Annotated in this window: 64 protein-coding genes (1 of these 64 only partly in view); 26 read left to right on the top strand and 38 right to left on the bottom strand. The window is 68.0% G+C overall.

The features are described 5' to 3' along the window. The 3 genes from RIN18_RS10990 to RIN18_RS10980 form a co-directional block, all read right to left on the bottom strand. On the bottom strand, positions 1-335 hold the 5' portion of the coding sequence (locus RIN18_RS10990; protein ID WP_309104014.1) for an ATP-dependent Clp protease proteolytic subunit. 262 nt of this gene lie to the left of the window's left edge; only the first 335 of its 597 coding nucleotides appear in the window; the start codon lies at positions 333-335; its stop codon lies off the left edge, out of view. After that, the gene (locus RIN18_RS10985; protein WP_309104013.1) at positions 332-946 is read right to left on the bottom strand and encodes an ATP-dependent Clp protease proteolytic subunit; all 615 of its coding nucleotides are present in this window, start codon (positions 944-946) and stop codon (positions 332-334) included. The genes RIN18_RS10990 and RIN18_RS10985 overlap by 4 nt, the downstream gene beginning before the upstream one ends. Before the next feature lie 113 nt (positions 947-1,059). Further along, positions 1,060-2,283, bottom strand: a complete 1,224-nt coding sequence (locus tag RIN18_RS10980) for a PLP-dependent aspartate aminotransferase family protein (protein ID WP_309104012.1) — start codon at positions 2,281-2,283, stop codon at positions 1,060-1,062. Positions 2,284-2,398: 115 nt separating this feature from the next. Between RIN18_RS10980 and RIN18_RS10975 the strand changes: the two genes are divergently transcribed. After that, a complete protein-coding gene (locus tag RIN18_RS10975; protein WP_309104011.1) occupies positions 2,399-2,878 on the top strand; it encodes an Lrp/AsnC family transcriptional regulator in 480 nt (159 codons plus the stop codon). Between the two features lie 22 nt (positions 2,879-2,900). Here the strand turns inward: RIN18_RS10975 and RIN18_RS10970 are convergent, their stop codons facing one another. After that, positions 2,901-3,341 carry a hypothetical protein gene (locus RIN18_RS10970; protein WP_309104010.1) on the bottom strand — a complete coding sequence of 147 codons (441 nt, stop codon included), beginning with the start codon at positions 3,339-3,341 and terminating at the stop codon, positions 2,901-2,903. Between the two features lie 176 nt (positions 3,342-3,517). Beyond that, on the bottom strand, positions 3,518-4,987 hold the full coding sequence (locus RIN18_RS10965) for an MATE family efflux transporter (protein ID WP_309104009.1): 1,470 nt from the start codon (positions 4,985-4,987) through the stop codon (positions 3,518-3,520). A gap of 165 nt (positions 4,988-5,152) precedes the next feature. On the opposite strand from RIN18_RS10965, the gene RIN18_RS10960 reads away from it, so the two are divergent. From RIN18_RS10960 to RIN18_RS10910, 11 genes are all read left to right on the top strand, one after another. Next, positions 5,153-6,067 (top strand): DnaJ domain-containing protein, encoded by a 915-nt coding sequence (locus RIN18_RS10960; protein ID WP_309104008.1) that lies wholly within the window; start codon positions 5,153-5,155, stop codon positions 6,065-6,067. 110 nt (positions 6,068-6,177) lie between these two features. Then, positions 6,178-7,146 carry a squalene cyclase gene (locus RIN18_RS10955; protein WP_309104007.1) on the top strand — a complete coding sequence of 323 codons (969 nt, stop codon included), beginning with the start codon at positions 6,178-6,180 and terminating at the stop codon, positions 7,144-7,146. A gap of 118 nt (positions 7,147-7,264) precedes the next feature. Then, the gene (locus tag RIN18_RS10950; RefSeq protein ID WP_309104006.1) at positions 7,265-8,296 is read left to right on the top strand and encodes a LacI family DNA-binding transcriptional regulator; all 1,032 of its coding nucleotides are present in this window, start codon (positions 7,265-7,267) and stop codon (positions 8,294-8,296) included. Further along, a complete protein-coding gene (locus RIN18_RS10945; RefSeq protein ID WP_309104005.1) occupies positions 8,293-9,558 on the top strand; it encodes an extracellular solute-binding protein in 1,266 nt (421 codons plus the stop codon). Before RIN18_RS10950 ends, RIN18_RS10945 begins: the two co-directional genes overlap by 4 nt. Before the next feature lie 4 nt (positions 9,559-9,562). Next, positions 9,563-10,459 (top strand): sugar ABC transporter permease, encoded by an 897-nt coding sequence (locus RIN18_RS10940; RefSeq protein WP_309104004.1) that lies wholly within the window; start codon positions 9,563-9,565, stop codon positions 10,457-10,459. Then, entirely contained in the window at positions 10,456-11,298 is an 843-nt protein-coding gene (locus RIN18_RS10935; RefSeq protein WP_375163520.1) for a carbohydrate ABC transporter permease, read from the top strand. The genes RIN18_RS10940 and RIN18_RS10935 overlap by 4 nt, the downstream gene beginning before the upstream one ends. Positions 11,299-11,313: 15 nt before the next feature. Beyond that, positions 11,314-12,294 (top strand): glycoside hydrolase family 130 protein, encoded by a 981-nt coding sequence (locus tag RIN18_RS10930; RefSeq protein ID WP_309104003.1) that lies wholly within the window; start codon positions 11,314-11,316, stop codon positions 12,292-12,294. Between the two features lie 37 nt (positions 12,295-12,331). Next, entirely contained in the window at positions 12,332-12,988 is a 657-nt protein-coding gene (locus RIN18_RS10925; protein ID WP_309104002.1) for a histidine phosphatase family protein, read from the top strand. A 64-nt stretch (positions 12,989-13,052) separates the two neighbouring features. After that, the gene (locus RIN18_RS10920) at positions 13,053-13,475 is read left to right on the top strand and encodes a Fur family transcriptional regulator (protein ID WP_309104001.1); all 423 of its coding nucleotides are present in this window, start codon (positions 13,053-13,055) and stop codon (positions 13,473-13,475) included. Between the two features lie 70 nt (positions 13,476-13,545). Further along, positions 13,546-15,012, top strand: a complete 1,467-nt coding sequence (locus RIN18_RS10915; protein ID WP_309104000.1) for a catalase — start codon at positions 13,546-13,548, stop codon at positions 15,010-15,012. A gap of 149 nt (positions 15,013-15,161) precedes the next feature. Continuing rightward, positions 15,162-15,962: an alpha/beta hydrolase gene (locus tag RIN18_RS10910; protein WP_309103999.1), complete on the top strand. Its 801-nt coding sequence runs from the start codon at positions 15,162-15,164 to the stop codon at positions 15,960-15,962. An 83-nt stretch (positions 15,963-16,045) separates the two neighbouring features. Here the strand turns inward: RIN18_RS10910 and msrA are convergent, their stop codons facing one another. Further along, a complete protein-coding gene (gene msrA / locus RIN18_RS10905; RefSeq protein WP_309103998.1) occupies positions 16,046-16,588 on the bottom strand; it encodes a peptide-methionine (S)-S-oxide reductase MsrA in 543 nt (180 codons plus the stop codon). Next, on the bottom strand, positions 16,585-17,061 hold the full coding sequence (msrB, locus tag RIN18_RS10900; RefSeq protein ID WP_309103997.1) for a peptide-methionine (R)-S-oxide reductase MsrB: 477 nt from the start codon (positions 17,059-17,061) through the stop codon (positions 16,585-16,587). The genes msrA and msrB overlap by 4 nt, the downstream gene beginning before the upstream one ends. 158 nt (positions 17,062-17,219) lie before the next feature. Here msrB and RIN18_RS10895 point away from each other — a divergent pair, with 158 nt between their 5' ends. Beyond that, on the top strand, positions 17,220-18,137 hold the full coding sequence (locus RIN18_RS10895; RefSeq protein WP_309103996.1) for a DUF808 domain-containing protein: 918 nt from the start codon (positions 17,220-17,222) through the stop codon (positions 18,135-18,137). 9 nt (positions 18,138-18,146) lie between these two features. Here RIN18_RS10895 and RIN18_RS10890 read toward each other — a convergent pair whose 3' ends face one another. Then, positions 18,147-18,869, bottom strand: coding sequence for a 3-beta hydroxysteroid dehydrogenase (locus RIN18_RS10890; protein WP_309103995.1), 723 nt, complete (start codon positions 18,867-18,869; stop codon positions 18,147-18,149). A gap of 111 nt (positions 18,870-18,980) precedes the next feature. After that, entirely contained in the window at positions 18,981-19,538 is a 558-nt protein-coding gene (locus RIN18_RS10885; protein WP_309103994.1) for a helix-turn-helix domain-containing protein, read from the bottom strand. Between the two features lie 144 nt (positions 19,539-19,682). On the opposite strand from RIN18_RS10885, the gene RIN18_RS10880 reads away from it, so the two are divergent. Next, positions 19,683-20,831 carry an alpha/beta fold hydrolase gene (locus RIN18_RS10880; RefSeq protein ID WP_309103993.1) on the top strand — a complete coding sequence of 383 codons (1,149 nt, stop codon included), beginning with the start codon at positions 19,683-19,685 and terminating at the stop codon, positions 20,829-20,831. Here the strand turns inward: RIN18_RS10880 and RIN18_RS10875 are convergent. Next, positions 20,828-21,544 (bottom strand): MerR family transcriptional regulator, encoded by a 717-nt coding sequence (locus RIN18_RS10875; RefSeq protein ID WP_309103992.1) that lies wholly within the window; start codon positions 21,542-21,544, stop codon positions 20,828-20,830. The two genes, RIN18_RS10880 and RIN18_RS10875, sit on opposite strands and share 4 nt — an antisense overlap. A gap of 85 nt (positions 21,545-21,629) precedes the next feature. On the opposite strand from RIN18_RS10875, the gene RIN18_RS10870 reads away from it, so the two are divergent. Next, positions 21,630-22,076, top strand: a complete 447-nt coding sequence (locus tag RIN18_RS10870; RefSeq protein WP_309103991.1) for a DUF6194 family protein — start codon at positions 21,630-21,632, stop codon at positions 22,074-22,076. Between the two features lie 7 nt (positions 22,077-22,083). Continuing rightward, positions 22,084-22,623, top strand: coding sequence for a putative immunity protein (locus RIN18_RS10865; protein WP_309103990.1), 540 nt, complete (start codon positions 22,084-22,086; stop codon positions 22,621-22,623). 40 nt (positions 22,624-22,663) lie between these two features. Here RIN18_RS10865 and RIN18_RS10860 read toward each other — a convergent pair whose 3' ends face one another. Genes RIN18_RS10860 through RIN18_RS10850 form a run of 3 tightly spaced genes read right to left on the bottom strand, consistent with a single transcriptional unit; the run spans position 22,664 to position 24,033 of the window. Further along, the gene (locus RIN18_RS10860) at positions 22,664-23,335 is read right to left on the bottom strand and encodes a cation transporter (protein WP_309103989.1); all 672 of its coding nucleotides are present in this window, start codon (positions 23,333-23,335) and stop codon (positions 22,664-22,666) included. After that, complete coding sequence (locus RIN18_RS10855) at positions 23,332-23,667, bottom strand: metalloregulator ArsR/SmtB family transcription factor (RefSeq protein WP_309103988.1); 336 nt, start codon at positions 23,665-23,667, stop codon at positions 23,332-23,334. Before RIN18_RS10855 ends, RIN18_RS10860 begins: the two co-directional genes overlap by 4 nt. Positions 23,668-23,700: 33 nt before the next feature. After that, positions 23,701-24,033, bottom strand: coding sequence for a hypothetical protein (locus tag RIN18_RS10850; protein ID WP_309103987.1), 333 nt, complete (start codon positions 24,031-24,033; stop codon positions 23,701-23,703). Positions 24,034-24,130: 97 nt separating this feature from the next. Between RIN18_RS10850 and RIN18_RS10845 the strand changes: the two genes are divergently transcribed. Beyond that, positions 24,131-24,577, top strand: coding sequence for a VOC family protein (locus RIN18_RS10845; RefSeq protein ID WP_309103986.1), 447 nt, complete (start codon positions 24,131-24,133; stop codon positions 24,575-24,577). A gap of 22 nt (positions 24,578-24,599) precedes the next feature. Here RIN18_RS10845 and RIN18_RS10840 read toward each other — a convergent pair whose 3' ends face one another. After that, the gene (locus RIN18_RS10840; RefSeq protein ID WP_309103985.1) at positions 24,600-26,009 is read right to left on the bottom strand and encodes an MFS transporter; all 1,410 of its coding nucleotides are present in this window, start codon (positions 26,007-26,009) and stop codon (positions 24,600-24,602) included. 84 nt (positions 26,010-26,093) lie between these two features. Between RIN18_RS10840 and RIN18_RS10835 the strand changes: the two genes are divergently transcribed. Further along, a complete protein-coding gene (locus RIN18_RS10835; protein ID WP_309103984.1) occupies positions 26,094-26,555 on the top strand; it encodes a helix-turn-helix domain-containing protein in 462 nt (153 codons plus the stop codon). A gap of 90 nt (positions 26,556-26,645) precedes the next feature. Further along, positions 26,646-27,386 carry an SDR family oxidoreductase gene (locus RIN18_RS10830; protein ID WP_309103983.1) on the top strand — a complete coding sequence of 247 codons (741 nt, stop codon included), beginning with the start codon at positions 26,646-26,648 and terminating at the stop codon, positions 27,384-27,386. Positions 27,387-27,419: 33 nt separating this feature from the next. Here RIN18_RS10830 and RIN18_RS10825 read toward each other — a convergent pair whose 3' ends face one another. After that, complete coding sequence (locus RIN18_RS10825; protein ID WP_309103982.1) at positions 27,420-27,785, bottom strand: DoxX family protein; 366 nt, start codon at positions 27,783-27,785, stop codon at positions 27,420-27,422. Positions 27,786-28,129: 344 nt separating this feature from the next. Further along, a complete protein-coding gene (locus tag RIN18_RS10820) occupies positions 28,130-29,038 on the bottom strand; it encodes an NAD(P)-binding domain-containing protein (protein ID WP_309103981.1) in 909 nt (302 codons plus the stop codon). Between the two features lie 214 nt (positions 29,039-29,252). On the opposite strand from RIN18_RS10820, the gene RIN18_RS10815 reads away from it, so the two are divergent. From RIN18_RS10815 to RIN18_RS10805, 3 genes are read left to right on the top strand one after another with little or no spacing between them, the layout of a single operon-like run. After that, a complete protein-coding gene (locus RIN18_RS10815; protein WP_309103980.1) occupies positions 29,253-29,723 on the top strand; it encodes a redoxin domain-containing protein in 471 nt (156 codons plus the stop codon). 10 nt (positions 29,724-29,733) lie between these two features. Then, positions 29,734-30,294, top strand: coding sequence for a sigma-70 family RNA polymerase sigma factor (locus RIN18_RS10810; RefSeq protein WP_309103979.1), 561 nt, complete (start codon positions 29,734-29,736; stop codon positions 30,292-30,294). 51 nt (positions 30,295-30,345) lie between these two features. Beyond that, complete coding sequence (locus tag RIN18_RS10805; RefSeq protein WP_309103978.1) at positions 30,346-30,819, top strand: GNAT family N-acetyltransferase; 474 nt, start codon at positions 30,346-30,348, stop codon at positions 30,817-30,819. Here the strand turns inward: RIN18_RS10805 and RIN18_RS10800 are convergent. The 17 genes from RIN18_RS10800 to RIN18_RS10720 all read right to left on the bottom strand — a co-directional run bounded on the left by RIN18_RS10800 (position 30,797) and on the right by RIN18_RS10720 (position 44,826). Beyond that, positions 30,797-31,156 (bottom strand): hypothetical protein, encoded by a 360-nt coding sequence (locus tag RIN18_RS10800; protein ID WP_309103977.1) that lies wholly within the window; start codon positions 31,154-31,156, stop codon positions 30,797-30,799. The two genes, RIN18_RS10805 and RIN18_RS10800, sit on opposite strands and share 23 nt — an antisense overlap. A gap of 41 nt (positions 31,157-31,197) precedes the next feature. Further along, positions 31,198-31,815, bottom strand: a complete 618-nt coding sequence (locus tag RIN18_RS10795) for an MFS transporter (protein ID WP_375163523.1) — start codon at positions 31,813-31,815, stop codon at positions 31,198-31,200. Further along, a complete protein-coding gene (locus RIN18_RS10790; RefSeq protein WP_309103976.1) occupies positions 31,800-32,690 on the bottom strand; it encodes an MFS transporter in 891 nt (296 codons plus the stop codon). The genes RIN18_RS10795 and RIN18_RS10790 overlap by 16 nt, the downstream gene beginning before the upstream one ends. 175 nt (positions 32,691-32,865) lie before the next feature. Further along, positions 32,866-33,642: a TetR/AcrR family transcriptional regulator gene (locus RIN18_RS10785; RefSeq protein ID WP_309103975.1), complete on the bottom strand. Its 777-nt coding sequence runs from the start codon at positions 33,640-33,642 to the stop codon at positions 32,866-32,868. 33 nt (positions 33,643-33,675) lie between these two features. Next, complete coding sequence (locus tag RIN18_RS10780) at positions 33,676-34,104, bottom strand: hypothetical protein (protein WP_309103974.1); 429 nt, start codon at positions 34,102-34,104, stop codon at positions 33,676-33,678. Positions 34,105-34,203: 99 nt separating this feature from the next. After that, positions 34,204-34,821 carry a M23 family metallopeptidase gene (locus tag RIN18_RS10775; RefSeq protein ID WP_309103973.1) on the bottom strand — a complete coding sequence of 206 codons (618 nt, stop codon included), beginning with the start codon at positions 34,819-34,821 and terminating at the stop codon, positions 34,204-34,206. A gap of 30 nt (positions 34,822-34,851) precedes the next feature. Beyond that, on the bottom strand, positions 34,852-35,406 hold the full coding sequence (locus tag RIN18_RS10770; protein WP_309103972.1) for a hypothetical protein: 555 nt from the start codon (positions 35,404-35,406) through the stop codon (positions 34,852-34,854). Further along, positions 35,403-36,269: an alpha/beta hydrolase gene (locus tag RIN18_RS10765; protein WP_309103971.1), complete on the bottom strand. Its 867-nt coding sequence runs from the start codon at positions 36,267-36,269 to the stop codon at positions 35,403-35,405. The genes RIN18_RS10770 and RIN18_RS10765 overlap by 4 nt, the downstream gene beginning before the upstream one ends. Positions 36,270-36,411: 142 nt before the next feature. Further along, positions 36,412-37,197 carry an SDR family oxidoreductase gene (locus tag RIN18_RS10760; protein ID WP_309103970.1) on the bottom strand — a complete coding sequence of 262 codons (786 nt, stop codon included), beginning with the start codon at positions 37,195-37,197 and terminating at the stop codon, positions 36,412-36,414. Then, entirely contained in the window at positions 37,194-37,865 is a 672-nt protein-coding gene (locus RIN18_RS10755) for a GntR family transcriptional regulator (RefSeq protein ID WP_309103969.1), read from the bottom strand. Before RIN18_RS10755 ends, RIN18_RS10760 begins: the two co-directional genes overlap by 4 nt. A gap of 4 nt (positions 37,866-37,869) precedes the next feature. Continuing rightward, entirely contained in the window at positions 37,870-38,676 is an 807-nt protein-coding gene (locus RIN18_RS10750; RefSeq protein ID WP_309103968.1) for a hypothetical protein, read from the bottom strand. An 89-nt stretch (positions 38,677-38,765) separates the two neighbouring features. Continuing rightward, the gene (locus RIN18_RS10745) at positions 38,766-40,271 is read right to left on the bottom strand and encodes a sugar porter family MFS transporter (RefSeq protein WP_309103967.1); all 1,506 of its coding nucleotides are present in this window, start codon (positions 40,269-40,271) and stop codon (positions 38,766-38,768) included. Beyond that, on the bottom strand, positions 40,261-41,856 hold the full coding sequence (locus RIN18_RS10740) for an amidohydrolase family protein (protein ID WP_309103966.1): 1,596 nt from the start codon (positions 41,854-41,856) through the stop codon (positions 40,261-40,263). The genes RIN18_RS10745 and RIN18_RS10740 overlap by 11 nt, the downstream gene beginning before the upstream one ends. Positions 41,857-41,860: 4 nt before the next feature. After that, the gene (locus tag RIN18_RS10735) at positions 41,861-42,589 is read right to left on the bottom strand and encodes an amino acid ABC transporter ATP-binding protein (RefSeq protein ID WP_309103965.1); all 729 of its coding nucleotides are present in this window, start codon (positions 42,587-42,589) and stop codon (positions 41,861-41,863) included. Beyond that, positions 42,586-43,293: an amino acid ABC transporter permease gene (locus tag RIN18_RS10730; protein ID WP_309103964.1), complete on the bottom strand. Its 708-nt coding sequence runs from the start codon at positions 43,291-43,293 to the stop codon at positions 42,586-42,588. The genes RIN18_RS10735 and RIN18_RS10730 overlap by 4 nt, the downstream gene beginning before the upstream one ends. Beyond that, complete coding sequence (locus RIN18_RS10725; protein ID WP_309103963.1) at positions 43,293-43,955, bottom strand: amino acid ABC transporter permease; 663 nt, start codon at positions 43,953-43,955, stop codon at positions 43,293-43,295. Before RIN18_RS10725 ends, RIN18_RS10730 begins: the two co-directional genes overlap by 1 nt. A gap of 52 nt (positions 43,956-44,007) precedes the next feature. Continuing rightward, entirely contained in the window at positions 44,008-44,826 is an 819-nt protein-coding gene (locus RIN18_RS10720; RefSeq protein ID WP_309103962.1) for a transporter substrate-binding domain-containing protein, read from the bottom strand. A gap of 179 nt (positions 44,827-45,005) precedes the next feature. On the opposite strand from RIN18_RS10720, the gene RIN18_RS10715 reads away from it, so the two are divergent. Then, positions 45,006-46,145 (top strand): mandelate racemase/muconate lactonizing enzyme family protein, encoded by a 1,140-nt coding sequence (locus RIN18_RS10715; protein ID WP_309103961.1) that lies wholly within the window; start codon positions 45,006-45,008, stop codon positions 46,143-46,145. Between the two features lie 333 nt (positions 46,146-46,478). Here the strand turns inward: RIN18_RS10715 and dnaB are convergent, their stop codons facing one another. Then, positions 46,479-47,852 (bottom strand): replicative DNA helicase, encoded by a 1,374-nt coding sequence (dnaB, locus tag RIN18_RS10710; RefSeq protein WP_375163519.1) that lies wholly within the window; start codon positions 47,850-47,852, stop codon positions 46,479-46,481. A gap of 517 nt (positions 47,853-48,369) precedes the next feature. Here dnaB and RIN18_RS10705 point away from each other — a divergent pair. Both RIN18_RS10705 and RIN18_RS10700 read left to right on the top strand, forming a co-directional pair. Further along, the gene (locus RIN18_RS10705) at positions 48,370-49,404 is read left to right on the top strand and encodes a hypothetical protein (RefSeq protein ID WP_309103960.1); all 1,035 of its coding nucleotides are present in this window, start codon (positions 48,370-48,372) and stop codon (positions 49,402-49,404) included. Positions 49,405-49,504: 100 nt separating this feature from the next. Beyond that, complete coding sequence (locus RIN18_RS10700) at positions 49,505-49,681, top strand: hypothetical protein (protein WP_309103959.1); 177 nt, start codon at positions 49,505-49,507, stop codon at positions 49,679-49,681. Between the two features lie 151 nt (positions 49,682-49,832). Here the strand turns inward: RIN18_RS10700 and RIN18_RS10695 are convergent, their stop codons facing one another. Together RIN18_RS10695 and RIN18_RS10690 are read right to left on the bottom strand one after the other, a co-directional pair. Continuing rightward, positions 49,833-50,912 (bottom strand): winged helix DNA-binding domain-containing protein, encoded by a 1,080-nt coding sequence (locus tag RIN18_RS10695; protein ID WP_309103958.1) that lies wholly within the window; start codon positions 50,910-50,912, stop codon positions 49,833-49,835. Between the two features lie 2 nt (positions 50,913-50,914). Continuing rightward, the gene (locus tag RIN18_RS10690; protein WP_309103957.1) at positions 50,915-52,219 is read right to left on the bottom strand and encodes an epoxide hydrolase; all 1,305 of its coding nucleotides are present in this window, start codon (positions 52,217-52,219) and stop codon (positions 50,915-50,917) included. Positions 52,220-52,280: 61 nt separating this feature from the next. Here RIN18_RS10690 and RIN18_RS10685 point away from each other — a divergent pair, with 61 nt between their 5' ends. After that, positions 52,281-53,252: a transcriptional regulator gene (locus tag RIN18_RS10685; RefSeq protein ID WP_309103956.1), complete on the top strand. Its 972-nt coding sequence runs from the start codon at positions 52,281-52,283 to the stop codon at positions 53,250-53,252. Positions 53,253-53,432: 180 nt separating this feature from the next. Here RIN18_RS10685 and rplI read toward each other — a convergent pair whose 3' ends face one another. Together rplI and rpsR are read right to left on the bottom strand one after the other, a co-directional pair. Further along, the gene (rplI, locus tag RIN18_RS10680) at positions 53,433-53,885 is read right to left on the bottom strand and encodes a 50S ribosomal protein L9 (protein ID WP_309103955.1); all 453 of its coding nucleotides are present in this window, start codon (positions 53,883-53,885) and stop codon (positions 53,433-53,435) included. A gap of 11 nt (positions 53,886-53,896) precedes the next feature. Further along, positions 53,897-54,151 carry a 30S ribosomal protein S18 gene (rpsR, locus tag RIN18_RS10675; RefSeq protein WP_017829850.1) on the bottom strand — a complete coding sequence of 85 codons (255 nt, stop codon included), beginning with the start codon at positions 54,149-54,151 and terminating at the stop codon, positions 53,897-53,899. Between the last annotated feature and the right edge of the window lie 14 nt (positions 54,152-54,165).

Raw genomic sequence — 54,165 nt, 5'->3', positions numbered from 1 at the left:
CCCGGCGCACCAGCCGCGACGAGAAGAGCCGCCGGACCGATCGCCTGCCCGACGCAGGTCGTGGCGATGGAGGGGCGGATGTGCTGCATGGTGTCGTAGATCGCCAGTGCCGCCCCGGGGTCGCCACCCTCGCTGTTGATGTAGAACTGCACGGCTGCTTCGGGGCTGTCTGCATCCAGGTGCAGCAGCTGCGCGATCAGCGCGTTGGCGACGCCCGCGTCGATGCCGGTGCCGAGGTAGATGACGCGCTCCGCGAGCAGGTGGGAGTACACGTCCATGACGCGTTCTCCACGCGGATGCTGCGCGATGACGTTGGGGATCGTGTAGCTGCTCATGCCCCCACCCCCAGCCCGACCTTGGCGCGACGGCGCGGCATGACATCCGCCATCGAACCGACGATCTCGTCGATGAACCCGTACTCGAGCGACTGCTCCGCGGTGTACCACCGGTCGTGCAGCGAGTCCTCGAAGATGCGCTCCCGCGGCTGCCCGGTGTCGTCCGAGATCAGACCGAGCACGGTGTCTCGCATGTGACGCAGGTCGTCGGCCTGCGCCTCGATCTCGACCGCCGACCCGCCGATGCCGGCGGAGCCCTGGTGCATGAGGATGCGCGCGTGCGGCAGGGCCCGCCGCTTGCCCTTGGTGCCGGCCGAGAGCAGGAACTGACCGGCGCTGCAGGCGAGTCCCAGGGCGAGGGTGGCCACGTCGTTCGGGATCAGTCGCATGATGTCGCGGATCGCGAGCATCGACGGCACCGACCCTCCGGGCGAGTGGATCCAGAGGGCGATGTCGGTCGTGGCGTCCTCTGCCGAGAGTGCGAGCAGCTGCGTCATCAGCAGCGTGCCGTTGTCGTCGTCGAGGGCTCCGTCGAGCACGAGCACGCGCTCGTGGAAGAGGGCACGGCGGGCCTCCGGCCCGAACTGCGGAATGGGTTTGTCTTCGCTCATGTCCCCATGGTGTGTGGCGCCGGTCAGCCGCGGCCCCGTTTCTGCCCAGGGCCGATCTGCCGAGAGCGGATGGGGCGATCGATCCGCGCCCTGTCACCCTCAAGCGGGCGCCTTCAACCGGCCTCGGACATCGCGGCGCGCTCGGATGCCGGAGCGTCTGCACCGCCGAGGTCGGCGAACGCCCGGGCGAGATCGGCGATGAGATCATCGACGTTCTCGAGCCCGATCGACAGGCGCAGCACGTCTGCGGCCGGGCGCGCCTCCGGCGGGACCGGGCGGTGCGTCAGGGCGGCCGGATGCTGGATCAGCGAGTCGACACCGCCGAGCGACACCGCATGGGTGAACAGCGCGGTGGCACCGGTCACCGTGGCCGCGGCGGTGTATCCGCCCCGCATCCGCATCGCGATCATGGCGCCGGTGCCGCGCATCTGTCGACCCAGGATCCCGCGCGGGTCGCCGTCGAGACCCGGATAGAAGACCTCGGCGACCTCGGGCCGGTCGATCAGCCACTGCACGATGCGCCGCGCATTCTCCTGCTGCTGGCGCACTCGCACCGGGAGCGTCGTGAGGCCGCGGTGCAGCAGATAGGCGCCGAGGGGGTGGAGCAGCCCTCCGGTCACCGCTCGCACGCGCCGGAGCGCCTCGGCCGTGCTCTCGCTGCACGCGACCACGCCGGCGATCACATCTCCGTGTCCGCCGAGGTACTTCGTCGCGCTGTGCAGCGACATCGTCGCGCCGAGATCGATCGGATTCTGCAGCACCGGCGTGGCGAAGGTGTTGTCGACGACCACCGGAACGCTTCCCGCCTGGGCGACGATCGCGCGGATGTCCGCCAGTTCGAGTGTGGGATTCGCCGGCGTCTCGACGACGACCACTCCCGTGTCAGGACGGATGCGAGATGCCACCTCGTCCGGCTGGCAGTACGTGGTCTCGGCCCCGAGCAGCCCCGAGCCGAGCAGGTGGTCGGTGCCACCGTAGAGCGGACGCACCGCAACGACGTGGCGTCTGCCGACCGCGCTGGTGTGTGCGAGGATGACGGCCGTCATCGCCGCCATACCGGAGGAGAACGCGACCGCGGCCTCTGCATGCTCGAGCTCGGCCAGAGCGTCTTCGAAGCGCGCCACGGTCGGGTTCCAGAGCCGCGCATAGACCATGCTGCCGTCGGCCGGCGGACGGCCCCCGGTGGCCATCGCCTCGTACGACTCTCCCCCGCGCTCGATGTCGGGCAACGGGTTGGTCGTCGAGAGGTCGATCGGCAGGGCGTGAACTCCCATACCCTCGAGGTCGGCTCGACCGCCGCGTACGGCGACCGTGTCAGGATGCAGCGGCGCAGTCATCCTTCCAGGTTGCCGGAAGCACAGCAAGAACGGTGCAACTCGGCAGAAAGTGCGGGAAGTGTGCGTGAGTTCGATATTCTGTGCAACGAACCGGCCGCCGGAGGGGACGTCGTTGATGAGATCGCAGGACAGCGGCAACGCCCTCGACGAGATCGACCTGCAGCTGCTCGCCGCTCTCACGCGTGACGCCGACATCACGAACAAGGCGCTGGCGCACCGTCTCGGCATCGCGGAGTCGACGTGTGCGCACCGGATAAGAGCGCTTCGCACGCGAAAGGTGATCCGCGACACGCGCATCCGCGTCGACGAGGCTGCTCTCGGCTACCCGCTGCAGGCGATCATCAAGGTGCGCCTGGCGAACCACACCGGACCAAAGGTCACCGCGCTGTTCGACGCGCTCGCCGGCATCCCGCGCGTGCTGCAGGTGTTCCACGTGGCGGGCGTCGACGACTTCCTCGTCCACGTGGCAGTCGAGGATGCGACGGCCCTGCGCGACATCGTGCTCGAGCACATCACGATCCACCCGGTGGTGCGCGGCACTGAGACGCAGCTGGTGTTCGAACTGCGCGACGGCAGCGGTCTGCTTCCGGGCTAGACGCGCTGGGCGCTGGCGCCGATCAGGTGGAGCGGACCGGCCTGGTCAGCGCCAGGCCCCCCGTGCTCGTCGTCACCTGGCCGACGGCGGACGTTCGAGGGGATGGCGCAGCGGGCTTCCGGGCCGCCGGAGCGGGCGTCGTCGATGCGTTGCTGCGGGGGTAGGCGGGTTCCGGAGCCTGAGCCGTGCTCACGATCGCCCGCACCGTGCCGCCGAGCACCAGCATCGCGACGAGCGCGCCGGTCGCTGCCACCAGCGGCATCCACTCATTCGCGAAGGATGCCGTGACACTCAGCATCGTCGTGGGGATCCAGAGCCCCACGGCACCCCCGCTCAACCCTCCGGCGCCACGCGCGACGGCGATGCCGGCGATGACCGCGCAGATCACCGCCAATGCCGCGCCGACCCAGCCGATCGGAACCAGCACGGCCGACAGCGAATTGCTGACACCCAACGACGTCATGACGCCCCCCGTCCGCGGAATCTCCGCACTCTTCGACACTATGAAGCCGTCGAGGCGGCGGCATCCGTCTCAGGTGCGACGCGCGTCATCCTGCAGGAGGATCTTTCGTGCCGAAGGGCCGGCGAGGGGATGCCGAGGACGGCGCCTGGATGCCGGGGAAGACGCTCGAATGCCGGTTAGCGGCGCTTGAGCAGACGCCGGCGAGACGGCACCACCGGTACGGGCTGCGTAATGACCGCTTCGACATTCATCGACCCGTCGGTCGGGCCGACGATCGCGATCGCCGAGGTGAGTGTCGCCTCGGCGGGGTCGATCGGCAACCGGGCGAGTTCGCGATGCGCACGGATGTAGGCCGGCACCAGGAGCACGATGGCCCCGATCCAGGCCAGCGGGTTGCTCAGCGCGACACCGGTGAAGTCGATCAGCGCACCGAGGATGACAGCGGCGGCGACACGCATGACCAGTTCGATCACACCGGTCACGGTCGGCACGAGGGTGTGCCCGAGGCCCTGCAGGGCGCCGCGCAGGACGAACAGCATGCCCAGAGCCCAGTAGCCGCAGCCGTTGATGATCAGCATGAGGTGCGCCATCTCGACGACCTCGTCCGACCCCTCGCCGATGAAAAGGCGCACCATCGGAGTGCCGAAGGCGATCAGCAGCCCGCCGAGCACGACGGAGGCGCCGACCGCGAGCCAGGTGGCTTCGACCACGCCACGGCGGATGCGGTCGGGGCGGCGCCCGCCGTGATTCTGCGCGGTGTACATCGACGCGGCCAGACCGAGCGATGCCAGCATGGCGACGGCGAGGCTGTCGACGCGCGACGCGGTCGTGTAGGCGGCGACGGCATCGGCGCCCAGCGTGTTGAGGGCGACCTGGACGGTGAGGGTTCCGATCGCGATGATCGAGGCCTGGAAGCCCATGGGAAGCCCGAGGCGCAGGTGCTCGGCGATGTCGTCTCGAGAGACGCGCCAGTCGTTCTTCTTCAGGTGCAGCACCGGCACGCGCCGGCGCACGAACTCGAGGCAGAGTGCGACCGAGACCGCCTGGGCGACGACGGTGGCGAGCGCCGCGCCGCCGACACCCCAGGCGAGGGGGCCGACCATGAGGACGACGAGGCCGACGTTCAGGCCGCACGACACGGTGAGGAAGACCAGCGGTGTGCGCGAGTCGCCGATCGCGCGGATGATGGCTGAGAGGTAGTTGAAGAACATCGTGGCCCCCGCGCCGAGAAAGCTGATCTGCGTGAAGACGGTGGCTTCGGCCATGAGTTCGGACGGCGTCTGCAGCAGTGCGAGCACCGGAGCCGCGATCAGGGGCGCGCCGATCGTCAGGATGACGCTGGTGGCTCCGGTGAGGATGACTCCGGTCGCCACCGACCGCCGGACGGCGGCATCGTCGCGGGCGCCGAAGGCCTGGGCGACCGGGATCGCGAAGCCGCTCGTCAGGCCCCACGCGAATCCGAGCAGCAGGAACAGCAGGCTGCCGGTCGCACCGACAGCGGCGAGCGAATCGACGCCGAGGTGTCGTCCGACGACGATCGCGTCGGCGAACTGATACAGCTGCTGGACGACGTTGCCGAGCAGAAGCGGTATCGAGAAGGCGAGGATGACACGCCACGGGCGGCCCGTGGTGAGGGAGGTGGCCATGAGGGAGAGCTCGCAGGACTGGGGTGCGGATCGGGGGATGCGGCGCCGCGAAGCGCCGGTATTCGATTCTATCGAATCGATTCGGTGCCGCGCACCCGTGCGGCCTTGGCCGAGGTGCCGGGTGCGGCGGGATAACCTGGATGCCGCGGCGCCGGAGGGAGTGCGATGTTTGACAGTCCGCTCTCCGCCTCGGCGTATGAGGTGCTCGGCGTCGACCCTTCCGCGGGTCACGACGAGCTGCGGCGCGCCTATCGGCTGCGACTGCGCCAGACGCACCCTGACACCGGCGGCGATGCCGCCGTCTTCATCCAGGTGCAGCGCGCGTGGGAGTTGGTGGGGACGGCCGAGGCGCGCGCCGCCTACGACCGAAGGACCGGCGTCGCCACCGAGACGGTGTGGAGCGGATGGCGTCCGCCCGCCGCGCCCAGCGACTCCCGGCCTCGTGCTCGCTCCTACGGGCATCCCGGCGGCTGGCGCCGTGAGCGCTACCTCACGCTGATCCGGGAATGGGCAGGCCGTGGGGTCGAGGTGCCCGATCCGTACGACCCGGCACTGGTGCGCTCCGCGCCGCGGGAGCTGCGGCGCCTGCTCGCCGATGCCCTGGCCGAAGAGGCGACGGCCCGCACGGTCGCCGACCTCGGGATCGGCTTCACGGTGTGGCACGACGTCGCCGCCGGCGCGAGCGCAGAGGACAAGCTCGATCACGTCGTGCTCAGCCCGTCCGGCCTCTACGGCGTCATGTCGGAGGACTTCGGCGGCATCGTGGGCTTCCGCCGCGGCGAGATCACCGGCCCGAGCGTCGGCCACCGCGCGCCCGTCACGTCCCTGCTCGGGCGGATGCGAACGGTGGCGCGCGCGGCGAAGGTGAAGTTCGGGGGCGCGATCGTCGTACTGCCCGACGACGACCTCGCCCAGGCGGTGACGCCGCTCGGCGGCATCCGCGGTATCCCGGTGGTCGTCGTGCGCCGCAGCGCGCTGGCGATGGTGCTGCGCCAGGGGGTGCCCGGCGCCAGGGCGATCGGGGGCAATGAGCTCTTCGACGTGCGCACGCGACTGCAGCACACGGTCTCCTTCGTCTGACCTCTCTTTCCGCGAGACTGCACTTTCGCACCGAGGCCCTGGCTTTACGCCGCCCTCTCGGCGCGCAAGTGCAGTCTCGGTGCCGGACGGTGGCGCGGTACGGTACGGGCATGGTGATCGCATCCCGCGTGCTCGATTGGCTTCTCGACTCCGATCCTTCACTGCGCTGGCAGGTGCAGCGGGACCTCGTCGGTGCGCCCGCCGAGATCTGGCAGGCGACTCGAGTACGCGTCGCGCTCGAGGGTCACGGCGCCGCCCTGCTTTCGGCACAGGACGCGGACGGTCAGTGGGCAGGCGGTGCGTTCTTTCCCGCCGGCTTCTTCGGCAGCGCCGAGGCGGAACGTCCAGGGCAGCCGTGGGTCGCGACGACTTGGGCGCTGAAGGACCTCCGGGAATGGGGTCTTGACGCCGAAGCGCTCGTCGGCACCGCCGAAAAGCTTGCGGCGAACAGTCGCTGGGAGTACGACGACCTGCCGTACTGGGGCGGGGAGGTCGATGTGTGCATCAATTCCTACACTCTCGCCGCCGGTGCCTGGCTCGGGGCGGACGTCGACTCCCTGGCGCAGTGGTTCCCGGAGCACCGGCTGGCCGACGGTGGATGGAACTGCGAGGCCGAAGAGGGGGATTCGGTCCGCTCGTCCTTCCATTCCACCCTCAACGCCGCGCGAGGGATGCTGGCCCACGAGCGCATCACCGGCGACACCCGGTTGCGGGATGCGCGTCACGGAGGCGAGGAGTATCTGCTGCACCGGCGTCTGATGCGCAGGGCGTCGACCGGAGAGGTCGTCGGCGACTTCGTCTCGGACTTCATCCATCCCAGCAGGCACCGGTACAGCGCACTCGCCGCCCTCGACCACTTCCGCGAGGCGGCGCTGCACGACGGCGTAGCGCCCGACCCTCGGCTGTCAGAGGCCGTCGAACTCGTTCGACACAAGCGGCAACCGGACGGCACATGGCTGCAGGGCACCCCCCTCCCAGGGCGAACCTGGTTCGACGTCGATGCGTCGGAGGGTGAACCCTCTCGTTGGCTCACGCTGATCGGCACCCGCGTGCTCCACTGGTGGGACACCGCCAGCTGATCCCCTTCCGCCGATCAATTCGGCGCGACTGCCATCGGGGACGAGACGTCTCATTGACAACTGGCGTCAAACCGGTTTACGCTGACGCAAACCGGTTCAATCAGCGCGAGGAGGTGCCATGAGTCGCACGACGATCGCCGATGTCGCCCGCGAAGCGGGAGTCACCAAAGCGACGGTCTCTCACGCCCTCAGCGGCAACCGCCCCATCTCGGACGACACCAGGATGAAGGTCCTCGCCGCCGCCGAGAAGCTGAACTGGGTGCCGAGCCAGAGCGCGAGAGCGCTGGCCACGCGCCGGGCGAATGCGGTCGCCGTGGTCCTGGCGCGCGACCCCGAGGTCATCGCCAACGACTCGTTCTTCCCCGCCTTCATCGCTGGCGTCGAGTCCGTGCTCTCCGAAACCGAGACGGCACTGATCCTCCAGGTGGTGCCGGGACGGGACGCGGAGGAACGCGCGTACCGCACCCTCAGCCACGGCCGCGCCGACGGAGCACTCCTGCTCGACCTGCGCGGAGACGACTGGCGCGTGCCGTTCCTCGAAGAACTCGCGCTTCCCGCTGTGCTCGTCGGCGCCTACGAGCAGCCCACGTCGTTCTCGTGCATCCGCACCGACGATGCCGCTCCGGTCCGCGAGATCGTCGCGCACCTCCGCGCAGCCGGGCACGAACGGATCGCTCACGTCTCCGGTCCGCTGGACTATGTGCACTCGCGAGCCCGCGCCGACGCGTACATCGCCGAGGTCGGCACGGCGGAACTCCTCCGCGAAGGAGACTTCACCGCGGCCAGTGGGCGAGACGTCACCGAAGAGCTTCTGGCGCTGCCCGACCGTCCCACCGCCATCCTGTATTCGAACGACACCATGGCGATCGCCGGTCTGTCGTACGCCCGATCACAGGGCCTCGTGATCCCTCGCGACCTCGCGATCTCGGGCTTCGACGACGATCACCTCTCCGCCCATCTGTCCCCGGCGCTGACCAGTGTCTCGTCCGACCCGGCAGCGCGCGGTCGCGCCGCCGCCCGCATCCTGCGGGAAGTCATCCTCGGTGCGCGCCCGCGCACCGAGATCGTCGACTGCAACGTCGTGCACTTCCGCGAGAGCACTGCGCCGTCGGCATCCGCAACACCCGCCGTGTCGAGGAGGACACCATGAAGAAGATCCGTGCAATCGCGCTCGTCGGTGCTGTCGCGCTCGTCGCCACCGGATGCTCGTCCGGGGGCGGCGGTGGAGACGCCTCGGGTGATGGCACCGGGCCCATCGACGTCTGGCTCTCCAACAACGAGCAGGAGGTCGAATGGGGCAAGGCCGTCGTCGAGGCGTGGAACGCCGAGCATCCCGACGAGAAGGTCACAGCTCAAGAGATCCCCGCCGGCTCCTCCTCGGAGGAGGCCATCACCGCCGCCATCACCGCCGGCACCGCGCCGTGCCTCGTCTACAACGTCGCGCCGGCGGCCGTCTCCGGCTGGGTCAAGCAGGGCGGCCTCGTCGACCTCAGCACGATGGAGGGCGGCAGCGACTACATCACCGAACGCGGCGGTGACGTCGACGCCTACGCGAGTGACGGCAGCTTCTACCAGCTGCCGTGGAAGTCGAACCCCGTGATGGTCATGTACAACAAGGCGCTCTTCCAGGCGGCAGGCATCGATCCGGAAGACCCGCAGATGAACACGCACGAGGCGTTCCTCGAGAAGTCACGCGCCATCGTCGACTCCGGCGTGCAGAGTGCGATCTGGCCTGCGCCGACCAGCGAGTTCTATCAGCCGTGGTTCGACTTCTACCCGCTCTATCTCGCGGAGACCGACGGCACGATGCTCGTCGAGGACGGCAAGGCGACGATCGACTCGGATGCCGGCCGCACGGTCGCCGAGTTCTGGTCGACCTTCTACACCGAGAAGCTGTCGCCGAACGAGGCGTCCACCGACGACGCGATGTCGGCAGGCACCACCGCGATGCAACTCGCCGGCCCCTGGGCGATCCCCTCGTACGCGGAGACCGTCGACGTCGGCTTCATGCCGGTGCCGACGAGCGACGGTCGCGAGAACCCGACGACCTTCGCCGATTCCAAGAGCGTCTCGATGTTCACCGCGTGCGAGAACCAGGCGACCGCATGGGAGTTCCTGCAGTTCTCCACGAGTGTCGAAAGCGACGGCCAGCTCCTCGAGCTCACCGGGCAGATGCCGATGCGCACGGACCTCACCGGCACGTACAGCGACTACTTCGAGGCCAACCCGAACTATGTCGCGTTCGCCGAGCAGGCGGAGGCGACCGCGGACGTCCCCAGCATCCCGAACTCCGTCGAGGCCTGGCAGGCATTCCGCGACGAGTACTCGGCCGCGGTGATCTTCGGCAAGGAGTCCATCGACGACTTCCTGAAGAACGCGGCGTCGAAGATCGACGAGCTCGTCGCCGAGTGATCTGATGACCGACAACCGGCGGTTGCGCACCCGGATACTGGGTGCGCAACCGATCGGCGGGCTCTTCGCGCTGCCGTATCTCGTCTTCGTGATCGCGATCTTCGCGTATCCGCTCGCGTTCGCGGTCTACATCGCCTTCCACGACTACTTCTTCACCGCCCCCGGCACCGAGGTCGAGCGGCCCTTCGTCGGCTTCGAGAACTTCGTCACCGTGCTCACCGATCCCCGGGTGCTCGGCTCGTTCCGCAACACGCTGATCTTCCTCGTGGTCAACGTCCCGCTGACGGCCGTGCTCTCGCTGGTGCTCGCGGCCGCGCTGAACACCGGCATCCGCTGGGTGGCCGCCTACCGGGTGGCGTTCTACGTGCCGTATCTGACGGCGAGCGTGTCTCTCGTGGGCGTCTGGATGCTGCTGTTCTCCGGTAACGGGCTGATCAACACCATCCTCGGCCCGCTCGCGCCCGACCCGTCGTGGCTCGTGAACAGCGCTCTGGCCATGCCGATGATCGCGCTCTATGTGACCTGGAAGCAGCTCGGGTTCTACATCCTGCTGTACCTCGCGGCCCTTCAGAACGTGCCGAAGGAGCTGTACGAATCGGCCGAGACCGACGGTGCCGGAGCGCTCAAGCGCTTCATGCACGTCACGATCCCCGGGGTGCGCAGCGCCACCACGCTCGTGCTGATCCTGTCGATCATCACCGGCGCCAACCTCTTCACCGAGCCGTACCTCCTCACCAACGGCGGAGGTCCCGACGGCGCCTCATCCACGCCCGTGCTGCTCATCTATCAGCTCGGCATCCAGCAGCAGAACCCCGATACGGCCGCCGCGATTGGCATGATCCTCGTGATCCTCGTCGGGATGCTGTCACTCATGGCCAACCGCGCGACGAGGGAGCGATGATGAGACGCACACGCAACGCCCCCCGCATCCTGAGTGTCACCCTGCTCACGATCGCCGCGATCGGGTTCGCGTTCCCGTTCTACTTCATGCTCGTCGGCGCATTTCAGCAGAATCCGACCAACGCGCCGAACGAGCTCTTCCCCACCGAGGGGTGGACGGTCGACAACTTCGTCGCGATCGACTCCCGGATCGACCTCGCAGGTTCGCTCCTGAACTCGCTCATCTTCACCGCCGGTGTGCTGCTGGGGACCGTGGTGTTCGGGCTGCTGGCCGGCTACGCGATCGCGCGACTGGACTTCCGCGGACGCGGCGTCATCTGGGTGCTCATGCTGCTGGTGCAGATGGTTCCGTTCCAGCTGCTGATGATCCCCCTCTACGTGCAGATCACGCGCAGCTACGGGCTAGGGGACTCGTACCTCGGCATGATCCTGCCGTTCCTCATCAACACGACCGCGGTGTTCATCTTCACGCAGTTCTTCAAGGCGCTGCCGGTGGAGATCTTCGAGGCCGCCCGCATCGACGGCGCCGGCGAGATCCGGCTGCTGACGTCCGTGGCGATCCCCCTCATCCGTCCCGTGCTCGTCACCGTCGTGCTCGTCACCTTCATCGGTCCGTGGAACGAATTCCTCTGGCCATTCCTCATCACGAAGGACGCGACCCTGCAGCCGCTGGCGGTGTCTCTCGCGAACTACATCTCCAACGTGGCGCAGTCCACCGCGAACCCGAACGGTGCGATCCTCGCCGGCGCGACCGCCCTCGCGTTCCCCGTCGTGATCCTGTTCATCGTCTTCCAGCGGTTCTTCCGAGCCACCGACCTCGGCGCGGCCGTCAAAGGCTAGCCAGAAAGGGCACCCATGTTCACCGGAGCCTCCTTCCCCCTCGGCCCGTTCACCCCGTACGAGGGCAACCCGATCCTGCGCCCGCGAGGAGACAGCTGGGAGTCCGCGAACCTCTACAACCCGGCGGCGCTCCTCGACGGTGATGAGGTGCTGCTGCTGTACCGCGCGCACGCCGACGACATCATCTCCCACATCGGCCTCGCCCGATCGAGCGACGGGGTGAACTTCACCCGCGAGGACGCGCCGATCCTCTCGCCCGAAGAGGACTACGAGCGATACGGGTGCGAGGATCCGCGCATCTCGTTGATCGACGGCACCTACTACCTCACCTACACGGGGTGGGATCGCCACAGCGCGCAGCTGTGCCTGGCGACCTCGACCGATCTGCGAACCTGGACCAGACACGGGCCGCTGTTCGACGACTTCGACACCTTCAAGACGATGGATCCACGCGGCTTCAACTGGTCGAAGGCGGGCGTCATCGTGCCGCAGAAGATGCATGGCAAGTGGTGGATGTATTTCGGCGAGGGTGCGATCTACTGGGCGACGAGCGACGACCTGATCCACTGGACGCCGGGGACGCCCGACACGGAGCCGATGTACTCCCCGACGGCCGGCACCTGGGACGAGGCGCTCGTCGAGATCGGCACCTCGCCGGTGGTCACTGACAACGGGTTGCTCCTTTTCCTCACGAACGGTGCCACCCGGGTGGTCCACGAAGACGGATCGGTCGAGGTGGACTATCGCTGCGGCCAGATCGCGATCGATCCGGACGAGCCGACGAAGGTCATCGCGCGTCTGCAGGAGCCATGGCTGCGACCGCAGACCTTCGAGGATATGAACGGGCTCGTGTCGAACGTCACGTTCGTCGAAGGACTGGTGAAGTTCCAGGGCAAGTGGTTCGCGTATTACGGACAGTCCGACACCACCCTGGCCGTGGCGATCCACGACCCGGCCGAACCGTGGGGCCGGGTCCTGCGCGAGGTTGCGGCGTAGTCTCGCGGTGGGTGGTCGGCCGGACTACGGTTGCGGTGTGCTCACCGTCGATCTGCTGCCCGACCATCCCGCCCCGGACAACCCTGGCGGGAAACTGGTGCTGCTGCGCCACGGCGAAACCGAGTGGTCGAAGGCGGGCAGGCACACCGGGCTGACGGATGTTCCCCTCACCGCCCGAGGCGAGTCGCTCGCCCGACGCGCCGGTGACCTCGTCTCCGACTACACGTTCTCGCTCGTTCTGACCTCGCCCCTGCAACGTGCGCAGCGCACCGCGGAACTTGCGGGCCTGCGTGCCGAGATCGACCCGCTTCTGGTCGAATGGGACTACGGCGGATACGAGGGGCGCACGACACGCGACATCCGCGAGGAGCTCGGCTACAACTGGAGCGCGTTCACGCACGGTGTGATTCGCGGGCAGACCCCCGGCGAGACGGTGGAGGAGGTGGCCGCGCGCGCATCGCGCGTCCTGACCCGCGTGCTGCCCGCGATGGCGGAGGGCGACGTCGCCCTGGTCGCACACGGTCATTTCCTGCGGATCCTCACCGCCGTGTACCTGCGGTTGGCTCCGCGGTTCGGAGCCCAGATCACCCTGGATGCCGGATCCGTGTCGGTGCTGAGCTTCTACCGGGAGCAGCCGGCGATCCTGTCGTGGAACTACGGACTCGAGCTTCCCCTGGCGCCATCCGAGTCGTGAGTTCCGGCGCGCCCGGCGACCGCTAGTTTTGAGTCATTCAAAACAACTCGTGTATGGTGAAGGCATGGAGACCACGGACCTCGACGCTGCGCTGCATGCCGCCGGGTTGAAGTCCACCGCGGGCCGCGTCGCCGTGCTCGAGGCGCTGGACTCCATGGCCCACACGGATGCGGAGCGGGTATACCGCGCCGTGTCCGACGGGCTTCCGACCACGTCGATCCAGTCGGTGCACAACATCCTCTCGGACCTGACGACGGCGGGCCTCATCCGCCGGATCGAACCGGCGGGTTCCGCGGCGCTCTACGAGCGGCGCATCGACGACAATCATCACCACGTGGTCTGCACCGGCTGCGGCGCCGTGGCCGATGTGGACTGCACCGTCGGCGAAGCGCCGTGCCTCACCCCGTCCGACACGGCGGGGTTCACCATCCAGACAGCAGAAGTCACCTTCTGGGGCCTGTGCCCCGGCTGTCAAACCGCGCGATAGTCGACGCACCCGCACTGCCCCGCCGGGGCAGGGCTGTTTCGTCGCGCCCGCGCATCATGAAGGAGAACAGATGACCGATCCCACACCGACCACACCGGCGACGACCACCCAGACAGGCACGCCCGTCGCCAGCGACGCGCACTCGCTGACCGTCGGAGCCGACGGACCCACGGTCCTGCACGATCGCTATCTCGTCGAGAAGCTCGCCTCCTTCAACCGCGAGCGGGTGCCGGAGCGCAACCCTCACGCCAAGGGCGGCGGAGCCTTCGGCGAGTTCGTCGTGACGGAAGACGTCTCGGCCTACACCCGCGCGGCGGTGTTCCAGCCGGGCGCCACCAGCGAGACGCTGCTCCGTTTCTCGTCGGTCGCCGGGGAGCAGGGCTCCCCCGACACCTGGCGCGACGTGCGCGGCTTCGCGCTGCGCTTCTACACGAGCGAGGGCAACCTCGACATCGTCGGCAACAACACGCCCACGTTCTTCCTGCGCGATGCGATGAAGTTCCCCGACTTCATCCACTCCCAGAAGCGTCTCGGCGACTCGGGACTCCGCAACTCCGACATGCAGTGGGACTTCTGGACCCTCTCGCCCGAGACCGCGCACCAGGTCACCTACCTCATGGGCGACCGCGGCCTGCCCCGCAGCTGGCGCCACATGAACGGCTACGGCTCGCACACGTACCAGTGGATCAACGCCGACGGCGAGCGCTTCTGGGTGCAGTACCACTTCCTCTCGCACCAGGGCGTGGAGAGCATGGGTGCCGACGAGGCGCAGCAGCTCGCCGGTTCCGACGCGGACTTCTATCGCCGCGATCTGTTCGATGCGATCCAGCGCGGCGAGCACCCCTCGTGGGACGTCTATGTGCAGGTCATGCCGTACGACGAGGCCAAGGCCTATCGCTTCAACCCGTTCGACCTCACCAAGACCTGGTCGAAGAAGGACTACCCCCGCATCAAGGTCGGCACGTTCACACTGAACCGCAATCCGCAGAACTTCTTCGCCGAGATCGAGCAGGCCGCGTTCTCGCCCGGCAACCAGGTTCCCGGCACCGGCATCTCGCCGGACAAGATGCTGATGGCCCGGGTCTTCGCCTATTCCGACGCCCAGCGTTACCGCATCGGGGCGAACTACAACCAGCTGCCGGTGAATCAGCCGCACGCGGCCGAGGTGCGCAACTACATGCACGAAGGCCAGATGCAGTACACGTTCAATCCGGCCGAGCACCGTGTGTATACGCCGAACTCGTTCGGTGCGGCGGGCGGCCCGACCGCCGACCCTGCCGTCGGTGTCGAGGCGAGTTGGGAGACCGACGGCGAGCTCATGCGTTCCGCCGCCACGCTGCACGCCGACGACGACGACTTCGGTCAGGCCGGCACGCTCTACCGCGACGTCTTCGACGGCGAGCAGCGCGCCAGGTTCCTCGAGACCCTGACGGGTCAGGGCCAGTCGATCACCATCGACGAGATCCGCGAGCGCTTCTTCCAGTACTGGACGAACGTCGACGCCGAGCTCGGTGCGGCGTTGCGCGACCGCGTCTGACGCCGGCATCCGCGGCGAGCGCCGCGCCGCTCGTGACGGGCGCTTGATGGATGGAAAACGCCGGTGGGACACCGTTCCCACCGGCGTTTTCCATCTCTCAGCAGCGGATGCCGGAGCCGGGCACCGGGCGAAGGACCAGAATGGATCACGTGGCCGCTCCCCTTTCCGCTCTGACCGAGATGCCCGAACCGCAGCAGGTGTACGCCGCCGACGGAACCCGGCTCGCGACCTACACCTGGGGCGACCCCGACGCACCCGTCGTCGTCGCGGTGCACGGATTCGCGTCGAACGCACGAGACAACTGGGTGCTCACCGGATGGGTGCGCGACCTCACGCACGCCGGATACCGGGTGCTCGCGCTCGACCAGCGCGGCCATGGCCTGAGCGAGAAACCGCACGAAGCGTCGGCCTACGGCATCCGCACTCTCGCCACCGACGTCGAATCCGTCATGGACACCTACCTCGTCGACGATGCGTTCTACGTCGGCTACTCGCTGGGAGCCCGCGTCGGCTGGGAGGTGGTGCGCGACCTTCCGCACCGCATCGGTCGCGCCGTGCTCGGCGGCGTGCCGGACGGTGTTCCGCTCGCCCGTCTCGACCTCGGACAGGTTCGGGCCTTCCTCGCCGACGGCACGCCGGTGACCGACAGGACCACCCAGAACTACATCGCCCTCACCGAGCGGGTGAGCGGCAACGACCTGCGCTCGCTGCTTGCCCTCGCGGAAGGGATGCGCAGTTCCGGCACGGTCGATCCGGACCCGACGGACGCACCCGCCCGGCCGATCCTGTTCGCCACCGGGTCCAAGGACGCCATCATCGAGGGCTCACGCGCACTCGCGTCCGCCGCCCCGCAGGGCCGATTCTTCGAGATTCCCGAGCGGAACCACTTCAACGCCCCCGGGTCACGTGCCTTCAGAGAAGCTGCGCTGGACTTCTTCGCCGAGGTCTGACGCCACCGCTACGACGATCCGCAGACCGGCGGATGCCGCCTGACGGGTGGTCCGTCAGGCGGCATCGTTTTCGGCAGGTCGCCTCAGACGGCGGCGTTCTCACGCTTCGGCAGCACCCATCCCGCGCGCGGGAAGTGGCAGGTGTAGCCGTTCGGGTACTTGATCAGATAGTCCTGGTGCTCTTCCTCGGCCTCCCAGAACGGGCCGGCGGGCTCGATCGTGGTGACGGCCTTGCCCGGCCAGAGCCCGGACGCGTCGACGTCGGCGATCGTGTCGCGAGCGACGGCCTCCTGCTCGGGGGTGAGCGGGAAGATCGCCGAGCGGTAGCTCGAGCCGATGTCATTGCCCTGGCGGTCCTTGGTGGACGGGTCGTGGATCTGGAAGAAGAACGCGAGGATGTCGCGGTACGTCGTCACGGTGGGGTCGAACACGATCTCGACCGCCTCGGCGTGGCCGGGGTGGTTGCGGTACGTCGCGTGATCGTTCGAGCCGCCCGTGTAGCCGACCCGGGTGGCCAGCACGCCGGGCTGGCGGCGGATCAGATCCTCCATGCCCCAGAAACAACCGCCGGCGAGGACCGCCGTCTCGGTGCCGGGGGTGCGGGTGATGGTTCCGGTGTCGGTCATGACTGCTCCTCAGAAGGGTGAGTGGTGGTGGTGTCGAAGAGGCGGCTGTAGCGACCGTATCCCTCTTCGTCGAGCCTGTCAGCCGGGATGAACCGCAGTGCGGCGGAGTTCATGCAGTACCGCATGCCCCCGGCATCCCTCGGACCGTCGTCGAAGACGTGGCCCAGATGGCTGTCGGCCACGGCGGAGCGCGCCTCGGTGCGCTTCATGAACAGCGTGCGATCGGTGCGTGTGGTCACCGCGTCCGCATCGATCGGACGGGTGAAGCTCGGCCATCCGGTGCCGCTGTCGAACTTGTCGGTGGACGAGAACAGCGGCTCGCCCGAGACGACGTCGACGTAGATGCCGTCGTCGTGGGTGTTCCAGTAGGCGTTGCGGAACGGTGGCTCCGTCGCCTCCTGCTGCGTCACCTCGTACTGCAGGTGCGTGAGGGCGCTGATCGCCCCAGGGGTCTTGGCGTACTCGGTCGACATGATCTGACTCCTTGTCAGACGTCGCTGGCTGCGGCGTCACTGAAGAGAACCGCGGCCGGTGCGGATTTGGTCCCGCGGGACTGGGAGCGCGCTGTGAGTTTGCGAGCAGTCAGCAGTCGGTAGTCTGACTAACCGGACCACACAACAGGGGGACGCACATGTCGGTTGGACTGCTCGCGGTCGTCGATGACATTCTCAGCGCGGCGATGAAGGCCTCGGCGAAGGCTGCCGGCGTCGTCATCGACGATGCCGCAGTGACGCCGCAGTATGTGCAGGGCATCACACCCGCCCGCGAGCTGCCCGTGGTGGGCAAGATCGCGCTGGGGTCGCTCGCGAACAAGTTCGTCATCATCATCCCGATCGCCCTGCTGCTCACCGCTTTCGCTCCGTGGGTGCTGCCCTACCTGCTGATCCTCGGTGGCGGGTACCTCTGCTTCGAGGGAGCCGAGAAGGTGCTGGAGTGGTTCGGCGTGCAGCACGGCCACGCCGACGAGGGCGCACGAGACGAGAAGAAGCTCGTGCTCGGTGCCGTTCGCACCGACCTCATCCTCTCCACCGAGATCATGCTCATCTCGCTCGCGAACCTCGAACGCGGCCTCGACATCTGGACGACCCTCGCGATCCTGGCCGTGATCGCGCTGATGATGACGCTCGTCGTCTACGGCGCGGTGGCGCTGCTGGTGAAGATCGATGACATCGGCCTGAAGATGGCGAAGAACCCGGTGCAGCGCGTGCGCCACACCGGCATGCGGATCGTGCGGTCGATGCCGGCCGTCTTCCGGTTCATCAGCATCCTCGGCACCGTCGCGATGCTCTGGGTCGGTGGTCACCTGGTCCTGGTGAACCTCGGCGAGGTCGGCGTGCACTTCGGCGCCGACATCCTGCACGGCATCGAGCACCTCCTCGAGCCGCTCGGCGGTGTCGTGGTGTGGATCGGTGACACCCTCTTCTCGGCGATCGCCGGCCTCATCGTGGGACTCGTCATCGTCGGCATCGTGCTCGGCATCGCTCGGATGCTGGGCAAGAAGCCGAACTTCCACGAGGGCGAGGAGTCCCCCGCCGACGTGCACGTCTGAGCGACCTTCTCAGGCTGCGGGTGCGTGGTCCTCGCTGCGCAGCCACTCATCGAAGGTGACCTCACCGCGGAGCGCGTCCGCCCGTCCTCGCAACGAGCCGGACGCCAGCCCCCTGCCGTAGACGCCGGGCAGGCGCACGCTCAGCACCGGGCGACGGATGCCGTCGAACGCCAACTGACGCCGGACGATGTCAGCGAGTTCCTCGTCACGGGGGCCCACCAGGTCGGGTGCCCGACCCACCGGGCCGGCCGCGGCCAGTCGAACGAGGTGCGCTCCCACCTCGCGTGCTGACACGGGTCGGATGAGAGCCTTCGGGATGACGGCGATCGGCCCCTTCATGGTCGCCAGCACCTGGCCCGCGAACTCGTGGAACTGCGCGACTCGGGCGATGGTGTGCGGGACGTCGCCCGCCGACACCGCACACTCCTGCGCCAGTTTGCCCGCATAGTGGGAGCGGTCGATTCCGTCGATGCCGACGATCGACAGGGCGACATGGTGCCCCACACCGGCCGCAGTCTCCGAGGCGAGCAAGTGCCGCGTCGCCGTCTCGAAGAAGGCGCGCGCCTTCGCGCCCGACAACGTCGACACATTCGTGACGTCGATGACGGCATCGGAGCCGACGAGGGCATCGGCGAGTCCGCGTCCGGTCACCACGTCGACCCCCTGCGACCGCGACAGCACCACCACGTCGTGTCCGGCGGCGCGCGCCGCCGCCACGGTGTGTGCACCCACGAGGCCCGTCCCTCCTGCTACCGCGATCCTCATCCGGTTTCCTCTCCTTCGTCTGTCTCCATCCTGTCGGAGGTGCGGGGCGGCTGCGGCGACCAGAGCGCACGATGCGCGCTAAGCCGGCGGCCCGATATCAGTGGAAGGTCCGCGCTCGGTGGGGAAGATGATCGGGCTGAAGAGGTACCGGTCGCGGCCAGCCTGCGGCGCGTTCTGGCGCAGGCGGCTGATGAGCGAGGTGAGCTCCGTCAGGAACTCCTCAAGTTGCTCGCGTGACAGCCAGAGCGCCATCTGCTGATAGACCACCAGGTCCGAAGCCGGCGACGAATCCGCCCGCCTGATGTAGCCTTCGAATTCAGCAAGGAGCGTCGTCATGGCGATCTCGAACGCTCGACGATGTTCGCCCGCGCTCGCGGCCGCGACAGCAGCTGCGTCGACAGGTGGCCGGTCCGACGTGAGACTGTATGACCGCTCGACGACCCCGCGAACTCGTCGCTCCGAGGCAACCCTGACAATACCGCCGTCAACGAGTGCAGCGACTTGCCGGTACACCGTTGCCGCGGACACGTTCTCCAGCTGGTGTTGCAGCTCCGCCACCGTGAGCTGCCGGTCCCCAGTGAGTGCATGCACGATTCGTAGCCGCACGGGGTGGATGAGGAGTCGGGAATGATCCATAGATCAATGATTGCAGCTCTGCTACCATTCTCAATTGTGCAATCATTCGATTATCAGCGCACTGCTGAGCATCTGCTGCAGTCGATGTCGCAGCATCGGTACAGGGCCGCACGGAACCTGTTCACGCGGTCGGTGCGACGCCGCATGTCGGCATCTGTTCTGGCTGCCGGTTGGCGGAGCGTCGTCGTCTCGCTGGGGGACGACGTGGAGGTCGGTCGCGCAATCGCCTACCGCACCGAGAAGCCGATGATCGTCCACGTGCCACTCCGGGTCGGAGACCGCTCCTTGAGCGCATACATTCACTTCGGCGACTCCGATCGTGTATCCGACCTGCAGGTCCGCCCTTCACTCGAGGAGTGGACTCCCCCCCACTACGCACCTGTCGATGTCACCGACACCCAGCTCGTTCTGCGAACACCTCGGACCGGGGTCGGCGCGACGTTGACCGTGCCGTCGGCGCCGACACCGCCGCCGGTCGCCATCCTTCTGATGGGCGGTGGACCGTTCGACCGCGACGGCACCGTCGGTGGCAACCGGATCGGCCGAGATATCGCGCTGGGACTGGCGGGGGCGGGAATCGCGAGCATCCGCTATGACAAGCCATCGTTCGTCGATCCCCAGTTGAGAGAGGATCCTGCCTTCACCCCCTCCCTCGACTACCTTCACCCGGTCCTTTCGTCGATCACCGAGGTCCGCCGTCGCGACGACCTCGACCCGAGTCGGATCTGGCTCGTCGGGCACAGTATGGGAGGGCGATACGCCCCTCGGGTCGCATCCGAGATCGAAGGAATCGCAGGTCTCGTGCTGCTCGCAGCCGATGCGGCACCCATGCAGGAGTCGGCTACGCGCGTAGCGCGCCATCTCGCGGCCCAGTCGGACGCGCCGCGTCACGCATCGGCGATGGTGCGTCGGATGGAACGCGCGGCCGCAGTCGTGAACTCGGATCGGCTCAGCCTCCGAACACCGCGCCGGAAGCTGCCTCTGAATCTGAGCCCGGGAACATGGCTCGAACTGCGCGACGACGATCCTGTGGCGGTGGCGGCGCGCCTCACCACGCCCATGCTGCTCCTCCAAGGAGGTCGGGACTATCAGGTCACCGAGCATGACGATCTTTCTCGCTGGCGAGCAGGGCTGACGGGCAAGCCCAACGTGGAGTTTCGTGTCCTCCCCCGCGACGATCACTTCTTCTTCCCCGGCGATGCCCCTTCCACTCCAGCCGGGTACGAATCAGCGCAGCACGTCGATCCTGAAGCGATCAGGTCGACAGCCGCCTTCATCAAAGCCAAACGCTAGGGAACTTCCATCCTGTCGGAGGTGCGAGCACCCGTGAGAATCGCATGCAGATGGCCCGCGGCATCCAGCAGCGCGACGCTGCGCCTGGTCAGCTCTCGCAGCCGCTCATCGAGCAGGCGTCTCGCCTCGGCCGTGAGCCCCCGGGAGCGCAGCTGATCGAGGATGCGGGAGATCGGCGGCAGGGGGTAGCCGCCGACTCGGAGGGCTGCGACGACGCGTGCCTCGGAGATCGCCCGCGCGCCGTAGCTCCGCACGCGAGCTGCGGTCGTGCGGTCGGGGCTGACGAGCCCCTCGGCTTCCCAGTGGCGAAGAGCGGAGGTGCGGATGCCGAGGGCGCTCGCCAGTTCGCCGATCGTCATCGCATCGCGGTCGTTGAAGACGGCGGTCCGGTCTTCGAGGATGGCGTCGAGGCCGCGCAGCGCTTCGCGCACGAGAGCGCGACCGCGGGCGATCGCGACGTGAAGGTCGTCGATCTTCTCGGCGGCGTCTTCGACGGAGCCCGAGAGGAGTTTCGGCATCAGCTGCCGTGCCGGCACCGGTCCGATGGCTGCGGCAAGGGCGCGGTACGCGCGGAGGGCGTCGAGGTGAGCGCGGTGGTAGCGGCGGTATCCGTTCGCGCGGCGCTCCGCGCTCGGGATGACGCCGAGGCGCTCAAGGTCGCGCACCTGCTGCGTCGAGTACCCGACGAGCCGGCTGATTGCTGCGGTCGTCATTCCAGGGTCTTGAGGGTTGACCATCGTCATCGCCTTGCTTCCGGTGCCGAAGTCCACATAAGCACATCAAGGTGACGATTGAAGCATGAAGATGCAGGAGATCATCGATATCGTTCGCGGCTTCGACGGTTCGCTCGCCGTCACCCCGCACGAGGGCAGCGCATTTCCCGAACTGGCCTGGGGAGACGCGTTCTTCTTCTACGCGCCCGACGGGATCATGCCCGAACGCACTCAGCCATACGGAACCATCATCACGAAGGATTATCCCGACGACGAACGGTCCGCCCTCGGCTCCGCCGGTCGCTTCCGGGTGAACATCCACATCGGACGCGATCGGGCCACGGAACTCGCGCTGGTAGACGGAGATCCGGCTCGGACCGACGCTCTGTTCCCGCATCCGCTCTACGGCGATGCCGGATGGGTCTCGGTGGTGAATCCCGCGGGGATGACAGCGGATGCGGTCATCGGCCTGCTGCGGCAGGCGCACGATGATGCTCGGGTGCGTTGGACCCGTCGCGCGGGACGGAGGTGAAGCGTCCATGGCATCGCCGCAGTCGCTGAGCGAGTCCGACCGCCGTGTTGTCGCCGGCTGGGCAGCCGACTGCGCCGCGCACGTCCTCGCCCTGTTCGAAGCCGAGGCGCCCGACGACACCCGGCCCCGTGAGGCGATCGACCGCGCTCGCGGATTCGCCCGCGGCGAGCGCGGCGTCGCCGAGGAGATCCGCCAGCGCTTCGCCGGGGGCGGTGCGGCCCGTGATGTGAGCGCGCCGGCAGCCGTTGCGGCCGCTCGTGCCGCGACCCAGGCTGCGGCGGTCGCCCACATGGGGGCGCATGCGCTCGGCGCCGCCGCATACGCGGCGAAGGCAGCGGGGCTTGCCTCTCCCGGCCGGTCGGATGCCGTGGCGGACGAGATCCGCTGGCAACTCGACCAGATGACCCCTGAGGTCGCCGCGGCGCTGCGCCGTCTTCCGGCCGTCGGTCATGACTCGGCGGGTCCGCTCGGCCCGGGCTTGCTGGGAAGCGGTCTGCTCGCCTCGATCATCGGCGAGCTCCAGCGCGCACTCGCGGCGTTCGCGTAGCCGGCCCGCCGGCCGCTCGGCGATGTCGCGAGGCGTGCGCTCAATGGTGATGGTGGTCGTGCTCGTCATGGTCGTCGCCGTCGAGCAGCATCCCGACCGACGTCGCACAGGCGTCGCCCCGCCAGGCCTCGAGTCCCTCACGCACGGCGAAGCCTGCGATGACGAGCCCTGCGATCGCATCGGCCCACCACCAGCCGTACAGGCTGTTGAGCACCAGGCCGATCAGTACGGCGGCCGACAGGTAGGCGCAGATCAGGGTCTGCTTCGAGTCGGCGATCGCCGTCGCCGAGCCGAGTTCACGGCCCGCTCTGCGTTCGGCCATCGAGAGCAACGGCATCACCACGACGCTCACGGCGGTGACGGCTATGCCGACCGGCGAATGGTCGACCTCGGCGCGGGAGATGAGCGCGGCCACGGAGCTCACGATCACGAAGGCGGCGAGCGCAAAGAAGGCGATCGCGATCACCCGCAGGGTGGGCTTCTCCCAGCGTTCCGGATCACGCCGGGTGAACTGCCAGGCCACCGCCGCAGCGGAGAGCACCTCGATCGTCGAGTCGAGCCCGAACCCGATGAGCGCCGCCGACGACGCGATCGAGCCGGCGGTGATCGCGATCGCCGCTTCCACGATGTTGTAGGCGATCGTCGCCGCGACGATCCAGCGGATCCGCCGCTGCAGTATCGCGACGCGGACCGAGGGTGGCGCCGTGGTCATGCGCAGCACTCGCACGCCTCGTCGACGCAGGGTGCACCGTCGTCGACGGCGACCACGGCCTCGAGGAGCTTGTGCAGACCGCGGGCCAGATGCGGGTCTGCGATCTCGTACCGAGTCCGCCTGCCCTCGGGCATGGCGGTCACCAGGCCGCAGCCCCGCAGGCACGCCAGATGATTGGAGACGTTGGTGCGCGTGAGATCGAGATCGTGCGCCAGTTCTGCCGGGTAGCCCGGTGAATCCAGAAGCGCCAGCAGGATCCGCGATCGCGACGGGTCAGCCATCGCACGGCCGAGGCGGTTCATGACATCGAGGCGAGACACAATGGTCAGCATGTGCTGACTATACAGCGATAGCTGACCTATTGCTCAACTGGCGCGGTCGCGCCGGCGGAACCGGCGCCGGCTGACGGCATCGGCCTCGCCGGTGAGGGCCGCGATGGCGTTGTCGAACACGAGCGTCTGCATGACCTCGGTCGCCCGGTCGTAGCGGGCGCCGGCCATCACCACGAAGACGGCCCCGACGATGTCGATGTATCCGAGGACGTCGGCTCCGTCGCGCACGACGTAGCGCTCCGGACCCGTGCGCTCCCATCGCACCCTGGCACTGTCTGCCGGCGAGGAGAGCGGACGCCGCGGCGGCAGTGCCTGAAGCGTGGGAAGCATCTCAGACCGCAGTGCGGTCTCTTCGATCAGCGTCATCGTGTCTCCTCGTCCGATGCTCGTGCCTGATCATGCCTCTGAATACGGTTCTGCGTCGCGGGGCTTGACGCGACAGCGCGTCCCGGATAATGGCGTCATGGACGAATCCGAGGTCACACCCGCAACCCCCAACCGAGTACGGCAGATGCGTGTGGTCGTGGAGGTGGAGGACCTCGACGCCGCCGTGGCGTTCTACCGAGACGCGCTGGGGCTTCCCGAGCACCTCGTGGTGGACAGCGAGGGCGGCGCCCGGGTCGTCATCCTCGAAGCCGGATCCGCGACGCTGGAGCTGTCGAACCCGGCACAGGTGAAGCTGATCGATGCGGTCGAGGCCGACGGCATCCCGAGCGCGCGAATCCGCATCGCCTTCGAAGTCGACGACAGCGCGGCGGTCACCGATCAGCTGGTCGAGGCCGGCGCCGAACTGGTCGCCTCTCCCCGTGAGACGCCCTGGCGTTCGCTCAACTCCCGGCTGCAGGCGCCGGCAGACCTGCAGGTCACGCTCTTCCAGGAGCTCGACCCGCCGGCATCCCCCACCCCGTAGTCCGACGCGGGGGATGCGCCGATCATCGCGTTCGCCGGCGAACTCCGAACAGCATGATGACGGTGGCGAGAGCCACTGCTCCGAGCGGCACGACGAGCGCACTGCGGTACACCTCGAGCATGGCTGCGGGGTCATCGACGGCGGAGGCGAAGCCGACGATGCTCGCCACGACCGAGAGTCCGAGCGCTCCACCGAACTGGAACATCGTGTAGAAGATCCCGCCGGCGAGACCCTGCTCTTCTTCGGCGACATCGTCGGTCGCGGCGATCGTGAGCGGACCGTACACGAGCGTGAACGCCAGACCCAGGACGATGACCGAGGGCAGCATGGCGGCATAGGTCCAGTCCATCTGGAGCGGAAGAATCAGCGCATAGGCGAGCACGGCGAGCAGGAGCCCTCCGACGATGACGGGGATCCTGCCGAAACGCTTCACCAGGATCGGGGTGACCGTCGGGGTGAGGACCGTGTCGATCGCGATGACGATGAGCAGCAGGCTGGTCTGGATGGCCGACCAGCCGAGCAGCTCCTGCAGGAAGAGAACGAGAACGAACTGGAAGCTGGAGTAGGCGGCCGAGAAGAGAAGCGACGACGCGTTCGCCCGCAGCAGCGGTCCTGACCTGAGGATGCCCAGGCGCACCAGCGGACTGCGCGATCGGCGCTCGATCACGACGAAGGACGCCAGCAGCACCGCGACGAGGGCGAGGGACCCCAGCGTCAATTCGAGCCCGACGTGCGGAGCGCGTTCGATGCTGAACACCAGCAGCAGTATCGCGCTGGTGATCGCGAGCGCACCGGGGGTGTCGAGCCGTCCGCGCCCGGTTTGAGCTGGGGTCCTGGGGATGAAGACAACAGCGGCGACGAAGATCGCGGTCGCGAGGATCACCGGGACGAAGAAGACCCAACGCCATCCGATTGCGGTGAGCAGACCGCCGATCACGAGGCCGAGCGAGAATCCGCCCGCAGCCGTACCCGAATAGAACAGCAGCGCCCGATCGCGGAGAGCCCCCTCGGCGAACGTCGTCGTGATGATCGACAGGCCGGCCGGAGTCATGAACGCCGCCGTCACACCGGTGACGAACCGGGCGAGGATCAGCATCCACCCCTCGCTCGCGAGCCCCCCGAGTCCGGAGAAGACGATGAACAGCGCGAGTGCGATCAGGAACACTCGGCGCCGGCCGAACAGGTCTGCGACGCGACCACCGAGGAGCATGAATCCGCCGTAGCCGAGCACGTATGCGCTCATCACCCACTGCAGCTCACCGGTGGCGAGTCCGAGGTCGGCGCGGATGGCGGGCAGCGCCACGGTCAGCATCCCCACGTCCGCCCCCTCGAGGAAGATCGCACCGCAGAGCACGAGAAGCGCGCCCCACCCCTTCGCTCCCATCCGAGGTCGCGGTGCCGCGGGAGCGGCGGCGAGTGCGCTTTCTGCCATCATCAGTTCCTTTCACGATGTCCGGTTACTTCTTGTAACCGGACTCATCCTGAGTCACTATTGGGAACTGTGGAAGAAGGCACTTTGAACTCATCCGGTTACTGCCGGGATACCGAGGGCGACGCGCACCAGTGGGACACCCGCGAGGACTGCGACGTGCGGCAGATCCTGGACCGGGTCGCCGACAAGTGGTCGCTGCTGACGATCGCGCTGCTCGAACGGCGTTCGCTGCGCTTCACGGAGTTGCGCCGCGCGATCGACGGCGTCAGCCAGCGCATGCTCACCCAGACGCTTCGCCACCTCGAGCGCGACGGGATCGTGAAGCGGACCGTCTGGGCGACGGTGCCGCCTCGCGTCGACTACGAGCTCACCCCGCTCGGCGCGACGCTGTACGGCACGATCAAGTTGCTCGTCGACTGGACCGAGGAGCATCAGGGCGAGATCGCCGAGGCGCGCAATCGCTACGACGCCCAGCATGCGGAGGAAACCCGGCTGATGGGCGCCGGCCTGCCGCCCGCGGATCGCCTGGTGGCGACGACCGCGTGATCTTCACCGCCTGGGTCCGATGAGCTCGCGGCGCGGAGAGGTGCGCGAAGATGGAGGCAGACCGCAGGATCCGCAGGCGAGGGAGTGAGCATGGCCACGACCGCATCGTTCGTCGTCACCGGAGGAGCGCGCGGCATCGGGTGGGTGATCGCCCAGCACCTCGCCGCTGTCGGGCCCGTGGTCGTGCTCGACACGGATGCCGGTCACAGCGAGGATCCTCGCATCCGGTTCGTTCAGGGCGATGTTGCCAGCGCGGAGGATGCCGTCGCCGCCGCGCGGCTCGCGGAGGAGAGCGGCCCGTTGACCGGCTGGGTGAACAACGCCGCCGTGTTCCGCGATGCGGGACTCGCGACCGCATCCGCCGACGAGATCTCCTCGCTGGTGCGCACGAACCTCGATCTGGCGATCGTCGGCTGCCACACCGCGGTGCAGCACTTCCTCACCCACTCGCGCGCCGGATCGATCGTCAACGTCTCCTCTCACCAGGCGCAGCGCCCGGTTCGCGGCGCACTGCCCTACGCGACAGCGAAGGCCGCGATCGAAGGCCTCACCCGCGCCGCCGCCGTCGACCACGGCCCGCACGGCATCCGCGTCAACGCCGTGGCGTTGGGCTCGGTGGCGACGGCGCGCTACGAGGGCTATCGGAGCGAGCACCCCGAGGCGGATCGACAGATCGCGGCCCTTCACCCGATCGGCCGCATCGGTCAGCCGCAAGAGGTCGCAGAGGCCGTGGAGTTCCTGCTCTCGGCGAAGGCGGCGTTCATCACCGGTACCGTCCTACCCGTCGACGGCGGGCGCGCCGCGCTCGGGCTCGACCCCGAAGCGGTCTGAAGCGGCGAGCGCGGATGGCCACCACTGCCCGCGTCAACCGAGGAGGATCACGCCGAGGCCGCCGGCGGCTGCGGACAGCACAGCGAGCACCGACGGAACCACATAGGCCTCGCTGCGGCGAGCATGGGTGACGGCGGCGCCGACCATCAGCAATGCCAGCGCGAAGGCGACGGAGGGGCCGAGGAATGGAAGGATGCCGAGCAGCACCGGGAGGATCATGCCGGCGGCGCCCACGACCTCTGCGCCTCCGATCAGTTTGATCTGAGCGCGCGTGAAGTCGTCGACGTAGCCCATACCCGCCCCGGCGAGCGCCGCCTTCGACCGAACCAGCTTGCTCAGACCGGCGGCCAGGAACAGCGCTGCAAGCGACCCGGTGATCACCCAGTATGCGATCCACATGACGCGTTTCTCCCTTCTTCGACGGCGCGCTCTGCGCCCATCGTTGCGATCTTCGTTCGGTCGAGCGAAGGCGGCATCCGCCGATCGGAGGATGCCGCCAGGTCAGCGACAAGCCGCCAGTCGAGCGCTCAGCTCTGCCTCACATGATCACCGTTCATGTGTTGCGCGCCGGAAGATTCATGCCGCAAAACTACGCGGGAGGATCCTGGTCCTTCTTCCTCTCTGAGGCGACAGTCGACGTCGTGCGCGGGCGACCGGATGCTCGACATCGCGGCCTCCTGGTCCTGGCGGCCATTCCCACTCGGGGTCGTGCGGGAGCAGGGCAGCACCGGTGCGCCGAGCGCTCAGGCGGTGGCGGCGCCCGTTTCCGCGGCGCGCGGATCGCGGATGCCGTCGATGATGCGCGTCCAGCTGTCCTGTCCCTTTCCGTCGTCCACCACCCGTCGGTAGTGACCGAGCACGGCACGGGGAAGGGCGAGATCGAGCCCTGCCTCTTCGCTGGCTTGGACGATGTGATCGGCTGTCGCTCCCATCATCGTCGCCGTCGCCATCTCGCCAGGGTGGACTCCCGCGTCGATGTCCTTCCCGATCGCCTCGACCATGCCGAGTTCGGGTGTCGCCCGGTGGATGCCGATGAGGTGCGGCAGTGCCTCGGTCGCCGACATCCCGGCAGAGTTCAACAGCGCCGTCGCCTGCATCAGCGCGGACAGACTCGTGAGGAACACGTGGAGCTGCGCCTGATACATCAGTTGCGCCAGGGAAATCTCCTCGCCGAGGTAGAGCGGGGAGGCGATGACCGACAGCGTCTCCTCGATGCGCTCGAACACGTCCGATGGGCCGCTGTAGTACGCCGACGCCGCCTCGGTGCCGATCATCTCCGCCGGCACCATGACGCCGCCGACGATCAGCGTCGCACCGTGCGCTGACGCCCATTCCGCCGCTGCCCTGGTCTTGGCGGGACCTTCCGAGCTGAGGTTCACGAGTGTGCGGCCGCTGAGGGCATCGGTGTGCTCACCGAGGATGTCCCACATCGCCTGGTAGTCGGTGAGGCTCAGCAGCACGAGGTGGCTGGCGCGCAGCGCCTCGGCCGGGCTGTCGGCGCGGACGGCGCCGGCGGCGACGAGGTCATCCGCACGCGAGGCCGTTCTGTTCCACACCGTGACCGGATGCCCCGCCGCGAGAAGGGCACGGGCCATGGCCTGCCCCATCGGACCCAGTCCGATCATCGTGACCGCTTGCTTGTCGTTCGACATTCGTGTGCTCCTCCTTGCCGTGGTGATCGTTTCGTCCATTGTCACGAGAACTCGGCGTGCAGGGGAAGTACCCACTATTTTCTGCGGTACTTACCTTTCGGTGCGTGGTCTTGGCCGGAACGGTCGTCGCGGTGCGAATCCTTTTCCGGCTCCCACGCCTCTTCTCAGTGAGACCCCCGAACTCCGGGGCGTCCCCAGCCGAGAGGATGAGCAGATGATCGCAGCAGGCCAGCTGGTTCCAGACCTGGCGTTGACCGACACTGACGGGGTCAGCTACCGCCTTCGAGACCTTTACGCCGAGAGCGCAGTCCTGATCTACTTCATGCGACACACCGGGTGCCCCGTCTGCAACAGGCACGTCCAGCGCCTGGCGGCGAGCGCGGCGAGATTCACCGAGCGCGGCGTGACAGTGCTCGTCGCGGTGCCGGAAGATGCCGATACGGCGGCTCGATGGGCATCTCGGAAGCGACTGCCCTTCGCTGTCGTCAGAGGCACCGGGCGCTCGCCGCACGAGACCATGGAACTCACGCGCAAGCTCTTCGGCTCGATGCAGCAGTCCGGCACCGTGCTCATCGCCCGCGGAGGCGAGATCCGCTATCTGGAGGTCGCAACCGTCCCCACCGGCGGTTACTCGCCACGAGCCGCCGACGAGGCCGTCGTTGCCCTCGAGGCCTCAGCGAGATAGCGTGCCGATCGTGACGACGAATGCAAGCACCTGGCCACCAGACGGCACTGTCGTCTCGGCGCAGGGCGGCGACGTCGATGCGCTCACCGCCGTGGTGGCCACCTCTCACCCCCACGTCCTCCGGTTCGCCAGAGCGGTCTGTCATAGCGAGCAGGACGCGGAGGACGCGACTCAGGAAGCGCTGCTCATCCTGTATCGCAAGGTCGGAACACTACGCGCTCCTGCTGCCCTCGCCGGGTGGATGTACCGAATCGTCCGCAATGAATGCCTGCGCCGCATCGCCGCGGGCCGCCGGTGGCGGCACGAGTCGATCGACGTGGCCGACCAGCTGCCGGGAGTCCAGTCGACCGAGGACGAGGTGGTCCGACGCCTTGCAAGCGAGCGCATCGCGGTGCTCGTCGCGCAACTGCCGGACGATCAACGTCATGTTCTTCTTCTTCGTGACGCATACGGCTTTTCCGGCACGCACGTCGCCGCCCACCTCGGTCTGAGCATCCCGGCCATGAAGTCACGCTTGCATCGAGCTCGAGCTGCCGTCCGTGAAGGTCTGCTCGAGTACCGGGTGGCGTAGCGCTTCATCAGGTCACCTCGACACCCGGAGCAGCCTTTAGACTCTCACCCCGTGGATGCTGTGATTCGAACGGCGAACGTCGCAGATGATGCCGAATTGGCGCGCATCGACTACGAATCCTGGGCACCGGTGAACTCTCCGTCACCGCTCTGGGAACGCTCTCGTCCTTTCTTCGGCGAGCAGACCCGAACGTCCCCGGCCGACGTGCTCGTGGCGCAACGAACAGGCATCGTGCTGGGATACGTGAAGCTGCGGCGAATCGACGACTCGACTGTCCGCCTGGCTGGTCTCGCCGTCGATAGACGAGCACGCCGCGCGGGGATCGGTCAGGGTCTGCTCTCGGCGGCGCTCGCAGAAGCGAGAACCAGAGGTTACACGCGCGCGGACCTGAAGGTTCTCGGGTCGAATCACGTGGCTCTCGAGCTCTATCGACGCGCCGGCTTCGTGGAGCTCGAGCGCGTGCCCGGCCGATTCGTGATCGAGGGAAGGAAGGTCGACGACCTCACCCTCGCGATCGCTCTGTAGCGCGCCACCGAGTCACCCCGTCTGGCACGCGTCGCGCAACCAGGGATGCGGCGAAGCCCGCGCCCAGGATGATCACGAGCGCGCCGTCCCAGGCCACTGCCTCGAGTGCACCGGGAATCCCGGCTCCCAGCCCCAGGGCCGCCGCGGTGAGCACGAGCTTGTTGGCGATGACGATGAGCCAGAGGGCTGGCGATGTCATCGGGCGGAACGCGATGAAGGTGAAGATTCCGGCGAACGTGAGCAGGCCGATGGCCCGCCAGATCTCGGCCATGAGCACCGATTCATCGAGTGACGCGAGCGAGAGCACGCTGGTCGCTCCGGCCAGGATCGCCAGCACCGCGGCGAGCGCGGCTAGCGCCGAGCTGATGCGCGAGGCGATTACTGCGCGGGCCCTTCCGTGTCGGCATCCACGGTTCGGCGGACGAAGAACCCCATCGCGATCGAGACGAGCGAAACGATCGCCCCGGCGAGGAAGGCCGCGCGTACGCCCATCTCATCAGCTCGGGATTCGGCGACCCCGGAACCGATGGCGCTCGCGGTCACGGCCGTGAGCACCGTGACGAGCAGCGCCGTGCCTGCGGCGCCCGCGAGCTGCTGCGCGGTGCCGATGACGGCTGAGCCGTGCGAGTACAGCTGCGGTTGCAGCGAGCCGAGAGCCGTGGCGAACAGCGGCGTGAACATCGGGGCGAGTCCGGCGCACAGGGCGATGTGCGCGACGAGGACGACCGGCACCGGTGTGGTGACCCCGAACGTGGCCATCGTCCACAGCGCCGCGCTCACGACGACCGTGCCCGGGATCAGCAGCGGCCGAGGGCCGCGCTTGTCGTAGATGCGGCCGATGACGGGTCCGAGCAGACCCATCAGCAGGCTGCCCGGCAACAGCATGAGCCCGGTCGCCAGCGGATCGAGGACGAGCACCGACTGCAGGTAGAGCGGCAGCACGATGAGCGTTCCGAACATCGACGCCATCGCGATCGCCATCATGACGATCGCAATCGTGAAGCCGCTCGAGCCGAAGACGCGCGCAGGTCGAGAAGGGCCCGGTCGTGGCGTTGCAGCTCGATCTGTCGCAGTACGAACGCGGTGAGGGCGAGCACACCCACTCCCAGCGGCAGCCAGAAGGGGATGAGCTCGTGACCGCGTGCTGCTTCGGCGATGCTGCTGAGCCCGTAGATGAGTCCCGCGAACGCGAAGGCGGACAGCACCACCGAGAGTGCGTCGATGCGTGACTTCTTCGGATCGGTGACGTCCACGATGCGCGCGGCTCCGAGCAGAAGAGCCGCGACGGCGATCGGCAGCACGAAGATGAACATCCACCGCCAGTCGAAGAATGTCAGGATGAGTCCGGAGATCGTCGGGCCGACGGCGGGTGCGACCGACATCACGATCGAGATGTTCCCCATGGTCCTGCCTCGGCGCGCCGGCGGGACGAGCGTCATGATGGTCGTCATCAGCAGCGGCATCATGATCGCTGTGCCGCTCGCCTGGATGATGCGGCCGACCAACAGCAGACCGAAGCCCGGCGCGACGGCACAGATGAGTGTGCCGGCGCTGAACAACCCCATCGCCGCGAAGAAGATCGCGCGGGTCGAATACCGCTGCAGCAGGAAGCCGGTGATCGGGATGACGACGGCGACGGTGAGCATGAACGCCGTCGTGAGCCATTGACCCACACTCGCGGTGATGTCGAGGTCGCTCATCAGACGGGGAAGCGCCACTCCCATGATCGTCTCATTCAGGATGACCACGAAGGCCGAGACGAGAAGCAGCGAGATGACGAGGCGATTGCGCGCCGAGTCGTCGGTCGCCGGCGCGACGACCGGGGCAGGTCCAGTCGCGGGGAGCGGGGTGACGAGGTCACGTTCTGGCATGGTTCTCCTTGAACTGTGCGCGCCCGAGCACACGGTCATGTCGGGGCAGTCGCCCATCATGCCCGGTACAGGGGGTCTTGCCACAAGCCCCCGCCTGCGCTATAAATTAAGAAGGGCGGAGAGTTGTCTTCTGACAACCCGCCCTTTGTCATGCCGGGCGTTGCGCTCGGCCGGCTCAGCTGTTCTCGGCCGCTCGGGCCGCCAGCTGCTCGAGGGCGTCCATGGTTCGCTCCAGGCCGAAGCGATACGCGTGATGCGCGTCATGAGCGCTGGCATGCGCGGCCCCTGCGGCTGCGCCGATGCGCTCGGCGAGCGGGTACGCGCTCGTGTCGATCTGCGAGAACAGCGGCTCGACGGCATCCCACCACTGCTGGTCATCGCCGCCGCCTGCCCGTTCGTTCGCACGCGCGCTGTGAATGTCGCGCGACGCGTTTCGCACGAAGCCGAGGAGGTAGGTGAGGGCATCGTCGGTTGCGACGTCGTCCAGACCCGAGCCGGTGAAGGCCGAGAGCTCGTAGTCGTACTTGACCATCTGCCCTGGTCCGAGCGGCGGCCGCTGAGTCGACAGTTCGGCAGCCCACGGGTGACGCTCGAACAGGTCGAGATTGCCGGCGGCAATCGCACGAACCCGTTGCTGCCACGGCACGTCTGCGAACGGCGGCCGGGGCATGGCGGCGTAGGCATCGTCGAGCATGAGGTCGAGGAGCTCGGCCCGGCCGGGCACGTACGTGTACAAGCTCATCGGCCGAACGTCGAGCCTCTCCGCCAGCCGGCGCATCGTCAGCGCGGTCAGACCGTCGGCATCGGCGAGCATCGTCGCCTCTTCGACGATCGCCTCGACGCTGAGTCCCCGCCGAGGGCCTCGGCGGGGACTCGGGTCGGTCGGAAGATGGGACCGCCACAGCAGCCTCAGGGTCGCTGCGGGGTCTCCGGAACCGGTGGCATCGCTCACCTGCTCATTCTCTCGTCAGATGAGCGACCGCGGTCACATGTGCTCGTGCCATCCGCCGGCGACCATCGTCTGGAACTTCCAGCCGTCGGACGTCCGCACCAGAAGATCGCCGTACCGCATCTGCGTCTGCGCCCCGTCGACCACGAAGGTGGCATCGGTGACGACGAAGCACAGTGCCGGCGACAAGAAGATCGGATGCCGGTTCGAGGTCATCTCGACGTCGCCCGAGCCCCCCACGACCTGCTGCATCTGGGCCAAGTACTTCTCGCGATCGCACTGTCCGATGACCGCGAAGCCGGAGGCGTCGTCGGTGACCTCGTTCAGCGGGAACGCCGCCATGTCGGCCATTCCCTCGAGATCGCCCGACCGAACCAGCCCGTCGTAGCGATCGAACCACTCCAGAATCTCCGCCGTGTCACCGAGAGAGGCCGCCCCCGCGGTCGCTGCTGCTGTATCCGTCATCTGTTCTCCGTTCATCGAGATCATCAGCGTACATTATACAACGTACAACGTACAGAGTTATTCCGAAGATTTGATGACGGGCCGCGCCGCCCGCGGCTATCACGCGGCGACGTCGATGATCTGGCGGTTCCGCGGCACGACGCCCCCGAACGAGAGCGGCACGGCGCGGGCGGCAGAGGGGTCAGGGTTGTCGAACGCCTGAACATGGAGGTGCGGCTCGGTACTGTTCCCCGAATTCCCGCATCGGCCCAGCACATCACCCGCCTCCACCTCCTGTCCTGGTCTCACCCGCAGACTGCCGCGCTGGAGATGGCAGAGCGCGACGACGATGCCGCCGCTCTCGATGAGGACGTGATTTCCGGCGAGCGACGGCCAGCCCGCTCGCACCCGACGAGGCTGGGTGAGCGCGTAGCCGATGGACGGCAGACCGCGATGCGCGTGATGGTCGTGTTCAGCGTCGTGCGTCGCGATCACGACTCCTCGAACAGGTGCCAGCACGTCGCGTCCGAAACCGGGGAACCTCTCGGGTGGTTCGGAGCGCACGAGCGAACCCAACCGGACGGGAGCCGTGCGACCCGCGGCATCGACGGGCACGAAGTCAATGGCGAACGAGGTCGCGAACACCGCTGTGCCGTGGCTGGGCACCCGATCGGCCGGACTGTTCTGAACCAGCCATCGCCCGGCGAACGGGTATCTGACCTCGAGTGGTGCGGCCAACAGATCCCTTTCCATGAGGTAGCCACCGCGTCACTGTGCCGGCAGGCATCCCCCGTCCATGATGTACCCGCCGGCTTCGATCACCACGGCATCGGCCGAGACCGCGCCGAAGATGCACCCGCCCTTCGGAGCGCCGGCGCCGAACAACACGGTGCCGTAGTCGTCGAGCATCTGGATGTCGCTGAGCCCTGCCCCTTCGATCGCCTTCTGCACCCCGTCGGCCGATACCGTGCCGCTCGCACGTACTTCTTCCAGAGCGATACGGAGCGGCCCGACCACCTCTTCGGCGGCGGCGCGGCTCTCGGTTGAGAGCTCCATCCGTTCGCGATGGCGGTCGTTCTGCGCCATCGCGTGATCCGGGTCGTAGGGCGCGCACTCCGGCGGCAGCTCGTGACCCTCGACCTTTGGGCACGCGGCTGTCGGTGTCGGTGTCGGGCTCGTTGCCCCCGGTGCCGGCTCTGCCGCGACGCCGGCGCACCCGGTGAGCAGCACCGCGAGCGTAAGGGCCACACCCAGCGGGCGAAATCCCGACGTCGCACTCGTCGCCCGGCCGGATCCGGCACTGCCGTACCAGGGCGGGTTCACGTCTGATCGAGGATTTCGCGGAGCTTGGCGGCGAACGCCTCGGGCTGGCCGGCGTATCCGAACTCGCCGCCCATGAACCCGCCGTGGTGGCTCGGGAAGACGACGGCCTCCTGGCCGAGCTGCTCTGCCAGAGCGATAGCGGTCCGACCTGTGTACACCTTCATCGACTCCTCCCCGACCGCGACCACGATCCGGGTCGGCGCCGCCTTCAACGCCTCGAGATCCGGTCGGAAGAGCGGCACCGCCCAGGATCGGTCGGAAAGCAGCGGGTCTTCGCGCGTGCCGTCGTCGTCGGTCGGCATCCCGAACGCAGCGGGGTCCGGCGCCGGTTGCGCGAGGAACTCATCGGTGATCTCCCCCTCCCAGGAGGTCATCGCGATGAACGCTGCCATTCCGGCGCCCCACCCCTTGTCCTGATACACCTGGGTGTAGGCCACGCGGGCTCGATGGACGGCGTCGGCATCGGGCAGGACGCTGTCGATCGGCGGCTCGTGGGCGACCAGCGTCGCCACGTCGCGAGGATGCGCCGTGACCAGCGCGAGCGCGGTCACCGCTCCGCCGCTGCTGGCGAGCATGTCGACGGGCCCTGCCCCGAGAGCCTCGATGATCGCGTGGACGTCCTCGGCCTGGACCTCCGGCTCGTTCGTGACCACCCCGTCTTTGCGGGTGCTCCGCCCGAGGCCGCGCGGGTCATAGGTCACGACAGTGCGGTCCGCGAACAGGTTCACCTGCGCTTGGAAGCCGCTCGCATCCATCGGCTGGCCGATCATCATGAGCGGCGGGCGACCGTCAGCGGTCGGCAGCGGCCCGTGAACGTCGTAGACCAGGTCGACCTCGGGCAGTTCGAGCGTGTGTTGACTCACTGGCGTCTCCTCCGTGGCGAACGATCTCCCTGGATCGTACGACCCGGACTCCGCCCTGCGCTATGCCGTGTCCTCACCGACCGTCAGCCTGCGTTGTCACGACGGCTGGCGATCTCGAGAGGGGCTGGCGTTCCGACGAAGGTCAGAATGAGTTGGCGCTCTTCGCCAGCAGGCCGCCGTCGCACACCAGGTGGCTGCCCGTGACGTACGCGCTCTCCCCGCTCAAGAGCCACAGGACCGCGTCCGCGATCTCCTCCGGGCGCGCCATCCGCCCGAGGGGGATCTGAACCTTCGCGGACTCCTCGAGTTCAGCGCGGCGAGCGAGCAGCGCCTCCCCCGCCAGGCCGAAGTAGAGGATGTCCGTATCTGTGGCCCCCGGGACGACGGCATTGACGCGCACACCGTACGGAGCGGCGTCCAGTGCGGCCGCTCGCACGAACGCCGAGATCCCGCCCTTCGACGCTCCGTAAGCGGTGTTCGCGCCGCCGGCGAAGCCCACGAACGCGGATGGCGACGAGACGCACACCAGCGATCCCTCGGACTTCCGTTCGCGCCAGTAATCCACCGCCGCACGCGAGGTGAGGAAGGTACCGCGGAGGTTCACGGCCATCACGCGGTCCCAGGAGTCAACACGCGCGGACGCGAGCGGTTCGCTCACCTCGATGCCCGCGTTCGCCACGACGCCCCCGATCGCAGGGAGCCGATCGGCGATCTCGCCGAAGGCCGCCTCCACCGCGCGCTCGTCGCTCACGTCGCACATGAGCGGAAGGGAGGATGCCGCGCCTGCGGCGAGGACCGCTGACGCCGTTCCTGCGAGGGCGCGCTCATCGATGTCGAGGAGGGCGACGTGCTTGCCGCGCTTCGCTGCCCCGAGGGCGATGCCCCGACCGATGCCGGACGCAGCGCCGGTGACCACGACCGTGCTCACCGGTCGCCCTCCGGCACCGCCGACGAGAAGTGCGTTCGAATGTGCTCCGTGATCGCCTGCAAGCCGCGGGCGCTATCGCCGCTCTGCAGCGCGCGGATGAGGTCTCGGTGCTGGTCGGCCACAGCGTGAGAGTCGCTGTAGTAGTTCGCGTCGCGGCGGAAATAGGCACGTACGCGGGGCTGTATCGTGCGCCAGATCTGCAGGCAGTGCTGCTGACCGGACAACACCACGATGGCCTCGTGGAAGCGGATGTCGTCGTCGGCGAGGCGGGCCGGATCCCCCGCAGAGGCCGCCGCATCCATGCTGTCGATGATGGCGTTCAGCCCGGCGATGTCCTCGTCGGTCACCACGGACATCGCCTTGTCGAACGCGAAGCGCTCCAGCGCGATGCGAATGGGCACGAGCACGTTCTCGATCTCCTCCTGGGAGACCCCGAGCACCTCGGTTCCGCGGTACGGATAGGAGACGACGAGTCCCTCCTGTTCGAGTTGGCGCAGCGCCTCGCGCACCGGGGCGCGGCTCGTGCCCAGCTGAGCGGCCAGCTCGAGCTCAGTCAGCTTCTGACCCGGTTCCAGGCCGCCAGTGGTGATGGCCTCACGAAGGATCTCGGCGACACGCTCTCGGCGCGAGGCCGCGGGCACGGAAGGCAGGGAGGAGAGAGCGGTCATCATGTCATCGTACCTGCGCGGGCAAGATTGTCGACAAAGTCCATTCGCATCGGAGCGTAGCTTGGAAGGTCTCGCCGGGGCCCAGCCTTTCCACCTCGTCGGCGTCCATCGCATCAGCCACCCCCAGCCCCGCTGCGGTCGACGGCTCCCACGCGAGGGTGTCGGCGCGCGGCAGCTCGGCGGCCGCGTAGTTGTACCAGTACAGCCAGTGCGGAAGTGTTCCCGCCTCGTCGATCAGGCTGACGGTCTGCCACGGGCCGACGACGGACGCGGTAGCTTTAGGGCCGCTGCGGGAGTTGTGCCCCGCGGCGCCGTTCGCCTGCCCCGGAACCGCTGCCATCCACTCCCCGGCGAAGACCGCGTGGCCTGGGGCGAAGCGGTCGCGTGAGAAGCACGGGTGCTCGCCCCAGGTGAACGACCGGACGCCGTCCCCCGCATTCCTCACGGTGCTCGATACCGTGAGCGCGTCGGGCTCGAGATCGAGGGTCCGCATCACCTCAGCGACGCCTCCATCGAGGAACGGTCCCTTGGCGACGCACACCACTCTCGTCGGGGTGCGGTCGACGACCGTCCACCGGACACGGGGCGCCCAGCCGTGCTGCTGCGTGTTCGGGGTGGGGATGCCGGCGTTGGGAAACATCGGGAACCAGCCGCCCACGAGAACATCGTCGTCGAACTGGCGGGCAGACTCCTCGCCGACCAACCCGGAGGGTTCGAGCAGGCGCGGTCGACGCCCGTCCGTCCACAGTATGTTCCCGTCGCCCGGGTCGATCTGCTCGATGAGGCAGCCATGCGCTGGCGCGATCGTCACGCGAGCACCGTCAGCTCGGAGGAGACACGTCAGTGCCGCCGACGGCGGGTTCGCGGCGTCGCCTTCCCTGATCCTGTGCTGTCGTGCGATCACGACGCGCCTTCCGCCCCAGCGCTCGTGCGCATCTCCTCAAGCGATCGCCCATTGGTCTCTCTGACGCCGAAGTACACGATCAGGAACGACAGGGCCGCCATCACTGCGTACAGGGCGTAGCTGCCGGGCAGCGAGATGTCGCGCAGGCTCGGGAACGAGAAGTTCAGCGCCACGCCCGCGAGCCAGTTCGCCGAGGCGCAGACAGACAGAGCGACTCCGCGGATGTGGTTCGGGAACATCTCCCCGAGCAGCACCCAGACGACTGGGCCCCAGGAGACGGCGAATGCTACGACGAAGAGGTTCGCACCGAGCAGGGTGACGGGCCCCCATGCACCCTCGAGCTGGGGTGATCCATCCGCAATGCGTGCCGTTGAGAACCCCACGCTGACCAGGATGAGGCTGAAGAACATGCCGACCGACCCCGCGAGGAGCAGGATCCGTCGTCCGACTCGGTCGATGAGCACGATGGCGGCGATGGTCGCAGCGACGTTGATGAAGGAGCTGAGCACCGACAGGCCGAACGCGGCGGACTCCTCGAAGCCGACCGACTCCCAGAGCGACGTCGAATAGTAGAAGATGACGTCGATGCCGACCAGCGCCTGCAGAGCCGCTACGCCGATGCCGGTCCAGACCACGGGAAGAAGGCCGCGACGTTTGTCCAGCAGATCGCGGAACCGGCCGGCGTCGTTCTGCTGCAGCGTCTCCTCGATCCGATCTGTCAGGATGCGCGCCTCGGTCGGGTCGACGCGTTGGAGGCGGATGAGCACCTGCCGGGCCGCCGTCACCCGCCCGCGAGCGACCAGATGTCGCGGCGACTCCGGGACGACGAGCGCCAGGCCCAGGTAGATCAGCGCGGGGATCACGCCGGCGATGAACATCCAGCGCCATGCAGGCAGCCCGAGGAACAGCTCGGCGTCCGCGCCACCCAGGGCCAGGGCGATCCCGCTGTCGGAGAGCAGCGCCATGAAGATCCCCAGCACGATCGCCATCTGCTGCATCGAGGCCAAGCGCCCGCGGGCATGCGCGGGAGCGATCTCCGAGATGTACAGCGGGCCGAGCACGGTGGCGAACCCGACCGCGATGCCTGTCACAAGCCGCCACGCCGCCAGGTCGACCACCCCGTGGGCCATGCCGCATCCGATCGCTGCGACGAAGAAGACGACCCCCGCCATCATCATCGTGCGGGGCCGCCCGATGCGGTCCGCGATCCAGCCGGCGCCGAGCGCACCCAGCGCCGCGCCGAGCAGCGTGACCGCGACGACCACGCCGAGGCCGACCGCGTCGAGACCGAGGTTGCTCTCGATCGCCGTGACCGCGCCGTTGATCACGGCGGTGTCGAATCCGAAGAGGAATCCGCCGACCGCGGCAGCGACGGCGAATCCTGTCACAGCCGGCGTGAGACGCCCCCTCTCCTCAAGCCCGGTCGGAGCGGCGGGGTGCATCGTGCGGCGGCGACGGGAGGCGGCGAGGCCGGTCGCCGCGGGTGACGATTCAGGTGACATCTGCTCTTTCCAATCGAGTTCCAGGTCGGTGTACGGTGCGGATCCCGTGCTCGACCACCGGCGTGCCGTTCACCCAGACATGGCGAGCGGCTGTGGCGTAGTGCTCAGGCATGACGAATGTGTCGGTCTCCCGGAGCAGCTCCCGGTCCCAGAGGACGAGGTCGGCGAATGCTCCTTCGGCGACGCAGCCCCGATCGCGGAGACCGAAATGCGCCGCGACCGCCGCCGTCATCTTGTGCACGGCGTTCTCGAGGCGCAGGGTTCCCGCGCGTAGCGCGTGGTGGCTCAGGAAGTGCTGGTAGCCGTGAAAGAAGAGCGGGTGCGGCGTCCGCGCACCGAGTACGCCGTCGCGGCGGGAGGTGAAGCCGTCCACGCCGAGCAGGAAGCGGTCGTGGCTCACAGCCTCCGCGACATGGTCGGGCTCGAACAGCGCCCCCATGAACTGCACCGCGCCCAGGTCTCCGCCCGATGCCGCCATGACGTCGAAGTACGCGTCCCACTCGTCCGTTCCGTTGACCGCTGCGATCTCTGGAAACGTCAGCCCCTCCCATTCCGGGGTGGCAGGGCTCACCGCCAGTCGCACCCGGCCCCACTGTCCGCGGTGCACGAACCGCCAGTATCGGTCGGAGTCCTCACGCACGCGCGCCCGGACCTCGGCGCTCCGGAGCGCGTCGGCCGCCGCCTCCTCCCCCTCGGACAGCAGCCAGTCGGGCAGCAGGCCGGCAGCGAGGCCGATGCCTTCCGGATAGGGCGTCATATCCGCCAGGACGTCGACACCGGAACGGCGCTCGCGCTCCAGACGCGCCACCGCTTTCGCCCAGGCGCCCGTCGCGGCCCCCGTGCCGTGCCGCACGTTGAGGTGCGAGAGCTGCGCGCGCAGGTCTCCCGCATGCACGACGCGAAAGAACTCCTCAACGGCCTCCGCCAGCGCCACGTCTCGATTGCGGATATGGCTCGCGTACATCGCCCCGTAGCGGCCAGCCACGCGCGCGAGTGCCTCCAGTTCCGAGGTCTCAGCGTTCCGACCCGCGCCGTATTCCAGGCCGGAACTGAAGCCGATCGCACCCGCCTCCAGCGCCTCATGCAGGTCCCGCTCCATCGTGCCGACCAAGTCGCCCCCGTGGCGTTCCGCAGCTCGGCGCAGGCCGGTGTGACCGACGAACCAGGCGAGGTTCTGAGCGGTGCCTCCTCCGTGCACGACGCTCAGGAGGTCGGCGAACGATCGCCATGGCACCTCGCCTTCGTATCCGAAAGCGGCCAGCGCCCGGCGGGCAGTCTCTTCGTCACCCTCCGCGATCGGCGCATAGGTCACTCCACAGTTCCCCACGACCTCCGTCGTGACTCCTTGGTGTACCGTGCTCAGCGCATCTCGGTTTCCGAGGATCGACCAGTCGCTATGGCTGTGGGGATCGATGAGGCCCGGAGTCAGCAGTAGCCCCGTCGCGTCGATCTCCTCAACCGCCCCGGCTCCGGGATCGCGCCCGACGAACGCGATGCGCGTGCCGACGATCCCGACGTCTGCCGCGAACTCCGGTACGCCCGAACCGTCGATGACACTCGCCCCGCGGATGAGGAGATCGATCACGGTGTCAGAGCACCTTCCCGAGAAAGGCGCGCGCCCGCTCTGTCTGTGCGTTGGAGAGTAGCTCCTTCGGAGTGCCGCTCTCGACGATCCGCCCGTCATCCATGTAGATCACCCGGTCGGCGACCTCGCGCGCGAACCCGATCTCGTGCGTGACGACGACCATCGTCATCCCCTCCGCGGCGAGCCCCTTCATCACCGCGAGCACCTCGCCGACGATCTCGGGGTCCAACGCCGACGTCGGCTCGTCGAAGAGCATCACGCTCGGCTGCATCGCCAACGCGCGAGCGATCGCGACCCGCTGTGCCTGGCCCCCGGAGAGATTCCCGGGGAACGCATCGGCCTTCGCGGCGAGCCCCACCTTCGCCAGGAGTGCGTCCGCCCGTTCGCGGGCCTCGTGAGCGCTCAACCCGAGGACCTTGCGGGGGGCAAGTGTGACGTTCTCCCGCGCCGTGAGGTGCGGGAACAGGTTGAACTGCTGGAACACCATGCCGACGTCGCGACGGATGGCGGCGAGACTCGAGCGCCGTTCCTTCGCGGTGAGCAGATGGCCGTTCACCTCGACGCTGCCGTGACTCGGGGTCTCGAGACCATTCACGCAGCGCAGGAGCGTGCTCTTGCCTGAGCCGGACGCCCCGATGATGCAGACGACCTCGCCTTCAGCGACGTCGCAGGTGATTCCGTGAAGCACTTCGGTGGAGCCGAAGCTGAGTCGCAGGTCGGTGACGGTGATCATTTCGAGTCTCCTCGGGACGGTGTGAGCGCGTCTCTCACCCGGGGCGGGCGCGCGTGAATGGTGAGCCGTCTCTCGTACCGCCGGCCGGCGACCGAGAGGGCGAAGCAGATGACGAAGTAGACCGCGCCGACCACCACGTAGGCGAGGATCGGCTGCCCCGTCTGCGAGGCGACGATGTTGCCGGCGCGGGTGAGCTCGATGAGACCGATCACGGCGACGAGGGAGCTGTCCTTGACCAGCACCACCAGGAACCCGATCCCCGGCGGCACCATGATGCGCGCGGCTTGCGGCATGACCACGTAGCGGAGCTGCTTCGGCCATGACAGCCCAAGAGCCTGGGCCGCCTCGACCTGACCTCCCGGTATCGCCTGGATGCTCCCGCGGACGATCTCGCTGATGTACGCCGACGCGAAGATTGTGAGCGCGAGCACAGCGGCCCAGTAGTCCGGGACGTTGCTTCCCGGCGACATCAGCGGCAGGGCGAAGTAGACGAAGAAGATGATGAGCAGGACCGGGATGCCGCGGATCGCGCCCACCCAGATCGCGCTGAGCCAGCGCAGCGGGGCGAACGGGCTCACTGAGAGGATGCCGGAGATGATGCCGACCACGCCTCCGAGGAGCACGGCGAGGAGGCAGACCTGCAGTGTGACGAACGCCCCCTGCAGGATGAGTAGAAGATCGGGCAGGTCGAAGGACGTGAACATCAGGACACCTTCCAGCGGATGCCGCGCGTCTCGACGAGACGGGATGCTCCCGCGATCAGGAACGCGACGATGAAATACAGCAGTCCGCCGACGACGAACGTCTCGATCGTGCGGAAGGTGCTCGTCGTGATGCCCATCATCACGTGCATCAGCTCGGGTACTGCGACGATCGACGCGATAGACGAGGCGAGGAAGAGCAGGATCACCTGGTTCGTGAGCGAAGGCAGGACGCTCCGCAGGGCGGGCACGAGACGGACGTGGAAGAACGTGGTGCGCCGGGAGAGCCCGAGGGCGTCCGCCGCCTCGATCTGCCCCTTCGGAATCGCCTCGAATCCGGCGCGATAGATCTCGGCGAGGTAGGCGGAGTTGTTCACGCTGAGGGCGATGACGCCGGCCGTGACGGGGTCGAGGTTCACCCCGACCGAGGGGAGGGCGAAGTAGATGAGGTAGAGCTGCAGCAGCAGCGGGGTGTTGCGGATGATCTCGACGTAGGCGGCGCCGATGGAACGCAGGACGGGGTTGCGGGACGCGCGCAGCAGGTAGACGCCGACGCCGAGCGGCGATCCGACCAGCACCGCTGCGAGGGTGATGAGCACGCTGATGCCGAGTCCGGCGAGGAGTTCGGGTGCGTGGGGGATCAGATCCCCGAAGAAGAGTTGCATGAGTTGTCCGTTCCGGCTGCCCCGCCGACGGGCGGGGCAGCCGAGGAGGTCGCTACTTGATGAGCTCGGGGACGTCGGTGCCGAGCCACTCGTTGTACGAATCGTTCGCGGCGTCGCTGATGTTGTAGTTGAGAATGAAGTTGTCGACGTAGTTCAGCCACAGCTGGTCGCCTTGCTTCAGCCCCATGGAGACGACGGAGGGGCTCAGCTGCGGGGCGTCGACGATCATGAACTCGTCACCCGAATCGGCGAGGATCCCCTGAACCACGGAGTTGCTCTCCATGAGTGCATCCACCTTGTTGCTGCGCAGCGCCTGGATCGAGTCGGCGACGGCTTCGAAGAGGCTCGCATTCGCCTCCGGGAACCGGTTCTCGAGGATGGTCGCCGGCACGCTGCCGCGGGTCGCCGCGACCGTGCGTCCTGCCAGTTCGTCGTAGGAGGCGATGTCGCTGCCCGCCGGCACGAGCACGACCTGCCCTTCCGCGGCATACGGTCGCGACATCGCCACCTTCTGCGCGCGCTCGTCCAGGTTCGTGAGCGCGGCGATGACGATATCCACCTTCCCGGTTTCGAGCAGGGGGATGCGGTTGGCGTTCGTCGTCGACACGAACTCGATCTCGGCCCCCAAAGATCCGGCGAGCGCGCGCGCGGCGTCGATGTCGAAGCCCTCGTACTCGCCCGAGCTCTTCATGACACCGTATGGAGGAGCGTCGGCGAAGACGCCGACCACGAGCTTCTTCTCCTCGAGGACCTTCGTGAGGGTGCTCTCTTGCGCTGCCGCCCCCGAGCTCCCGCTCGAGGTGCACGCGGTGAGAGCGAGGACGGTGGTCGCGGCCACCGCAACGCCGGCCAGGATGCGCGTCAACTTCATTGTGATGCCTTTCGGATTGGGGCCTCGGGCGCTGCCATCGTGCACAACGCTGTGAGTCGCTGGTCGCACCGCTGGTGGGTGCGGAACAGACACTACCCACAGATTGCCGTCTTGTCGACAATCGACTATCTTCGATTTCGGAAGGGGCCCCCTTTCCCTCATCACGGTTGGAAGGTCTTATGCGCATCATCCGAATCGACACGTGCGGTCTGCGAGGTGCGACGCCCGAAGGCGGGTGGTCGCACGAACTGCAGCCGGACGACATCGTCCACACCCTCGTCGCGGTCCACACCGACGACGGCACGGTGGGCATCGGCAGCGCATTCACCTCTGAGAGCCTGGTGCGCGGCGCCATCGATCTGCTGTCCCCCCACCTGATCGGCGAGAACCCGCTCGAGGTCGAGCGACTGACGGAAACTCTGCATCAGACGGCGTTTTGGATGGGACGAGGAGGCTCGCTCACGCACGCGACGAGCGCGATCGACATCGCCCTGTGGGACATCGCGGGGCAGGCGTCCTCCCAGCCGGTCGGCCGCCTTCTCGGCGGTCGATACCGGGATCGGGTGCGCCCCTACGCATCGGTGCTGATGGATGAAGCCGGGCCGATGACCAAGAACCTCGAGGAGCTGGTCGAAGCTGGCTTCTCCGCGTTCAAGATCGGCTGGTGGAAGTTCGGTCGGGTGGACGCAGCGACCGACGAAGCCACGGTAGCCGCGGCGAGGGCCGCAGTCGGCGACCGTCTGCTCGCCGTCGACGCCGGCGGCTCGGAGGCCTTCTTCCCCGGCGACCGCGCATGGGCGAAGCGGACCGCTCGGATGCTCGCCGACTACGATGTCGCCTGGTTCGAAGAGGCACTCGCCCCCGACGACGTCGACGGACTCGCAGAGCTCCGCTCGTCGTCTCCCGTGCGCATCTCCGGCGGCGAGGTGCTGACGAGACGCCAGAGCTTTCAGCCCTACCTCGACCGGCACGCGTTCGACATCGTGCAGCCCGACACCACGAAGGGCGGAGGTCTGAGCGAGTCGCGTCGAATCGGGTGGGCGGCTCAAGACCGCGGCATCCGGCTGATCCCGCATGGCTGGAACACCGGTGTCGGGCTCGCGGCAGACCTGCAGCTAGCTTCGGCTCTCTCCTCGACCGACCTGGTCGAGTACAAGACCGGCTCGGCCTACGTCGACGATCTGATCAAAGGCGGGTGGTCGCTGGACGACGAGGGGTTCCTCGACATCCCTGACACCCCAGGGCTCAGTGTGATCCTCGATGAGGAGGCACTTGCGCGCTACGGCACCCGCCCCGATTTCGCCACACCAACGGCCTGACGTCACCCTGACGACGTCGGGCACCGCCGAAATGCTGTCGCGCCTCATCGCGGGAGCATCGACCGAGAAGAACATCGACCGTCGACCGCACGCCGGGATCTGACTTCCAGCCACCGACCACCAACACGTCTCTGAGAACCCTGCAGCAGCTCTGCTGGAGGGACTGCTCGCGCAGGAGAACGACGTGCTGGGTCGATGGCGCCCACCCGGAGCCTCTCGGTCGCTTGCGTCAGCACTGCCAAGTCACAGTGATCTTGCCAAGCTCGAGCGAAACTTCTCGGTCCCGAGGGCTCATCGGCGGAGGTTCGCGCCCCAGTTCCTACGGCGCGACACTCAGACGAAGTCGCCGCCCGGCGCCATGTCGCGGAAGCGGGAGTAGTGGCCCTGGAACGCCACCGTCAGCGTCGCCGTCGGTCCGTTACGGTGCTTGGCCACGATGAGGTCGGCCTCGCCGGGGCGCACGTCCTTGTCGTACACCGAGTCGCGGTGCAGCAGGATCACCATGTCGGCATCCTGCTCGATCGAGCCGGACTCGCGCAGGTCGCTGATCGCGGGCTTCTTGTCGGTGCGCTGCTCGGGTCCTCGGTTCAGCTGCGACAGCGCGATCACGGGAACCTGCAGCTCCTTCGCGAGCAGCTTCAGGGCACGGGAGAACTCCGAGACTTCCTGCTGACGCGACTCGACGCGCTTGCCGCTGGTCATCAGCTGCAGGTAGTCGATGATGACCATCCGCAGACCCGCACGCTGCTTGAGCCGACGGCACTTCGCGCGGATCTCAACGAGCGTCATGTTCGGGCTGTCGTCGATGTAGAGCGGCGCATCGTTGATTCGGCCGCGGGTCGAGGCGACGGTCGTCCAATCGCGCGGGTCGAGCGTGCCCTTTCGCATGTTCTGCAGCGGGATCGCGCCCTCGGCGCTGAGGAGCCTCATCGCGATCTCGCTCTTTCCCATCTCGAGCGAGAAGAAGATCGACGGGAAGTCGTGTCCGATGGATGCCGCACGGGCGAAGTCGAGGGCGAGCGTCGACTTTCCCATCGCGGGTCGCGCAGCGACGACGATCATCTGACCGCCGTGCAGGCCGTTGGTGAGTTCGTCGAGCTCTTTGAAGCCGGTGGGGATGCCGGTCATCGACCCGTCGCGGCCGTTCGCCGCCTCGATCTCCTCGACGGCGGCATCCACGGCCACGGTGAGCGGAACGTAGTCCTCAGCCGTCTCGGATCCGGTGACGGAGTAGATCTCGGCCTGCGCGTTGTTGACGATGTCCGTCGCGTCGCCCTGGCCGTCGTAGCCGAGCTGCACGATGCGGGTTCCGGCATCCACCAGGCGACGCAGGATCGCCCGCTCCGAGACGATGCCCGCGTAGTACCCGGCGTTGGCCGCCGTCGGGACGATCGAGGTGAGGGTGTGAAGGTAGTCGGCGCCACCGGCTCGCCCGAGCTCACCCGTCTTGATCAGCTCGTCGGTGACGGCGACGACGTCCGTCGGCTCGCCGTGCGAGTACAGCGACAGGATCGCCTCGAAGATGAGCTCGTGCTTAGGGATGTAGAAATCAGCACCTTTGAGGGTCTCGATCACATCGGCGACGGCATCCTTCGACAGCAGCATGCCACCGAGCGCGCTCTGCTCGGCCAGGAGGTCGTGCGGTGGTACGCGCTCGGGCGGACGCTTGCCACCGAGGCGCTCCTCCGAGATGTCCGCGATCGACACACTGCTCCCTTCAATGCGACCCGTTGCTGTCAGTCCCGACTCGAGCTACCGCGGTGCATGTGCGGCGGATCGGCCGGCATGCACACAGCGAAGCAGGTGCCCCTGACATTCGGTCGCTCGACCACGCTAGGAGCGGCGCAATCCACATGCAACAGCGCCTGTGGATAACCATGTGGAAACCGTGCGGACAAAGTCGGAGTGTCTGTGCAGAACGGCTGTGCATAACTCCGTGGACGGAATCCGGAGTGAACCCATATTCACCTCCGCAACTGGGCTTTCTTGTTCCCCCAGCCTGTGGATGAGAATCTCCTTCAATCCTTGATTGAAGGTTTCGCGCTGCGAGGGGGGATGTGCAGAACCTGGGGAAAGTCAAGCGCGAATCGTCTCGGGCGCGTCCGGGTGTCGCCGGACGTGCGTGAGCACGAGAACCGCTGGACAGCGACCCCCACGAGGAGTATCGTCGGCCCGTCGGCGCAACGCGCGTCGGCAGCGTTTTCCTTCAGAGGGGGAGGTGAACGTGACCGCTCAGGCCACCCGGCACCGGCTACGCACCGGCGTCCTCTGGGGTGGCTTCGGCGTGCTCGCGTGGACGGTGCTGACGCTCTTCGCCGGCGGCGATGCGGCGCACGCGGAGGAGTCCGACGAGAATCCCCTCGGCCAACTCGTGTCCCACGTGACCCAGACGGTCACCACTCCGGTCGCCGCGGTCGTCACCGATGTCGTCGCCCCGGTCGTCACGTCGGCTGTGGCCCCGCTGCAGCAGGCGGCACCGGCAGCGGCGTCAGCGGTGACCGAGACAGTCCAACAGGTCCCGGTCGTGGGCCCTGCCGCGGCACCGGTCGTGCAGACGGCCGTCTCCGCGGTCGAGAACGTCACTGCTCCCGTGACCGGTCTGCTGCAGAACGGGCCGGTGACCCAGATCGCCACGCCCGTTCTGGATGCCGTCGTCGGCGTTCCCGTCGTCGGCGACCTGATCGACGACCTCGGCGTCCCCGGCGTCCTCGATGAGACCCTCGGCCTCGCCGACGAGGTCGTCGGTGTCGTGGGCGGAGTGGTCGGCGACACCGTCTCACCGGTTCTCGACGCCATCGACCCCTCGACCCCTGCAACTCCCGGTTCGCCGACTCCGTCACCCGGTCCTGCGACCGATCCGGGTGACGGCCCCGGCGTGGGCGCCACCGAGTCGCCCCTGCCCGGTCAACCGGCAGCATCCGACGACCGAACGGCGAACTCAGCCGACATCGCGCGTGCGGCCGCGGCCGACTCCCCGCGAGCGACCGCCGCACTCACGACCTCACGAGCAGCAGGCGCCGTCGGTGCGATGGCCGCTGCGCCCGACGCTGCCGCCCCCGTCGAGCACCCCGGCCATGGTCCTGCCGGGTCCGCCGCCACCCAGTCTTCCTCGCCGTCCGGCTCCGGTGGGGGCGCCTCCGCCGCTCGCGTCACCGACGGCGGCATCCCTTCCCGGTACGCCTCGGCCGTGGCCTCCCGCGTCACCACCGAGTCTCTGCCACCCTCGCCCCTCGCCGACACCGACGTCTCCCCTGACTGACTGACCGTCGCGCCGCTCGTCTCGAGCGGCAGATGCAGCGCTGCGCGCTTCCGCGCCCGCGCACCCTTCCAGACACCCAGTCGGTCAGGAGACTCATGTCGTGCACCCCTCTGCGGCGCACCCGCTCACGTTCGACGGTCGATGCCGTCGGCTCATCGCGCCTTCTCGGCGCCTCGAGCGACTCCGTCCTGCCCCCACGCCCTACGGCGTGATCAAGCTCCGGCAGGGCGGCGTCCTCGGGGGAGGAGAAGCCGCCCTGTCGGCGCGCACTGTGTGAGCGGCTGACGCGTCCACGACGCCTTCGAGCGCGTGGTCGTCGTCAGTTCTCATGCAATGCGCGAACAGCGGATGCCCCGGGGCACAGCCTCGGGGCATCCGTCGTGTCTTGGGAGGCAACGGGCGGCGGCGAGACTACCCGGCCCTCCCGCTCACATGTGGAGGGAGACCTCCGGTGCGTCCAGGAATCCGGCCAGCCGCTTCCCCTCTACCAGGAGCGCACCCGCCGTCGCATCCTCGACGGGGGCGTACGGCTCGATGCGCATCACCCCTTCCCGCACACGCCAGATCCCCCGAAGACAGCCGTCGACGAGGAAGGTGCCCTCCCGGGCTCCGAAGCCCGGTGGCAGCGGCACGCGTCGGGGGCCGTCGATGATCCGTCGGCGATCCCGGTGCGAGAAGAGCGTGTTGTCGTATTCGGGCAGGAAGCGTGGCGGCGCCGGAGTCTCGGGGTCGGGGCGGGGCGCGTCCGGAAGGTCGTACAGAACGTCGCCATGTTGCGACACGAACACCTCGAGCTTCCCGGACAGACGCTCGAACACCTCGCGGAGCCCCGTCAACCCCGACCAGGTCTGCGCGTCGTTGACGCTCGCGGGTCCGAATGCCGCGAGGTAGCGCAGGACGACCTCGTCGATGGACGGCTCAGCCTCGAGCGGCCGGCCGACCCAGGCATCCAGCAGTGCGAGCTGCGCCGCACCCTGCGGCTTTCCCCACACCCCTCTCGGCGTCGGCTGCACGGTCGGCAGCAGATAGCTCACCGCGTACGCCATCGCGTCGTGGTCGAGCTCGGGCCAGCTCTCGCGGAACAGCGTGCGCAGCTCCGCACGAGTGCGAGGCGCCGCTGCCAGCAGTTCTCGGCCGAGTGCGAGCGCCCTGTTCTCCTCGTCGGCCGACAGACGCTTCGTGAACCCTCCTCGGAAGCCGCGCTCGATGGCGGGTTCGGTCAGCGGTCGCAGCAGCAGGGCGTCCTCTGCCGTCACCAGGTGAACGGTGCCGCGCATGAGGGTCGCCCGCACCAGCCGACGTTCCTCGAGCGCCTGTGCGAGAGCGTCCGGCTCGAAGCCGTCGAGCCGCGACCACAACCCCACGTACGGCGCCAAGGGAGCCTGGCCCTGCATTCCGGCCAGCAGACGGACGGTGTCGACGACGTCGTGCGCGCCACGCTCGAGGAGCAGCTGCCGGGCGAGCAGCGCTCGGTTCAGCGCCCGATCCGTGAGCTGCGGCGCTCCCATGATCAGCGACGCCCGTCGAAGAATCGCCGCATGTCGGCGACGAGGAGCTCGGGCGCCTCCATGGCAGGGAAGTGGCCGCCGGAGTCGTGTTCGGTCCAGGACTCGAAAGCGGACGCCGGGTCGACGACCGATCGCACCGACAGGTCGGCGGCGAAGATCGACGCGGCGGCAGGCGGGGCGGGGGGTGCCTCCCAGCCGCCGCCAGCACCGTCCCACGCACCGGCGGCGGCGTCCGAAGCGGCGGTGTCGGAGCCACCGGCCGCGGCGTCCGACGCGCCGACGTCACTGCCCATGTCCCACTCGCCGGCACCGGCGTCACCGGACGCACCCGCCCCCGACGCGAACTGCCGGTACACCTGCATCCCCTCGTACAGGGCGTGTGCGGACGACCAGCCGGACTGCGTGAACCAGTACAGGCTCACCGTGGTCAGCAGGCGATCGATGTCGACGGCATCCTCCGGGAGGGCGGCGGCCGGGTCGCTCCATTCCTTGAACTTCTCGGCGATCCAGGCGAGCTGCGCCACCGGAGAGTCGGTGAGGCCGTAGGCGATCGTCTGCGGCCGAGTCGCCTGGATGTGCAGATACCCGGCGCCGTCCTCGCGGAACGCGTTGAAGCGAGCAGCCCGCTCCTGTTCCTCGGCCGGGAGGTCGTCTGTGGCGATCGAAGGTCCCAGCGGGAAGGGGCTCGGACCGTTGACGTGCGTGGCGATGATCCTGCCCGGCGCCACCATCGGCAGCATGGCGACGACGCCGGATCCGACGTCGGTGCCCTGAGCGAGGAACCGCTCGTAGCCGAGTCGCTGCATCACCTCGGCCATGGCTCCCGCGACACGGAAGAGGTCGCCCCACCCGGCATCCGCGAGCGGTGAGAACCCGAACCCGGGCATCGACGGGATCACGACGTCCATCGCATCCTCCTCGCGTCCGCCGTGGCTCACGGGGTCGGTGAGCGGTCCGATGACATCGACGAACTCGACGAAGGAGCTCGGCCACCCGTGCAGCAGCAGCAGCGGCCGCGCCCCGGGCACGGTCGACCGGACGTGCACGAAGTGGATCTGCTGACCGTCGACATCGGTGACGAACTGCGGCAGCCGGTTCAGCTGCGCCTCGTGTGCTCGCCAGTCGAAGCCGTCGCGCCAGTATTCGGCGAGCGGGCGGAGGTAGGAGGTGGGGATGCCGCGTTCCCACCCGCTGGTCGGCAGATCACGAGGCCACCGGGCGTCGGTGATCCGACGGCGAAGGTCGTCGACGTCGCTCTCGGCGATGTCGATGCGGAAGGTGCGGATGCTGTTCGGTGTGTGCGTCATGTGACCACCGTAAAGACGATTGCGGAAGGTTCACTTCCGCGATGAGGAATACGATGAACTCATGTTGAAAACCTCTGAGCGCCTGCTGCAGATTCTCTCTCTGCTGCAGGTGCGGCCGTTCTGGACCGGTCGGGCCCTGGCCGAGAGGCTCGAGGTCTCGACCAGGACCATCCGCGCCGACATCGAGCGGCTCCGGGCACTGGGCTACCCGATTCAGAGCACGCCGGGTGTCGCCGGCGGCTATCAGCTCGGCGCTGGCGCGGCCCTTCCTCCCCTTCTCCTCGAAGACGACGAGGCCATCGCGGTGGCGCTCGGGCTGAGTACCGCGGCCGCCGACGGTTCCATCGCCGACCTCGAGGAAGCATCCCTCCGGGCTCTCGCGAAGATGTACCAGGTGCTGCCCTCGCACCTGCGACACCGCATCACCACTCTGCAGTCGACGGTGGTCCCAGTGCCCGCACACGGTCCGGCCGTGGACCCCGGCGTGCTCCTCGCCCTCGCCTCGGCCTGCCGCGATGCCGTACAGCTGCGGTTCGACTATCGCACTCATTCCGATGCCGAATCGCGCCGGATCGTGGAGCCCTATCGGCTCGCTCTTCGGGCCGGACGCTGGTACCTGCTGGCCTTCGATCTGGAGCGCGACGACTGGCGGACGTTCCGCGTCGACCGGCTGACTCCTCGGCTGCCCACCGGCCGGCGGTTCACGCCACGGGAGCTGCCCGCCGAGGGCGCGGCCGACCACGTCGATCGCGGGGTCGCCTCCGCGCCCTGGGAGTATCGCGCGACCGTGGTCATCCATGCGCCGGCCGCAGTGGTCTCGCAACGCCTGCCGAGGGCCGCGGGAGTCGTGACCGTCAGAGACGCGGACTCGTGCGTGCTGGAGAGCGGCTCCGATGATCCGGCGGCCCTGTTGCGGCATCTCAGCATGCTCGACCTCGACTTCTCCGTCGCCGACACCCCGGTGCTGGCCGCGGAGGCGCGGCGGCTCGCCGATCGCTTCGCCCGCGCGGCCGGGTCGACCGGGAGCGGCTGACGCGGCATCCGATCGCGGCCCGCGCCGCCACCTTCTGCGGTGAATCTCACCTTCTGCGGCCAATGTCGGCCGCAAAAGGCCGCAGAACCTGGAATTTACCGCTGATCGTGGGTCGACAGCGCGCCTGAACGCCGAACGCCCCCTGTCCCGAAGGACAGAGGGCGTTCGAACCGGTGTCGCCTACTTGGCGGCGACGACCTGCAGAGTGATCACGGCGGTCACGTCGTCGTGCAGACGAACCGTGGCCTCGTGGTCGCCGACCTGCTTGATCGGGGCGGTGATGTGCACCTTGCGCTTGTCGATCGAGCCGAGGCCCGCGGCAGCGACTGCATCCGCGACGTGCTCGGTCTTGACCGAACCGAAAAGGCGTCCCTCGGAGCCCGCCTTGACGGCCAGGCGCACCTTGGTGCCCTCGAGTGCGTTCTTCAGCGAGACTGCCTCGTCGCGATCGTGGATGGCGCGTGCCTGACGCGCGGCCTGGATCGATGCGACCTGCTTTTCGCCACCGCGGGTCCACGCCGTGGCGTACCCCTGCGGGATGAGGTAGTTGCGGGCGTACCCGTTCTTGACCTCGATCACGTCTCCGGCGCTACCCAGCCCGGCGACTTCGTTCGTGAGAATCAGCTTTGCCATCTCGATACCCCTTACCGGCCGGCGCCAGCGTAGGGCAGGAGAGCCATCTCGCGCGCGTTCTTGATCGCCGTGGCGATCAGACGCTGCTCCTGCACCGACACACCGGTGATACGACGGGCGCGGATCTTGCCGCGTTCCGAGACGAACTTGCGGAGGGTGGCGACATCCTTGTAATCGATGACTCCGACCCGGATCGACTTCGCGGGAGCGGTGGGCTTGCCACCCTTCCGCGGCTTGCGGCGGTCGCCGCTCGACTTTCCAGCCATTGTTCTTCCTTAGT

This window comes from Microbacterium sp. (assembly GCF_031179285.1).
In the GTDB taxonomy this organism is placed as follows: Bacteria; Actinomycetota; Actinomycetes; order Actinomycetales; family Microbacteriaceae; genus Microbacterium.
Note: the sequence above shows the minus strand (reverse complement) of the source record. Positions and strands in the feature narration are given on the sequence as shown.

Bases quoted from the DNA above. Each gene is read 5' to 3' on its own strand.
- RIN18_RS10985 (WP_309104013.1), bottom strand. From the start codon at position 946: ATGAGCGAAGACAAACCCATTCCGCAGTTCGGGCCGGAGGCCCGCCGT.
- RIN18_RS10980 (WP_309104012.1), bottom strand. From the start codon at position 2,283: ATGACTGCGCCGCTGCATCCTGACACGGTCGCCGTACGCGGCGGTCGA.
- RIN18_RS10975 (WP_309104011.1), top strand. From the start codon at position 2,399: ATGAGATCGCAGGACAGCGGCAACGCCCTCGACGAGATCGACCTGCAG.
- RIN18_RS10970 (WP_309104010.1), bottom strand. From the start codon at position 3,341: ATGACGTCGTTGGGTGTCAGCAATTCGCTGTCGGCCGTGCTGGTTCCG.
- RIN18_RS10965 (WP_309104009.1), bottom strand. From the start codon at position 4,987: ATGGCCACCTCCCTCACCACGGGCCGCCCGTGGCGTGTCATCCTCGCC.
- RIN18_RS10960 (WP_309104008.1), top strand. From the start codon at position 5,153: ATGTTTGACAGTCCGCTCTCCGCCTCGGCGTATGAGGTGCTCGGCGTC.
- RIN18_RS10955 (WP_309104007.1), top strand. From the start codon at position 6,178: ATGGTGATCGCATCCCGCGTGCTCGATTGGCTTCTCGACTCCGATCCT.
- RIN18_RS10950 (WP_309104006.1), top strand. From the start codon at position 7,265: ATGAGTCGCACGACGATCGCCGATGTCGCCCGCGAAGCGGGAGTCACC.
- RIN18_RS10945 (WP_309104005.1), top strand. From the start codon at position 8,293: ATGAAGAAGATCCGTGCAATCGCGCTCGTCGGTGCTGTCGCGCTCGTC.
- RIN18_RS10940 (WP_309104004.1), top strand. From the start codon at position 9,563: ATGACCGACAACCGGCGGTTGCGCACCCGGATACTGGGTGCGCAACCG.
- RIN18_RS10935 (WP_375163520.1), top strand. From the start codon at position 10,456: ATGATGAGACGCACACGCAACGCCCCCCGCATCCTGAGTGTCACCCTG.
- RIN18_RS10930 (WP_309104003.1), top strand. From the start codon at position 11,314: ATGTTCACCGGAGCCTCCTTCCCCCTCGGCCCGTTCACCCCGTACGAG.
- RIN18_RS10920 (WP_309104001.1), top strand. From the start codon at position 13,053: ATGGAGACCACGGACCTCGACGCTGCGCTGCATGCCGCCGGGTTGAAG.
- RIN18_RS10915 (WP_309104000.1), top strand. From the start codon at position 13,546: ATGACCGATCCCACACCGACCACACCGGCGACGACCACCCAGACAGGC.
- msrA (WP_309103998.1), bottom strand. From the start codon at position 16,588: ATGACCGACACCGGAACCATCACCCGCACCCCCGGCACCGAGACGGCG.
- msrB (WP_309103997.1), bottom strand. From the start codon at position 17,061: ATGTCGACCGAGTACGCCAAGACCCCTGGGGCGATCAGCGCCCTCACG.
- RIN18_RS10895 (WP_309103996.1), top strand. From the start codon at position 17,220: ATGTCGGTTGGACTGCTCGCGGTCGTCGATGACATTCTCAGCGCGGCG.
- RIN18_RS10885 (WP_309103994.1), bottom strand. From the start codon at position 19,538: ATGGATCATTCCCGACTCCTCATCCACCCCGTGCGGCTACGAATCGTG.
- RIN18_RS10880 (WP_309103993.1), top strand. From the start codon at position 19,683: ATGTCGGCATCTGTTCTGGCTGCCGGTTGGCGGAGCGTCGTCGTCTCG.
- RIN18_RS10875 (WP_309103992.1), bottom strand. From the start codon at position 21,544: ATGACGACCGCAGCAATCAGCCGGCTCGTCGGGTACTCGACGCAGCAG.
- RIN18_RS10870 (WP_309103991.1), top strand. From the start codon at position 21,630: ATGAAGATGCAGGAGATCATCGATATCGTTCGCGGCTTCGACGGTTCG.
- RIN18_RS10865 (WP_309103990.1), top strand. From the start codon at position 22,084: ATGGCATCGCCGCAGTCGCTGAGCGAGTCCGACCGCCGTGTTGTCGCC.
- RIN18_RS10860 (WP_309103989.1), bottom strand. From the start codon at position 23,335: ATGACCACGGCGCCACCCTCGGTCCGCGTCGCGATACTGCAGCGGCGG.
- RIN18_RS10855 (WP_309103988.1), bottom strand. From the start codon at position 23,667: ATGCTGACCATTGTGTCTCGCCTCGATGTCATGAACCGCCTCGGCCGT.
- RIN18_RS10850 (WP_309103987.1), bottom strand. From the start codon at position 24,033: ATGACGCTGATCGAAGAGACCGCACTGCGGTCTGAGATGCTTCCCACG.
- RIN18_RS10845 (WP_309103986.1), top strand. From the start codon at position 24,131: ATGGACGAATCCGAGGTCACACCCGCAACCCCCAACCGAGTACGGCAG.
- RIN18_RS10840 (WP_309103985.1), bottom strand. From the start codon at position 26,009: ATGGCAGAAAGCGCACTCGCCGCCGCTCCCGCGGCACCGCGACCTCGG.
- RIN18_RS10830 (WP_309103983.1), top strand. From the start codon at position 26,646: ATGGCCACGACCGCATCGTTCGTCGTCACCGGAGGAGCGCGCGGCATC.
- RIN18_RS10825 (WP_309103982.1), bottom strand. From the start codon at position 27,785: ATGTGGATCGCATACTGGGTGATCACCGGGTCGCTTGCAGCGCTGTTC.
- RIN18_RS10820 (WP_309103981.1), bottom strand. From the start codon at position 29,038: ATGTCGAACGACAAGCAAGCGGTCACGATGATCGGACTGGGTCCGATG.
- RIN18_RS10815 (WP_309103980.1), top strand. From the start codon at position 29,253: ATGATCGCAGCAGGCCAGCTGGTTCCAGACCTGGCGTTGACCGACACT.
- RIN18_RS10790 (WP_309103976.1), bottom strand. From the start codon at position 32,690: ATGCCAGAACGTGACCTCGTCACCCCGCTCCCCGCGACTGGACCTGCC.
- RIN18_RS10780 (WP_309103974.1), bottom strand. From the start codon at position 34,104: ATGACGGATACAGCAGCAGCGACCGCGGGGGCGGCCTCTCTCGGTGAC.
- RIN18_RS10755 (WP_309103969.1), bottom strand. From the start codon at position 37,865: ATGACCGCTCTCTCCTCCCTGCCTTCCGTGCCCGCGGCCTCGCGCCGA.
- RIN18_RS10745 (WP_309103967.1), bottom strand. From the start codon at position 40,271: ATGTCACCTGAATCGTCACCCGCGGCGACCGGCCTCGCCGCCTCCCGT.
- RIN18_RS10735 (WP_309103965.1), bottom strand. From the start codon at position 42,589: ATGATCACCGTCACCGACCTGCGACTCAGCTTCGGCTCCACCGAAGTG.
- RIN18_RS10730 (WP_309103964.1), bottom strand. From the start codon at position 43,293: ATGTTCACGTCCTTCGACCTGCCCGATCTTCTACTCATCCTGCAGGGG.
- RIN18_RS10725 (WP_309103963.1), bottom strand. From the start codon at position 43,955: ATGCAACTCTTCTTCGGGGATCTGATCCCCCACGCACCCGAACTCCTC.
- RIN18_RS10720 (WP_309103962.1), bottom strand. From the start codon at position 44,826: ATGAAGTTGACGCGCATCCTGGCCGGCGTTGCGGTGGCCGCGACCACC.
- RIN18_RS10715 (WP_309103961.1), top strand. From the start codon at position 45,006: ATGCGCATCATCCGAATCGACACGTGCGGTCTGCGAGGTGCGACGCCC.
- RIN18_RS10695 (WP_309103958.1), bottom strand. From the start codon at position 50,912: ATGGGAGCGCCGCAGCTCACGGATCGGGCGCTGAACCGAGCGCTGCTC.
- RIN18_RS10690 (WP_309103957.1), bottom strand. From the start codon at position 52,219: ATGACGCACACACCGAACAGCATCCGCACCTTCCGCATCGACATCGCC.
- RIN18_RS10685 (WP_309103956.1), top strand. From the start codon at position 52,281: ATGTTGAAAACCTCTGAGCGCCTGCTGCAGATTCTCTCTCTGCTGCAG.
- rplI (WP_309103955.1), bottom strand. From the start codon at position 53,885: ATGGCAAAGCTGATTCTCACGAACGAAGTCGCCGGGCTGGGTAGCGCC.
- rpsR (WP_017829850.1), bottom strand. From the start codon at position 54,151: ATGGCTGGAAAGTCGAGCGGCGACCGCCGCAAGCCGCGGAAGGGTGGC.